A 57671-nucleotide genomic window follows, 5' to 3' on the forward strand; every position below is an offset into this window, starting at 1 on the left:
ACTGGCTGAGTGTTCTGTCTTTCTGGTATAACAAACCCAGTTGATTAGTGATATCCTGTAGTTCATCTCCCCGTTCAAAATTACCGGCTTCTACTGAGTTCAACAATTCTGCATAAAATCCGGGAGCAAAATTTCCGGTGCTGGGCACAATACCGGCCGAACCATTTTGCATAGCGTATGACGATTGTGCCGCCCAACCAATCAGGTGAACAAAGTCCGATCTATCCCTCCATAGATCAAGGGATTTATCGAGCCGTGAAATATCCCTCTCAGAATCCTTAACCCCAACAATATTCGGATGATGACTCAACTGATCAAGAACATCCAGTGATATGGACATTTTAACGGTTGCCGGCATGTTGTAAATAATCAAAGGACAAGGAGATACATCAGCCAGTGCTTCAAAATAACGTAACATCTGGTTGTCATTCAGGGGATAAAAAGCAGGCAGCGTTGCAACGACCGCATCAACACCCATATCACCATAGCGCGTTGCCATTTCTACAGATTCTGCAAATGCATTTGATGATATTCCGGCATAAACTGTGCATTTCCCATCTGCTGCAGCAACTGTTTCAGCTACCACTATATCTTTTTGATCCTGTCTTACTGATGGTCCCTCTCCTGTTGTTCCCAAAACAAAAGGGTGTGCCCCATTTTGTTTGAATAGTTCCACAATACGTTTAACTGCATATCGGTCTACCGTACCGTCAACCTTAATTGGCGTAACCATTGGCACTATAACACCACAATATTTAGATCCCTTTTTCATGTGTTAAAATGCACGTTTATAAATCTCAATAATATCTTTTTTACTGAGTTCTTTAATATTGTTTTTCAGTAAGCGTTGAACCTGAATCGCCCCATCCGCCATTTTCTCAATATCACCTTTTTTTATACCTATCTCCGAAAGTCTTGAAGGCAAACCACATTCTTTGATGATTTCTTCAATTTTTCCAATTGCAGAATCTGCCTGTTCCTCCACAGGGCCATGTTCAAAAATTCCCATGGCAATAGCTATATGTGCTAGTCGATCATCCCCTTCAGGACGATTATACTTTAGAACATAAGGTAACAACAAGGCATTTGACAACCCATGTGCCACTTTGTATTCACTTCCCAGTGGATAAGCCAAGGCATGAACTGCTGCAGTATTTACAGGTCCCAGACACATGCCGCCATACATACTACCAAGAGCTACTGCCGACCGGGCTTCCATATCATTGCCATCTTTGCATGCTGCTACCAGATTTTTACTTATCAACTTTATCCCTTCCAAAGCCCAGACATCTGCTACCGGATGTGCAAATCTGTTCATATAGGCTTCTATACAATGGGTCAATGCATCAATTCCGGTTGCTGCTGTAACCTGTTGCGGAACACCAAGAGTTAGTGCGGGATCAACATAAGCTGCATCCGGGACCAGGAAGGGACTGATGATACCCTTTTTCCCACCATCCCTTTCATCCAGAAAAATGGCGTTGGGAGAAACTTCACTTCCCGTTCCACTGGTGGTTGGCAGACAAGCCATATATGTTTTGCGCTCTTTCAGTAAACCAATACCAACAACAGAGCTGATTTCCTGCTCATTCTTTAACATAGCGGCCAGAAATTTTGCTACATCAAGTACGCTTCCGCCACCAATACCTACAACACTGTCTGCCTCAAAATGACGAGCTTCTTTCAGAATTTTCTCAAAATCACCAAAAGATGGTTCTCCGTCAATGGTGGTATTTACAAGTACAGAAATATTATTTCTTTTGAATTCACTTAGCAGGCCATCCAATAACGGTAAAACAGGAGGAATGGTAAGAATATACAGGGATTGCAACGAAAGCGCAATGAAATCCTCTTTAAAATCATGTAATGCCCCTTCACCAAAAACGACTCGTGGAGGTTGTTGTATCAGAATTTTATTCATTTAAACTTTTCATTAAAGCACTAAGAAGTAACAAATATTACTTTCACTAAATCCAATGCCCTGAACACAAAAAACAGCTTATCCGCTTACAAATACCACCGAATCACACACCAAACTTCGCACAAATAAAAGGTTAAATATGTAAACGTTTACAGCGCAATTTATGCCTTTTTTTAATTTTATGCAAGTAATTCCCTTTTGGCATTATAACAAAATCCTTCTATATAATTACATAACAGCATATTACATAATACAATTTCGTTATTTTTTATTTGAATCATGCCTCCCATGATTTCTCCTCATTTATGTATAAAAAAAATGGTAGTGCAGATATTCCGTTTTTGCATCAGAAATTACACCAAAAGGATATTTAAAGCTTAAAATTTAATGCATATGAACCAAAATCTTTCTAATATTCATTCTTTTATTTCTCGATGAAGGGTTATGCAAAAATCTGCGGTGTTAAGCAAGCAAAAATCAATATTTTATGTAATCGTTTTCATTGTTTTTCCCTGATTATAAATTATATTTGTGGTAATCACATTTAAAAGAGGTCAAATCAGAAATCTTCATCTTATTTTAGTTCTATTTATTACTTTTGGTTTTTTATACTGTTTTGCTCCTTAATTAATTTAAAACACGTCAATATGTTTCAACAGATCCAAAACAAACATAAACGAATATCAGGGTTATTAGTGGCATTGTTTATTTATTCAACAACGCTGTTAAGTGCTTCCGGATTTTTCAACATTAATGACTACGGCGCAGCAAGAGATGGAAAAACCAAAATTACAGATGCCATCGCAAAAGCGATTAAAGCTGCCTCAGATAATGGAGGCGGGACCATATTTTTCCCTGCTGGTGAATATCTGACGGGACCTGTAGTTTTAAAAAGTAATATCACCATTTTTCTGGATGCGGGTGCTTTATTGAAATTTTCAGACGACTTTGATGATTACCTGCCCATGGTTCAATCGCGATGGGAAGGAACGGATGTGGTAAATTTTTCTCCATTGTTTTATGCTTTTAAGGATTCTAATATCACCATAACCGGCAGAGGGCGTATTGACGGCCAGGGTAAGAAATGGTGGGACTATCACCATTGGCTGTATTCTCAACCAAAGGATTTTAAATCGAAATGGCAGACGGAATTTGCAAAGCAGAATAAAGATGTCATCTTACCGGATCAGCCTGGTATGGTTGAGCGGGGATTTTTGCGGCCTCCCTTTATTCAACCCATGTATTGCAAGAATATCAGAATCGAAGGCATAACCATCACCAATTCACCGTTCTGGACAATCAATCCGGAGTTCTGCGAAAATGTGACTGTAACGAATGTGACCATTAATAATCCCTTATCTCCAAATACCGATGGGATCAATCCGGAATCGTGCCGTTATGTGCATATTTCCAATTGCCACATTTCTGTTGGTGATGATTGCATTACCATAAAATCAGGAAAAGACCGGGCAGGTCGTAAAATGGCTGCACCATGCGAAAATATTACCATCACCAACTGCACCATGCTCAGAGGTCATGGCGGTGTGGTTATTGGCAGTGAGATGTCGGGTGGAGTTAAGAAAGTTACTATTTCCAATTGTGTGTTCGAAGGAACCGATCGTGGCATCCGCATAAAATCGACCAGAGGTCGCGGTGGTGTAGTGGAAGATATCCGGGTCAGTAATATAATAATGAAGGATATCAGGCGGGAGGCTATTAAACTGAACATGTTTTATTCAAAAACTGATCCGGAACCGGTATCAGAACGTACGCCGGTATTCAGAAATATTCATTTCAGTAACATCACAGGGAATGCCTATCAGGCTGGTTTCCTTTTGGGTCTGGATGAAATGAAAATTAACAATATCACATTTAATGATATACAGTTGGAAAGTAAAGTTGGTTTTACCGTTGAAGATGCATCCGACATTGAATTTCATAATGTGAAAATTGATACTGAAAAAGGATCGCCCATATATGCCAAAAATTCTAAAAATCTGATAATTGATGCAGTTAAGACAGATACCCCAAAAAAGGGAGTTCCGGTAATTGAACTTGTAAACGTTCAGAATGCATACATTTACAGTTGCTTTCAAACGAGAGAAACAGATATATTTCTAAAACTTGAAGGTGAAAACACAAAGGCAATTTATTGGGATCAGAACAACTTTGCAAATGTAAAAACCAGGTTAGTAAAAACAGATAACGTAAAACATAATGACTAACACCAAAATTATTTTTATGAAACAATCCGTAATTTTCATCTTAGCAATCCTGCTATTTAGTTGTAACGCTCCAAAAAAGAAAACCGAAGATATTAAGTGGAGTCAGAAAATGGCTGACGCCGTTATGGAACGTAACGACACATTAGGCTTATACAATGGAAGAACCCGGATGGGCTGGTCCTACGATGTGGCTCTGCTAGGAATGGCCATTGATAAGTTAGGCAATATTGATCCGAAATATTCTAAATACATGTCGGATTATATGGATGCCATGGTAGAGGAAGACGGAACAGTAAAACGATATGAGATGGACAAGTATAACATTGACCTGATCAATCCTGCCCGCAATCTTCTTATCCTTTACGAAAGAGATAGTACGCCAAAATATAAAAAGGCTCTGCCACAATTTATTGAACAGATGGAGAACCACCCTAAAACCAAAACCGGTGGATTCTGGCATAAAAAACGCTACCCGTGGCAAATCTGGCTGGATGGTGTGTATATGGGAATGCCCTTTCTTACACAATATGCCAAAGATTTTGATGATCCGCGTTGGTTTGATGTGGCTGCACACGAAATTATTCTGGTTCATGAAAAAACGGTTGATCCCAAAACCGGATTACTGTATCATGCGTGGGATGAGAGTCACCAGCAAAAATGGGCCAATCCTGAAACCGGACAGTCACCTCATTTCTGGAGCCGCGCCATGGGCTGGTACATGATGGCTATAGTGGATGTGCTGGACTACCTTCCTCAGGATCATCCGAAAAGAGATTCAATCATCACCATCTTACAGGAAACAGCTGACGCCCTGGTTAAGGTGCGAGATCCTGAAAGCGGTGTTTGGTGGCAGGTGCTGGACCAGGGCAACCGTGAAGGCAACTACCCTGAAGGATCGGGTACTGCTATGTATATCTATGCCTTTGCCAAAGGGGCCAACAAAGGATATCTGGATAAAAAATACATTGACATTGCCAACAATGCGTTTGATGACATGGTTAAAACGTTTATCGTTACTGATGATGATGGACTGATCAGTATGGTGAATATCTGCGGAAGCTGCGGATTGGGAGGAAATCCATACCGTGATGGAAGTTATGAATACTATACCACAGAAAAAATTGTAAAAAACGACTGCAAAGGTGTCGGCCCTTTTATTCTTGCCGCAGTTGAGCTGAATCGTTAAGTTTTACCGACATGAGATGCAAAAAATCCCTCAGATTCATTATAGCCGTTTTAGCCGGAATAGTATCGGCCTGTAGTTCAGGTTCAAAACCTGAAATAACAGAACTTTGGTACAACAAACCGGCTAGTGTTTGGGAAGAAGCACTTCCGATTGGAAATGGCAGGCTTGGGGCGATGGTTTACGGCATTCCCGAAGCTGAACACATACAGTTTAATGAAGAGACCTTGTGGGATTGCGCACCAAGACAATATTACAGGGAAAATGCCTATAAATACCTTGATAAGATCTGGCAATTATTGTTTGAAGGGAAACAGACGGAAGCAGAAGCGTTGGCAGGAAAAAAATTTATGGGCAGAAAAGCTTATGAAGATGAGTTTCCTCTAAAGAAAAAAATATGGGTGGATAGCCTGCTTAAACTTAAAAAATTAAAAACGGCTATAAAACCGGATTTTAACGATATGGACTGGCCTACCATGTTTATCGATTACAAAAGTGTATGGGAGCGTAAAGGTCTTCCCGATATGAACGGCGGTGTCCTGTTCCGAAAGACTGTGGATATTCCTGAAAACTGGAAAGGACAGAATCTACGTATCAATCTTGGTCATGTAAAAGATCAGGATTTTACGTGGATTAATGGTGTGTTAATTGGCACAACAGATGAGTATAACACCACACGTACCTATACTATTCCCGGGCATTTGGTTCATCCGGGAAAAAATGTAATTACTGTTCTGATTAATAATTACGTATCTACTGGTGGTTTTAACGGTGTACGAACAGGACCAAAAAAAATGTACTTGCTCCCTACTAGCCAAAAAGATGATTATCTGTTTATTGAGGGTGACTGGAAATACCAGGTGATTGATACAAAGCCACCTTTCTTTCCGCAATATGAAGCAGACTACCAGCCATTCGGTGACGTAATGATCACATTTCCGGGACATGAAAATTACACAGATTTCAGACGTAATCTCGATTTAGATAATGCTTTGAGCAATGTTTCATATAAAGTTAACGGCGTAACATATTCGCGCGAATATCTTGCGAGTCACCCGGATGAAGTCATTGCGATGAAGCTTACTGCAGATAAAAGTGGAATGATAAGTTTTAATGCCACATTTAATTCGCCTCACGAAATTCATAGCGTTTACAAGGTTGATGATCAAACGCTTGGACTTTCTTTAAAAGTGGAAGATGGTGAGATGACAGGCACTGCTTATTTACGGGTATCAACTTCCGGTGGTCAGGCTATCCTCAGTGATAGTGGAATTGTAGTTAAAAATGCTGACGAAGCAGTATTGAAATTGGTAGCTGCAACAAACTATAAAACGTATAACGACATTTCGGGTGATCCGGTTGCATCCTGCAATACTTATCTGACTTCGGTTGCAGACAAGGATTATGAAACCATTAAAACGTCTCATTTAAAAGACTACAAACCTCTTTTTGACCGGTTCTCCATAGATCTTGGGGAAAAAGAAAAAAGAAAGATTCCGACAGATGAACGTATCAACAATGTGAAAACAGAACCGGATGATGATCTGGCAGCTACTTATGTGCAATATGCCCGTTATCTGATGTTGTCATCCGGAAGGGATGGAACCAATCCGCCCAATTTACAGGGAATATGGAACGATAAAATGTATCCTGCCTGGGGAAGCAAATATACCACCAACATCAATTGCGAGATGAATTTCTGGCCCGTTGAACCGCTCAACATTGCAGAGTGCCATAACTCTTTGTTTAAACTGATAGATGAGGTTGCCATAAAAGGCAGTAAAACAGCCGAACATCATTATGGAGCGAGAGGATGGGTTTTACATCACAACACAGATCAGTGGCGGGGAACCGCGCCGATCAATAATCCCAATCATGGCATCTGGGTAACCGGAGGCGCATGGTTATGCCACCATTTATGGGAACACTACAGATACTCACAGGACACTGTATTTCTTCGTAAAGAAGCCTGGCCACTCATAAAAAGTGCTTCTCAGTTTTTTGTGGATTTTCTGATCAAAGATCCAAAATCAGGTTACCTCATCAGCACACCGTCCAATTCTCCTGAACATGGAGGACTGGTGGCTGGTCCCACTATGGATCACGAGATCATTCGTTCATTGTTTAAGATTGCCATTCAATGCACAGATATTTTGAATACCGACCATGAATTTGCACGGTCCCTTCAGGATAAACTGCCCCGGATTTACCCCTACAAGATTGGCCGGTACGGACAGCTACAGGAATGGATGACAGATATAGATGATACTACAGACCATCACAGGCATGTATCACATTTGTGGGGCGTATATCCAGGGAAAGAATTTACTATGGATGACACACCCGAATTGATGGATGCTGCCAAACAATCGTTGATTTACCGTGGCGATGACGGAACCGGTTGGAGTCTCGCATGGAAGATCAGTTTCTGGGCACGGTTTTTGGATGGTGAACATGCATATAAGATGATCCAAATGCTATTGAGTTCAGCTACTGATCCGGAAAGGGAATCATCAGGTGGTTCTTATCCTAATCTGTTTGATGCCCATCCGCCTTTCCAGATAGATGGGAATTTTGGCGGGGCGGCAGGTATGGTTGAAATGCTGATGCAAAGCCACCAGGGATATATTCAGTTGCTCCCCGCTCTGCCTGAAGAATGGACACACGGCGAAATTAAAGGACTACGCGCACGTGATGGGTTTGAGATAAATTTTTCATGGAAAGACGGCAGATTAGAACACGTAGAAGTCACTTCAAATGCCGGTTTGCCGCTCCGGTTAAGATATGGCAATAAACTGATTGAACAGAATACTGAAAAAGGAAAGGTTTACAGGTTTGATGAGTGGTAGAATAAAAACCCAACTTTGATAATCGTCACAAACGAGCATCAGTTTTACTTAGCACGAACTCCTGATCATCAGTTGTGTATTCAGAATCATCTGAATGGTTGGGCGTTTAGGGTCTTTAATACGTTGGATCAATAATTCCCCACACCGTCTGCCGATTTCATATGCAGGCTGGTAAACTGCTGTTAAAGGCGGATTCAGTGAGATAGACCAGTACATATCATCAAAACCAATGATGGCGACATCCTCAGGAACCTTTAATCCCCGTTTATGAATTGTTTCAAGTGCACCTAAGGTGATCAGGTTGTTGCCGGTAAATATGGCATCGGGTGGATTTGGAAGACTCAACAATTCATCGCATAAATGTACCCCACTGTCGTGCTTGGAGTCACCCCGCTTAATGAGTTCGGGATCAAATTCCAGGTTGTTATCAGCCAGCGCTTCGCGATAACCTTTATCCCTTAATTGTGTAGAAGGCAATTGTGCCAGTCCCGAAATATGAGCAATGCGCTGATAACCTGATTTCGCGAGGTGATCGACAGCTTTATATGCACCTTCTCGGTTGTTTACAAGAACCACATCAACATCAACACCCTGTAAACCACGGTCGAAACAAACAATGGGCAGACCTTCCTTTACCAGATTAATCACCTTGGCATCATTTTCATGAGCTGGAGCGGCGATCAATCCATCAACAGATTCCGATTGCAAAATATCCAGATAAAGTTTCTCTTTTTTCTCATCCTGTTGAAAATTACACATGATTAAGGCATAGTTATTTTCATATGTTACATCCTCAATCCCGCGTAATACATCTACATAAAACGGATTCTGAATATCAGGAATGAGAACGCCAATAAGGTTACTGGAAACACTTTTGGAACGCAGTCGCTTCGCTACCCTACTGGGTTGATATTTGAGATCTTTAATCGCTTTAAGTACCTTTGCTCTAGTAACTTCATTCACATTGGTACCGTTGTTGATTACACGTGATACAGTTGCAATGGATACACCTGCTCTTTTGGCAACATCACTCAGGCTGGACATAATGATCGTTTAATTTTTTTCAAAAATAAATGTTTAACTATGTTCATTCATGAAAATAGCACACTTTTTTACATAAAAATTTAATAGTAATCAACACTTAATTGCAATTAACAAATGTAAACGATTTCAGCAAATAACTCTTATTATGCCCTGTCAAAAACCCATTTATTAATGAAAAAATAATATGGTGTAAGTAGATTATCTTTTATTCTTTTATAATTTTTCCTGTGAAACTACCTTTTTCAGAGGAAACGCGGAAAATAAATACGCCACTTAGTTCAACAGGAGCATTCCACCTAACCCGATATGCTCCGCGTGTTTGATATCCGTTGAACACCTGTTCAATTTCTCTTCCGTCGACACTAAAGATACTTACAGTAACATTTCCTGCTTGTTCCAGATCATAGAACAGAGTCGTATAACCTCTGAACGGGTTCGGAAATGCACCGGCTTTAGTAATCGCGTTAGCAACAACATCTTCCATAGCTGTTGCTCCGTCAAATTTATAATCTGCCTTAGTAAGGGCAGACCAGGTACTTCCTGATTTAGCACGTGCACGCACAGTCTGCTTGCTGTTAATCACAACAGCACTGCTGTATACTTTGGCATTTGACGCCACACCTCCTGTGTATGCTTCCCGCGGATCAGTATCATCTGTGGTATAGTATATCTGACCTGTTGTAGATGTCATTTCCAAATCTATAGCCTGCTGATATGTACCGTCGTAATAATTAAATTCCGGTGCTGCCACGTTTGGATACAATCCGGCATTTCGCAACTGATTAAAGACAATGGTTGATCTGTCAGGGAAATAATCATTCGTAAATTCGTTCTTTTTGACAAGCCAGTGATCATTCCTGGTATAGAGTATTTTGTCATTATCAGAAGGTTGAACATCTTTACGGTAATCTCCCCAACGGGCAGATTCACCGATAATTGCCAGATCAATTTCATCTGCAAGTTCCGCGTAAGTTGATGCCGTGACTTCAGGAGTCAAAGCACCATCATTGAAAAAATATTTATGAATTCTGTCAGCCACCAACAATTTGAACTCATCATTCTTTTTGAGCGCATCAAACAATTTGGTTGGTTCACCATCCACCATTGTTACTTTGTTAGTATTCAAATCTGTCATGGATGTTTCTGCATCCCAGGCGAAAAACCGAAACCCTTTTTTAGGATTGACCCTACTTCTGCCTGCCAGCCAGTTATTACCATCCCAGTCCCCATTGCCAATGTAATAATTCATAAGCATGTAATCTGTAAAGTTTTTCAGATCCAGTAATTCATCATTTATAAGTTTCTGATAATTTGCATCAGAACTGAATCCTGATCCAGCCAGACTCATTAGCTGGTTAAATACTGACCGACTGCCATCTACTACTCCATTATGGTCCTTCACGACATCATAATCTTCCTCTTTTCCACCCAGATAAGCCTCCATGAAGTCATTATTGATTTTTTCTGAAATATTGTAAAGTCCCCAATACAGTCCGTTAATATATAGGTGAGCAAATCGCTCGTGAGCAGCCTCCTGATTCATCTTAAGCTGAATATTTTTCGCATACGGATCCTGCAAATATTGCGCATTCAACCGTTGCGTCGGATTGTTTTTCAGCCATGAATAATTGTATCCGGCTCTGAATACTAAGTTGTTAAACTCGTTTGTAGCTGAACCTTCATCAAATACACGAAAGTTCAGTTTGGAAGGTCCATATGAGCTTCTGAACGCAATCCGAAATCCATGCTTCGGACTGTTCTCCGGGACCCTGCTGTTACCACCGTGCAAATGCAAACCGCAGTTAATCTGGAACTCCTGTCCTGTTTTCGGGTCAATAAATTCCACGGATGCGGAACGTTCCCAGTCTATACCAATACTTCCCAGACTTGTATTTCCAGTGTACATATAAATCCCGTCCTTATCGTGGTCAAAAGTTTCGGAAGCCAGTCCGAAAATATACCGGATATTGGTAACAATACTTATTGTAGGAATATCCAACAAGGCGTCGTCCATTAAGTCCTTGTATTCGGATGACTCACAAATTTCCGGATCCATTTCATAATCCGATGGAGCAAAATCCGAAGAGAACTTCATAGGCCCCCAGTGATCCGGATATCCGGCTGGCTGAGCCGGTTGCTTCACAATATCATCTATAAAGAAATAGGTATTGGTTATCACATCACTGCTTACATTTTCACTGTTAACAGCTACAGCACTCAAAGGTGTTGTTGTCGAAATCTGAACCGGACCTGTATATAAAATTCCGTCTGTTTTATTAGGGCGTGTACCATCTTTTGAATAATAAATCTGTAATGCATTATCTGCAACAGAAAGCTCAACCTCAAAAGGTGCATCATAAAACCCGCGTTTTACACTGAATTCAGGTGCCAGAACCTGATCTGTTAATACGTTTACGCTCCCTGGTGTCGGATCCTTAAAGAAAGTTTGCTGCCCCAGATATATGCCATACGACACATCAGAACGTTGTCCGGGATATAAGTCACCATACGAAAATGCAATGCTTGTTCCGTCGGATTTCACCAATGCTAAAAACTCACCCGATCCGGAGAGTTTAAAATTGGTATGCAGTGTTCCCGCCGGATCTGTTTTATCTTTTTCTGATGCGAAGACCACGAGATATTCATCGGGTTGTATCGTAATCACCGGAAATTTCCACTTGGCAAGGTTATCGGCTTTATCGGTTAAATACCAGCCCGTAAGGCTTACCGCTGTTTCACCAGCATTATACAGTTCAATCCAGTCGGAATAGTCACCATCCTCATCAGCAAGTGTATTATCATTGACCGCCATAAATTCGGAAATAATGACACCGGATTGTGCATTTACACCGAATCCGGATAACATAAATAAAACGATAATCAAGGCCGTCCAGAGCCTGCCTTCCACGTAGAATTTTTTTTTCATATCAAAACAACCAATAAATACCTAACAATTACCCATTAAGAAAAACAAAGATAATCATTTAATATTAAATGTAAACGTTTTCATAAATATTCACTTGTGCGATCTATTGCGTTCGAAGGTAATCGAAATAAAGCGGTCCCTGCTTTAAAGCTTTCAGACGAAGTGTATAGGTTCCTGCGTTTATCGTGGTTTGTGTATCGGTACGCATACCTCTCCATTTCACATCAGCAACCGGAAACACATATTCTCCCTTCCAGATTAACCGACCGTCGGCGGCCCGAATCTCTGCTTCTACCGGCACATCTTCTTTCCCTTTATTCATATATCTAAACTGCAACCCATATTTAGAAGCCAGGCCAACTGAGAACCGCCATTCAATCACATCATTTTTTCCGGGAACCAGTGTGCAGGGTTCATCAAGAATTACGGTGGTAACAGTTTTCCCTCCCTTCGAGGCTGCTTCAGCTTCATACTTTACTGTTGGGCGGCGATCAATTGGAACATCCAGGTTGGTCACCGGAAGTGCAGCAATAATGTACATTTCTTCAGATCCGGACGATGGAAATGCAAAGCTTGTTTCTTTCAAAATGCGTTTCCTGTAAACATTATATGTTGTTCCTCCATTCAGTGAGGTTCGGATTGTATCTTTCAATTTTTGAAAATCACCAAGCCATTCAGGCCATTGAACCTCTTGTTTGAACCCAATGTACAGGTCCGCATCCTCCTTGAACCTGATGCTGCCTTTTGTATCAGGATTAGCGGGAGTCTGAATCCATTCTGCACTGTAAAGTATCGGCGGAAGCGAAACAAACTTAATATCGCGATCTGAATACACCCGGTCTCCTATATTCAACCAGGTATTTGATCTCCAACCTGCTCCATTTTCAATTGTGATTAACCGCTTTGATGGTGGTGCCGGTTTTAAGTCTTTCTCGTCCGTAGAAATAGCTATGGCAGAAATAACCGCCTGAGCCGATTTAACTTCGGGGAATGATATCTTCAGTAACCCGCCTGTTACATTCACCTGCACCGTTTTTTTCAATAAGCGGTCATGACCAGCCAATTTCCAGATATCCAGGTCTTTAATCATCACCTCATCATTGATGGCAACGTCGAACAGTCGCCAATTCTCGCATTCCAGTCCACCACCGGTGCCGTACCAGGGCTCCACAAAAAACAGATCCACCCGGTAGCTACCATCAGCCACCGGAAATTCGTATGCCAGCCTGTGTCGTCCGTATCTGTATGTCCGGATTAAATCCCATTCACTGGTGCCTTCTATCGGATCCCATGTCTGCCGCTGACTGCCATAAAAAGCCGGAAGATTATCATAATTATCCGTCCATGAAACCGAGCCCCAGCCAGTAGTGTCTTTATGTACATCAGCCATCCACAGATTACCTTCCTGATCTATATAATCAGGTCCTCCACAATTGACACGATAGAGGTAATTTTTATCCTGATCCGTCAGTGGTTGCGTATCACCTGAAAGCTTTTGCAAATCCGGATCTACCGGTAACAGGTTCAGGATTACAACGTCTGATGCCACTTCTTTCCCGTTCTCATAACCAACTGCGTATAACACATTTGTCTGAATATCAACTTTATTCCATGTAAAATGGGTTCCAACCTGCCCTTTTCTCTTTTTACCCAGTGAATTTTGTCTGACCCCATTAAAAAGTTCTACCTCATCACAGTTAGAGAACACATTAATACCATCTTTTACGCCTGGTTTTTCCCAACGGTTCGGCCATGTATGGGATACAATATAAACCATCGGATCAGTTTCTTCAGGTGCATAATTCGCTCTGTACATATAGTACACATCGAGCGGTTCACCCCAGATAGTAATGGATCCCTTATAATTTACCGGACCTACCCTGTCAATATCGCGGTAACCTTCACCGGCTTGTGTACGTCCCGGATTATCGTGTGAGTTAAACAACCAGTGAAATTGCCCGCAAGCCCTGTCCGAAGCTGCTTCTCCCAGCCGGATTTTCGATTCCATCAGTTGCCACATCCGGTCTTCTGTCAAAGGTCCCTGAGCATCAAAACCACCTTCTGAATGCCAGTCAATGCTCCGCCATGCACCATATTCGCCATTCAACAGTTGTTCTGATAGTTCCTTGTCATAGTTATCAGGATCACCACCGTAGGTACCTGACCAGTTTTGAATCACATCCCAGTCTGTTCCGGTTCCTCCGTTACAGGTTGTCACCAGGCGTTGCGTTGATGCTCCCGGATCCATTTCACGAATAATATCGGTGCATTCCCTTGTAAATTCCGGACTCATGGTACATTCGTTTTGCAATCCCCATAAAATAATGCTCGGACTGTTGCGGCGTTCTTTCACCCAATCGCGTAAAAGCACCCTGAAGTTTTCTTTAAAACCCGGCTCATTATACCAGATATGAGCACTCATTTGTGGCCACCATAATATGCCCAGACTGTCCCACCGGCTCTGATATCTTAAGTTATGTGGCTGATGTGCATCACGAAACGCATTGAAACCGGCAGCCCTGATCTGATCTACCCGAGACAGGATCTGTTGCTTTGAAAACGCATGACTTTGCCCCATCATATGCTCATATTCTGCGGTTCCGTTGATGAATACAGGTTTACCATTCAGGTAAAAACGATTTGTAGGATTATCACCCTTGATATCCCACTTAGTCCAGTGAATGCCATAAGGTGTATTTATCTCATCCACAACCTTTCCGTTGATAATGACACTGCTTTGAACGGTATAGAGATACGGATCATCAATGGACCATAAATTTGGATGATCTATATTCACAAAATACTGTGTTACAGTATCGGGTACTCCCGGTTTCAGTAAAACAGACTTGATGTCCCGTTTGATTTCTCTGCCATCTTCGTCAACCAGGAGTGATCTCAATTCTATTCGTTCCTCTTTATCACCGTAATTTTTTATTTCGGTTGTCAGACTCAGTTTTGCCAGATCTTCTGAAATGGTGGTATCGTTCCATATATGCACTCCGAATGGTTCAATTCGAACCTGATCCGTAATAATTAAGGAAACCGGCCTGAAAATCCCCATGGGTTGGGAGCCTTCAGAAAATCCCCATTCAGGACTACAGCCTCCGCATACCCAGGGCAGATCGCGTATATCTGCCGGATGATCAGCACGAACCGCCAGAATATTTTCACCATCAAAACGGACATGATCCGTTACATCAAGGGTGAATGTGGTTCGTCCGCCGGCATGATATCCCACGAATACACCATTTAACCAAACAGAAGCATAAGACCCAACTCCCTCAAAGAAAAGGAAATACTGTTTGTCTTTTTTATGTTCTACAGTAAATGTTTTTCTGTACCAGGCATATCCATGGCGGTTGCCATGCATCAAACGACGGTATCCTCCGTAATCATCCCAGTTGTGTGGAACATCTACCCTGATCCAACCTTCTGTTTCAAAACCGGCAGCCTCAAATCCATCGTAAGCATGAATATTAGTATCATTGGCAATGGTTTGCCAGTTAGTGTTCAGTGAAATTTCATGCCGGACCGGGTTCTTTTTACCGCACGATGCCAGAATAAAAATGAGTAGAACCGGTAATATAAACGTTTTCAGGTATTGCATAATTTTTATTTTTCCGATTTTGTATTCTGTCTAATTATCAACTGTAGATATAGAATTGAAGCCATGATTTGCATTTACCTCAAATCTCTTAGCGCTAATCGCTACAAACTTAACAACATCAAGCTTTATAAAAACCAAATCCTCCGTCCGTCAATTGACGGACACCTCCTTTTGAAAAAGGAGGACAACTTGTATTCTATATCCTGCCCTTATCTTAGTATACTAAAGGCAACCAAACCGACATATCGCCTACTCCCCGGTTATCCCATGCATAATATGGGATCAGCTTCAATGGTACTTTCTTTTCTTCAACGGCTTTCACCTTCCTGTAAAGATTGTTTTGATCCCACTTTTTATCGTTTATCAATACACCGTCTCCCTGCAAAGCCATGATCTTCGCCCCATCGATTTCAATCATTTCGGGCTTCAAATCATTTTTAACCGGAATACCAACCTGAAACAAATTTACGTCTTTTGGCAAATCCATAGATTCCAGACAATACACTACCGGTCCACGTTTTACAGCTATCTGATTCCGGTTTTCCTCCACCAGTGGATTGGCAGCAATCAAATCGACTTCCATGGGGAAAGTGAGTTCTATTTTATCTCCCTTTTTCCATTTTCGGTCAATACTGACATATGTACCACTTATGATTTCTTTCTCCACCGGATAACCGTTTACTTTTACAATTGCAGCGTCACACCAGCCCGGGATTCTTACATGAACAGGAAACTGACCTTTAGGAGCGTTTTTAATGTTTAACGTTACATCTCCGTTCCATGGATAATCTGTTATCTGATCAATGTCCAGAACCTGCTTTTTACCCAATTTCTTATGTAGTTCGTTGCCCCCGTAGAAGTTGACCCATAAGCCATCATCTGATATACTGTACATATAATTACTGATCTCAGCCACCGTGCGAATGGTATTGGGTGGACAACAGTTGCAGTAACTGATATATTCCTCTCTGTCCTTTGACCAGCGCAGTTTATAGGGCAAATCCTGTGATACTTCCAGTGGATTGGTATAAAAATACCGCTTTCCGTCAAGGCTTACGCCTGCCAGCAGACTGTTATACATGACCTCCTCCATTACATCGGCATATTTCGCATTACCGGATGCCAGCAACATGCGCCAGTTCCACAACAGGTTTCCGATGTTGGCACACGATTCATTATGAGCCGTCATATTCGGTAACTGGTAATCATGGCCGTATGCCTGATGAACCTGCTGAATTTCCGACGGATCATAGCTTGTACCGTTAGGAGAAACACCATCGTACAATGCTCCACAGGCACCGGTGACATACAATTTGGTCTCAACCAGATCGTTCCAGATGGCATCCAGTGCATGCATCAATGTCGTGTCACCGGTTTCGGCATATACATCAGTTACACCTGCATACAAATAATTGGCCCGGACGGCATGGCCCACTGCTTTGGTTTGCTCACGAAACGTAATCCTGTCCTGGTTATGGTCATGTCCGTCTTCCACCATGCTCCGTATGTCAATCAATCCTTTGGCAAGTTCCAGGTATTTCGGGTCACCCGTTGTTCGGTACATTTCCGTAACACCCATATAATGAGAAGGACAAATGGCATTTAAAGCCAGTTCCTTTTTATTCCGCTGATAGAAATTATACAGAAAATCAGTCGCCTTTATGGCAATGTCCAGCAAATTGGTTTTACCGGTTACTCGGTAATGCAGACAGGCAGCCGTCATGAGGTGTCCCATATTATAAGACTCGAAATCAAGCCGTTCAGCAAATTCATTCTTTGCTCCTTTTTCCTTCAACTGTTCAATAACAACCGGCGTGTGAATGTAACCATCCGGTCGCTGTGTTTCTCCGATGATTGTGATGATGGAATCCAGTTCATGATCCACTTTCTCTGTAGGATCCATGGCATAAACCATGATCAGGCCTTCCAGAATTTTGTAAAAATCCCCGTCATGAAATGGTGGTCCCACATGTTCTCCTTTTTTCAACCCTGCTGCAATTTCAAAATTAGCAAAGCCGTGGCTGATGGAATCATTCATGTACATTGCCATCATATGCGGTACCATGCTCTCTTCGCAAACCTTAAACCGGTCTGCCCAAAACCCATCTGTCCATGTCACATCCGATATGTCCAGCGGAGCCATTCTGGCATACGGACTTTCTGATGTATTGACCAGGCTTTTCTCCTGTGCTCCCAGTTGTATTGCCAACATCAAAAGCAACACTGGTATGATATGTTTTAAATGTCTCATTTCCTCCGAATTTCAAATTTATACACGCCTGAACCAACCTGAACAAGCTTCCGATTCCCGTCGTACCCGATTACTGGATATTCACTTTTCTGATTTAACGGTTTCCCCGCTGAATATATCTCTTCTGATTCTGAAACAGGCAAATGAATCTCTGCCATAGTATTGACCGGAATCTCAATTTCAAGCAACAGCTTTTCCGATTCATATTTCCATTCCGATCGTATTACTCCGTACATGGACTGAAGTTTTGCTTTTGCAAAACCAAGTTCCTTTGTGGGATAAGGTTTTATTATAATCTTTTTATAACCCGGTGTTTCCTCATCCTGTGTTATGCCGGCCACGTAGGAGTACAACCAGTCACCAACAGCCCCGTAAGCATAATGGTTAAACGAATTCATTCCCACAGTCTGAAAGGAGCCATTCGGCTTAATTCCGTCCCAGCGTTCCCAAATGGTGGTTGCTCCCTGCGTTACCGGATAGAGCCATGACGGATATTTTTTGTTAAAGAGTAATTTATAGGCAATATCAGGATAACCGCTTTCTGTCAGGGCCTGGCACAGAAAGGGTGTTCCAAGAAAACCGGTTGTTAAATGACCAAAATGGTTAACATCGGCCACCAGCCGTTTGGCTGCATGTTCTTTCAACTCATCCGGAATCACACCAAAAGCCAGTGCCAACGCATAAGCCGTCTGTGTATTGGATGTCAGTCTGCCGGTTTTCGTCAGAAACTCAGTATTAAAAGCATCCTTAATTTTTGGACGTAACGTTGTATAACGTTGTTCATCATCAACTTTCCCCAGTAAACCTGCAATCTTCTGCATCAAACCGGTTGTGTAATAAAAATAGGCTGTCGCTATCAGATCTTTATCCGTATGTGCCCCTGCATAACCGTAATCCGGGGCATTGTAAAACAAAGAATAATATTCCGCAAACGACAACCAGTCGCCAAAATGAAAACCTGCATTAAAGATCAGATCTTCACCCGATTCACGAATCATGTACTCTTCCCATCCTTTCATGGAAGCATATTGCTCCTCCAGAATACGTTTATCGCCAAATTTCCGGTAAACCGTCCAGGGAATTACAACTACCGCATCGGCCCAACCAGTCGCACCAAACCCATCAGACCATCCTGTTCCGGCTCCATCCTCAATGACGTTCGGAACCACCCATGGCACACTTCCATCCGCTTTCTGGTCCGGAATAAAATCCTTCATCCATTTGGTATAAAAAGCAGCTGTATCGCGGTTAAAGCATGCGGTTGGTGCAAATACCTGTGCATCTCCGGTCCATCCCAAACGTTCATCGCGTTGCGGACAATCGGTCGGTACATCCAGAAAATTCCCGCGTAAACCCCAGTCAATATTCTGCTGCAACCTGTTAATAAGGGAATCACCACATTCAAAGGTTCCGGTCTGAGCCATATCTGAATGCACAACCCGGCCATCAATGTCATCCAACGAAATTTCCCCATCGTAGTCTGAAACACGTACATAGCGAAAACCGTGAAATGTAAATCGTGGTTCATACTCTTCAATGCCGTTGCCTTTAAAAATATAGATATCTTCAGCTCTTGCAGACCGGAGGTTATCCAGGTACACATTGCCATCCTGATCCAGGACTTCGGCATGGTTTAATGTAATTTTCCTGCCTTTTGCACCTTTCAGCCTGAACCGGACCCAGCCCACCATATTCTGGCCCATATCGAAGACCATTTCACCTTTTGGCGTGACCAACGTTTTGACCGGTTTCAGTGTTTCTGTTATTCTTACAGGAACACCTTCAGACGCCACGAGCTTATCAAAGCCATAGTTTTTTATGACGACTGATCCCCAACCGGATGCATCAAATCCTGCCTTATCCCAGTTCTCCATTTCCAGACGTGCATCATAGGTCTCCCCATTATAAATATCGGATTTCAGAATTGGCCCTGTGGATGATTGCCATGACTCATCCGTTATGATCCACTCCTCTGATCCATCATCGTATTCCACTATTATCTGACATAACAAAGCCAGCTTATCGCCATACAGGTTTTTATTGCCCTGCCAGACCAGATAGCCACGATACCAGCCATCACCAAGAATTACTCCAACAGCATTGGCACCTGCCTGAATATCCCGGGTCACATCGTACACCTGATACTGTAAACGGTGGTTATAACTGGTCCAGCCGGGAGTGAACAGGTCCTCACTGACTTTACGACCATTCATGTGCAACTCATATAAACCATGGGCAGTGATATAGGCTGTTGCTTTACTGATATTTTTATCCGTACTGAATTCCTTTCTTAAAAAGGGAGAAGGTGCCGAGTCTGATGGATCTTCCTTGATGCCCGGTTCTATCCATTGTGCTTTCCAGTCCTTGCTATGAAACAAACCCATTTCAAAGAAAGCCGTTTCACTCCATTCTGATTCATTGCTGTAGTTATCCCAGACTTTCACTTTCCAGTAAACCCTTTGTCCTGATGTAAGCTCCTCTCCGCCGTATACCACTTGCACAGACTGTTTCGATTCAACCTTACCGGAATCCCAGATCAGGTCATGTTCATTTCTCAAATCTGATCCAGATGACGCACAGAGAATTCTGTAAGCTGCCTGAGCCACATTCTTACGATCATCAGAGATCATCCAACTTAACCTCGGTTGACAAGGTTTTAATCCAAGCGGATTTGTTTTATATTCTGTTTTTAAATCTGTAACTAATATCATTTTAATTTCTTTACCCGCAGATAACGCGGATTTTCGCAGATTTCAATATTACTATTCGAGATTCCATTTACTTTTTTTCTCTTATTGCTTAACCTCCATTATACAATAATATTCCATAATTTCCCATCAGGCCCGTTCCTGCGCAATCTGCTCCAGTGATTTACCTGAGGTGTCCGGCATAAAAAAGAAGCCAACCGCACCACTGATGATCAGAAAGAATGTGAGTAAGCCGGCTACCGGTTCTATCCCTACATTTGCCAAAGCCGGAACAAAGAAGCTCCATACACCAAGCAAGGTCCGGCTGATTCCAAACGTCAGTCCCTGAGCAGTACCCCTGAAAATGGTTGGAAAGAGTTCCTGACTGAACACTTTGTAAAATGCTTCACCTGCTAAAGCCGCACCTGATGAAAACATCAGGATATTTGCAATAATAACCGGTATGGTAAACGGCAGAAACAGTAGCATTCCATAGGCAACTACCTGCATAATGGCTCCTACTGCCCAAATGGTTCTTCGTGTTTTAAAGTTCCTGTCCGAGTGTGGCATAAAAACAATCAGGGTCACAATAATAAATATAATAAAACCCGCACTCGACAAGCCAACACTCATTGCCTGACTACCGGCATTCAAGGTTTTAATGATATATGGATTAAAAATTCCTGCTGTCCCTGCTGCCAGGTTCCAGAATAAATAAATTACAGCGGTGTATACCAATCCTTTCAAGTTGGAACCGGAAAAAAGGGTCCTTAAATTAACTTTTGCCGTTGTAGCCGCAACTTTCCATCTGGAAGATTCAGCCAGGCTACGGCGCAGATACCACGTTACTATGGCTACTACAAAAAGATGAAGGAAAACAATGCGAATTCCGAGAATGTCCAGATGCGCCAGAAACATGGCCATCCAGAGTACAACAACCGGACCAAAACTCCAGGCCACCTGGGTAAAACCAAGCAGTTTTCCCCTGGCTTTATCCGGCGCAGCTTCTCCCACATAAGCCAGAGAAGTTGGAACATCAGCACCTACTGCCACACCAATAATAAAGGTTCCTGCAAACAACATGACCGGATTCAAAGCAAAAGCAATCAGTAAAATTCCAAAAGCATACACCAGAAGATCTATCTGGTAGATCCGTTTACGCCCCAGTTTATCTCCAAGTCTACCGCCAATAAATGCGCCAACTGCACATCCTACTGCATTCGGACCGATAGCAGCCAGCAAGCCGATAGCATTGTTTGATAAATTCATGTACGATTGAAACAATGACAATCCGGCTCCTAAAGCCACAATTGAACCGGCATCAAGATAAGAAGCCATTCCTGCCAACGCTGAAGCTTTCCATTGCTCCCTTGATATTTTATCCATATCCGGATCTTTTTTCAACTCAGTATCCGACATTTTTTTCTGTTCCTTCATATAAAACTTATTAATTTTGAGGTATTCTTTATGATTTAATATCTTATAAAATTCGTTTCTATAATTCTACTTATGACCTTGTAATTACAGCTTCTTCTTATTCCTGCATTCCACCATAAGCTATGATCACAAAAGATGAAACCAAAATCAGCAGGGCCACAATCAGTAAGGCATAGGTTCTGCCTGATACATTTTTCCATTCCTTCATGATGACGCCAATGATGTAACTGAAAAAAATCAGCATTGACATGTGTAGCACCCAGCTGGCATACTGAAATTTGCCCATATTGACATGCCCCATTCCGTAAAAGAAAAACTGTAAAAACCACATGGTACCCGCCAAAGCCGACCATGAAAAGTTTTTGAAGATCAGTTTACGGGGCAAACCGCTTTTTACAGAAAACTCCTTCAGGCTTTTGTTTTTTACAGCGACGACCATGAACCAAACCATGTTAACAACCCAACAACCGGCTGTAGAAACTATCATCTTGGCATTTCCTTCAAACTGACCGGCACCATGTTCTGCTGCCATATCGGCTATGGGCTGTCCAAATTCAAGCGATATATTAAACACACCTGAAAGTACACCTGCAATGATGGTTAGGATCAAACCTATAAACATATTCGACATTTTCAGTCCATCCTGTTTAGGATTAACCTCGTGTTCCCTTTTGAAACCCGCCCATCCACAAAGTCCGACACCGACCACAGAAACGATCATTCCAAACAATACGATGTTACCACCGGGCGCCTGAAAATGTTCTGTCAAACCACCAAATATTATCAAAGGCAAAACAGTCCCTACGATTGCTGATATACCAATAGCCAGAGTATAGGTCAGCGAATAACCAATATATCGGATCGATACACCAAAGGACATGCTTCCGAAACCGTAAACCGCCCCAAGAATGAATGCCATCCAAAGGGCCTTTGACGGAGCATGAGCAAGGATGTAAAAGAAATCCGGAACCGTAATGGCGCCAATTATAAGTGGCATCAGTATCCATGCAAACATGGCCTGAACCAACCAGAATGTGCTCCATGACCATTGTCTGGTCTTTTGATACGGCACATAGCAAGACGAAGCTGATACGCCGCCGACAGCATGTAACAGGGTTCCGATGATGGGACTTGAGGGGATCATAGTAAGATTATAAGTTAAAGATAGTTATTAATCCAGATGAAAAATCTCTTCCATATCGCTCCAGAATTCTCCCGGTTTTCTGTTATCCAGTGGTTCCATCAAAGGTTTAACCACATCCCACCAGCGCTGTGTCTCCTTGTGATCAGCCATTTTTGCCATATCGGCATCAAAATCAGATCCGGTATATTCAAAGTAGGCAAAGAGGATATTATCCCTGTAAAAAATGGAATAATTAACGAGGTTACATTCCTTAATTTTCGCCAGTACTCCCGGCCACACATCAGCATGTTGTTGAATATATTCAACAGCACCTTCCGGTTTGAGCCGGATCATTTGTCCAAATCTTTTCATTATCTTGAGACATAATACATAAGAAACAAGACACAAGATTATCTCAATTTCTATGTTGTTAATTTACGTTATTAATAGCTTTAAACATCGCTTCAATATTTGCCGGCGGTATATCGGGCAAAATAGCTTCATGACTTGGCGAAATTACCAGTCCCGTCGGAAACAGTTCCTTCAACTCATCTACCTTATCGGCCACAGATTGAGCATCACCTTTTACCAAAAGATACTGGGCATCCACGCCACCACAAAAAGCCGCTTTCCCGTAATGGTGCTTTTTCAGATTTGAAGCATCCATATCTGCAGCCAGGGCCTGAATAGGATGGATCACATCCACCCCCAGTTCAATAAAATCATCAATCAGCGGAAACACTGAACCACAGGAATGATGAATCACGGTCAGACCATAACTTTTTGCCTGATCAATCAGTTGCTTGGTGCCCTGAAAAACATGAGCCCGCAATAATTCAGGATCAACCATTAAACCGGTCTGACTACCAAAATCATTGCCGATCAGTACTGCATCCAGATGACCTTTGGTGGATTCATAAAAAATTTCGTTGGCTTTCAGATAAAACTCCGTAATTCTATCGATTACAGACTGAAACATCTCCGGGTTCATCAGCATGGTCATCAAAGCGTGTTCCATACCGAAAGCCGAACAGGCATCCTGAAAATGCGCACTCCACATCACACCCATCCGCACAGACTTATCGTCCACTGCCTTTGCTCTTCTCAGTGATTCTGCACGATCAAGATATTTCGCCGGATCCGGCCAGTCGAACTTATCCACATCCGCCGGATCGGTATAATCCTCAAAAAACCCAGGCGCTGTCAGAGTTCGCTCGTCCGGTTTATCCAGATGATCCACCTTGGCAAACCTGAAAGCACAGGCAATATGGTTGGATGGCGCATAATTATACGGAACTTCTATCGGATAAATATCGTCGTCAATGATCTTACGGATCTCATCCACACTTTTTACTCCGAAGTGAGCGGTCAACGCCTTTTCTGCTTCGGGAACCGGTAAACCTAGCCATGAGGCAGGACGATCCACCGGCTGATAATTAATGGTGGCATAAAAGCGATCTTTGTGGGTCATTTTCATTCCTGTACTGATTTTTCGCTTTGATAGCAATTTATAATATCCTTTTTCCTGTTCTCAGGAAATACATTTAAATTTTTTATTTCTCCATCCTTCAGTTCAGCCTCTACGGTTGTGTTCCCCGGTGCATGCAGTTTAAAATGTACATTCCATTCTTTTGGCCATGCCGGAAAAAGATAGATCTTATCTCCAACGGTTTGCAGCAGCATCTCCTGTACACCAATCATTCCCGAACCACCCCAGTTATGATCCGGAACCCAGTCAAAACCCGGCCCCCAGAATGCAGGAAAGCGTCTGCCCGAATCCGTCATCTTTTTCAGGCACAAAGCAGCTGCCTCATTGGTTAATCCCATGCGTGCAGCCCAAATTACATCCTGTTTCCATCCCTTATGGCTTCTGAATTTTATGGCATCAGTATCATACTTCCATGTGTTTAATGCCACTTCCAGATCCGGATGCCCGATGCCATACATGCCCCATGGAAAAACAGGATACAGCTGCGGTACTTCGGTATTATTGACCCGCTCCCACAACTTAGCCGGAGCTATAGTTTTATGTCCATTGTATTCAGTAAACGAAATTGGTGGAATCCGGTCCAGCATCTCCTGCCAGTGACGCTTGTTAATTTTTTCATTGTACTGTTCCGGCAAACCGATTACTTCCTCCAGAACTGTTTTTAAGGCTGCGATGGTTGATGTGGCATTATACGCCATTTTATATGTTTCACAGGCTGATCCGGGATAAAGGACCAGGTGACCGTTTTCATCCAGCTTTTTCACTCCGCGCTGAGCTGCCAGGTACTGGTAGTGTTCGTCAAAAAAGGTGAGACAACTTTCAATCAAGGGTAAGTATTCAGAAATGTCCGATCCGTTGTATTTAGCCATTTCCAGAATCATAAAACAAAACTCCAGCGATGTATCATACTGGTACTCCAACCAGGCGTTGTACTGTCTCCCTGGATCATAATCATCAGGCCGGTCCCAGCCATATTCCACAGGATTGGGTAAACCGTAATTTTCAATCTGCTCGGTAAAACAGGCTCCATTGTGTCCCCAATAAACGTTACTGCGTAGTTCTGCATTATGTAAAATCCGCTGATAGAAATCAAACTGTGTTTTCATGAGCTCAAAATCACCGCTCTTAAGCATCGGAAAATAAACCAGCCGCTGGTTCTGAGCCGTAAAAGTTCCGCCGCTCCAGTTTCTGAAATCCGGTGTAAATGCACGGGTGGAATCTGTGAAGACCGGATCAACCGTAAACAAACCACCGTTAAATTTAGTGGGATAATCACCAAAAGCATTACAGCCCAGCATGTAACGAAACAGCGTATAGTTTCGGCCAACCTGCCACACTTCTGAAGTTTCTGCTTTCTGTTCAGGATTAATAAATACAAAACTCCGGGACCAGTAATCCTGCCACCACTTAAGTGTCAGATTCAACGATGAATTTTTATGTTTATGATATCCCTCAACATAGTTCTCTATGCCCTCCTGCCATGAAGTTTTACCATTAGCCGTATTCAGTACTATAGCAACTTCATGCGTTTTTGAAGGCTTTTTGCTTTTCAGATGCCAGCCCTTAAAATCTGTACTCAGGTAATTACCGGTGGTTGTGCCGGCCGGCTCAAGGTTGTCGCCAAACATCATACCGCCAAAGGTCAGGCCTGCCAAAGGATTGAAAAGTTGATCCTTTACTTGTTCCATCTGTTCCCTTTCAACGGTGACATCAAATACAGTTTCCTGCCTGTTCTGGTGGTAAAAAGTTACACTGTTCTGATCAAAGTGAATTGAGTCAGCATAAGTTTTCAGGTCCTCAGGGTTGATCCACTTATACGAATTCTGAAAGTTTTCCCATTTTCGCAATAACCTGTCCTGATACCGCCAGCTTTCGTAAGTCGTTTTTAGCGTTGTTTTCTGACTGGAAGACACAGCCACATGAATGACCGGACTATACACATCCACCCATATTTTCACATCAGCACTTAAATCGCCGTGGGATCCGAAAATGCGAACCGAACCATCACTCAATTTCAACTCCTGCCTGAATGCTTTTCCCTCAAACGGATTAGGACTAAGATGCACACGCACGCGGCCTAATTTCAACATGGAGTTATTCTCATCAAACGTGCCGCTTTTAGCCATGTAAAAAAGAATGTCTCCGTTTTCAACCCAGACATTCAAACCGACATCCCCACCACCACATGGCATGGTTTCAGAAGCATTTTTGCTTTGCGTTCTCCAAACCACATTATAAGCATCTAATGCAGCCGGTTGTGGTTTTGCGGTCGGTTCAAACAAAACAAAACATAAAAAGAGCAATATTTTAGATGGAATCTTATTCATTTAAATCTTTAGTCTTGTGTCTTGTATCTTGTGTCTTATATCTTTTATCTTTTATCTTAAATCTTATGTCTTACGTCTTATATCTTACGTCTTATATCTTACGTCTTATATCTCCAACTACCATTCATCACTTCGGAACGAGGACACCGGTAATCCGTTTGTACCGAATAAGGTTCCGATTACAAAATCATCGAATGCATAGCGCACAGCAACCGGTTTTTCCACATGTGGCGATGAAACAACCACCGATTTTCTTCTTAAATAGACCTGTGCGGGAAAGAATATCTTATTCTCGCCGGCAATCTCAAAACCGGTAAGATCCTGTCCAAACGTGGTTAAGCCTTCACCCACATCATTAAAAGAAACCACCACTTTGCTACCTTTGATTTCTATGGCATTAAGTGACGGGCTTTTAAAACCGAACCCTTTTATACCATAGGTATCACCCAAGGCCCATAAGGCCAGACGCTCACCTCCAACTTTTTTCTTTTTGGGATGAATACAGGTCTTTTCCCCAATATCCATAATCACGGCCATACCACTGTTAGAGATATTATTCATGGATTTGCGCTGTGCATCACGCAGGTAAGCCGAGTTAAATTTCGGATTGATTGTATCATGCTGAAACATGGAATAGTCAAAAGGTGCTATCTGCATGTAGTAAAACGGAAATTCGCCGATATTCCATAACTTACGCCATTCTGCCACCATTTCCGGAAACAGCTTTTCATACTGATCCGGACTTTCGTAGTTGGTTTCACCCTGGTACCAGATACAGCCCTTCATTCCAAACCCGATGACCGGATTCAACATACTGTTAAACAGAACAGTTGGCGTACGATTTGGGATATTGGGAATGTCATCCATGTTAGGCAAGGGCGTATCGTTAAATGGTACACTGGTTTCTTCACTCATCCAGGCCTGTATGCAAGACCCACCAAATGTCACATCAATTAATCCAACCGGAACATCCAGCATCTCATTCAGAAGACGACCAAAATAATACCCTGTTGCACTGAATTCTGCCACCGTCTCCGGTGATGCCGTTATCCATTTCCCATTAAAATCATCCTTTATCACCGGTGTCTTTCCACGGGGTACCGTAATCATACGAATATTGTTGTTTTTCGATTTCAGGATGTCCATGTTTGATCCTTCAACAGGTTGACCCGGAAAGCCTTTCATGGGCATCTCCATGTTTGATTGGCCTGAGCACAACCAAACCTCTCCGATCATGATATCATGCAATACAACCTCAGTGCCATCACTGACTGACAATTCGAATGGTCCACCGGCAACAGGTGTTTTAATGTTCAGTTTCCATTTCCCGCTTTTATCTGCCTTTGTGGAATAAACTTCATCACTCCACGATGGTTTAACAACAACGCTTTCTTTCGCATCAGCCCAACCCCAGACTGCTACATCGCTTTGCTGCTGCAGAACCACATAATCTGTAAACAGTGCCGGAAGTTTAATTTCAGCTTGCCCCGGCCATGCCACTCCAGCCAGCAGTAAAAGAATTAATCCTATGTTTTTAAATTGTATCTTCATATCTTTAATAGTATCTAAATTTCTAATTACCATTCCTAATTCATAATTCATAATTTATACTAACCGGTCCCAGTAATCCTGCTTTTCCCAGCGGCTTACCCTCCAATCTGTATGGCGCTGTTGTCCATGTGATCCTTTGGTCCTCCGGTAACTGATGATCACCAATTAATCGGTTTGCCCAGGTATTGGTGACAGCTATCTGTAATTTGTTATTCCCTGACTTTAAGGCTCCGTCAATTCTGAGTCGGTAGGGTGCTGTCCAGACGATGCCACATGACTTACCATTCAGTGTCACCTCTGCTATATTTGCAATTTCACCCAAATCAAGCCATACCGACTGATTCTCTTTTAATTCATCAGAAAATTCAAATGACGTGCTATACACAGCTGTACCGGAATAATATTTAATTTTCGTATCTGCATTTTTGCTCCAGTCAGTCAGTTTATTAAACCTGACCGCTTCTTCCGGCCCACCGAATTCGGGGTCAAACTTCACATTCCACGTACCAGTTATCGTTTGAACCGGTTTCGTTTCTAAGCAGTTTTTACCTGCAGACTTTAAGGATTTGGGATCATTATTCTCAAAAATCACAAAAACAGACTGGTAAGGTTCAAAGCGGTATTTCAATTCTGTTCTGGCATTATGCTGCTGCCAATCAGGTAATCTGTATTGCGTATTTCTTACCGGATCATACAACACAGGTTCCTTGTCTTCTACACGAAACGACAGGGTAATATTTCTTGCCTCATTCTGTTGGTTGGAAATAAAATAAATTTCTTTCCCTTTTTCAGTCCGATGATTCCAGGCTATATCGGTTTTTTCACCTTCGGCATCGTAACCCTGGACATCCTGTTGTATGTGTATCGGATCAAAAGAATCAAGGATCCACGGTCCCTGAATCACCTTCCCTTTCCCAATATTCCACATCATTTGCTTATGCCCTTTCCCGTCCTCAATGCTAACCTTATCTCCGTTAAAGAACTCAGCTATGGTTTTCTTCAACTGTTGGTCTGCATTTGATCCGGACTCCCATCCGGGCGTTTTATCCGGCTTATCCATCATAAGAACTGTGGCGCCATCCTTTAAAAGGCTCAACAGTTTTTCTGCCACTTCAAGACTCATTTCTTTTCCTCCATCCGGTGCCATTTTCCGGTTTCCGGGAATGACCAGCACGCCATAGGATGCGCCACCCGGCAATACGATTCTGCCATCTTCAACAGTTGCTAATCTTAACAGGACATCTTTATTGAACGAATCGTATGCATAACCGTTTAACGGATCAATCCAGTCTTCAGGGTCCGAAATGTTCGACTGCGTTCTTACGCCTTTCGGAATATCTCTTGTCGGGATACCTGCATTTTCAAGTCTTTTTCTTTCCAGTTCAACCTTATACCTCCCAAAGATTCCCGGCAGTACATCCACCAGTCTGTCGGGTAAAATGGCCCTTCTCGGTATCTCTTCTCCGGTGAAAACAGCAATATCCACCACCGGATCACCTTTTTGCAATAGCCGCTGACAATTGGTAAGGTATTCAAAGAAAGCTTTCCCGGGTTTCCACCAGGTCTGATCCCGCTGGAAAAAGTTTCCATTCATGCCAAGCGTCATTCCCGGTTTACGGTCCATCCATGGATTCAGCACAAACACGTGTGGAACCATTCGATTGGCACCCAAAGCAAAATTACGGTCCACCACCGGTTTTAATATGCCGGGATACTCATCCCAGTCCAGACGGATTTCGGTCAGGGCTTCAGCCTGTATAATTCTTTTACCATAAATGTGCGCTGCAGAAATCGCATCGAGCATATCGTTTGGCTTATCGTGCGACGGACTGTTGTACCAGAATTCACCCATGGGCAGATCAACCTCCTTATAGTGCAACATGCCGTCAGAGACGCCAACCGGGGCGATGCACTCAGCACTGAACAAGGTCTTTTTTTTATGGGCTTCCTCAGCCAGTGTCCTGTAAAATACGTCGGTGAACAAATCGGATACGGTAGTCCGTATATCTTTTAATACCTTTTCCGAAAACTCGGTGTCTTTCAATGGAACACCAGCCATGACCGGCAGATATGGCATCAGGTCATAGCCTCTGCGTCTCTTAAATTCCTCAGGGAAAACATGCGACCAGTTCTGACTTCCGCACTCCCAACTGTCGATATGAAACCGCTTTAACACATCACCTGCCAGATCAGGCCCTACCTGCCGAAAGGCTTCGCCGAACCACTGATCAAACTGAAAACGAATCACTTCCGGATCAAACTTATCACATTCCAGGCCTTTACCTCCACCACCAACATAATTTTCATGTCCTGTTGAGGTGTGTCCTATTCTAAGGATAATCCATTTTCCTTCCGGAATTTCCCACTCCAGTTCACCATTGTCACCTACCTGCTCTGATATATTAATGAGTTGATCCTCCGGAACGCACATATCTGGCGATATCTCTTTATCTGTTGTTTCTTTTGCAATCCGCCAGATCATACCGGACTTGCCTTCGAACTGACTGATCCTCGGATTACCGGAAAGTTCAATGCCGTAGGTTCTTAAGCGCGGACTCCATTTGGCATCGTCAATATCTTCTGCCCCCGGTTCAGAACCTTCAGGATCAAATACAAAACGAAAATACTTTGCTGTTACCGGTGGAATGGACTGCGTGTTATCAGCATCCAGATCAAGCCAGCCGGAGCGTGGGGGAACAAGGCGTGTATGTTTAGTAAAATGCACACCATCATCACTGATTTCGATAATTAAACGGTTAGCCTGGTAATTATTCCAACCTGTTTTAAGCATCACAGAGCGACAGGTAAACGGTTTTTTAAACGCATACTGAATCCAGCACGGTTGGCGTGTTGAAAATTGTCTGGTATTATGTTTTTGCGCCAGGTATTGCAGGTTCTCATGTTCTAAACTCGTGGTTACTTTGGGATTCAGATCATAGGAGCTGATACCCGTTCCTGCATAAGCCGGATAAGCAAATGTGGCAATATCGTCGTAATACCCTTTGACGATTTCCGGTTGTGGCAGGTTCCCTTTAAACGTATATCCGCCGGTAACGAGGGTGTCGGCCCATACCACTTTTTGCATAGACACTTCCGGTGTGATCCACGGACCACCGGCACAGGTAAATCCATCGCAGGCATTCATGCCGATTTGCAGGCCAAGCCGTTTGGCTTCTTCCATGGCATACTGAACCAGATCCCACCATTCCGGTGTCATGGTTTCATAAGCCGGATAATAAAACGATGAATCAAGCACCTCCTTAATTGGCATCAGCATGGCTCCACCTATACCAACCTGATGCATGGCTTCAAGGTCGGCTGTGATGGCTTCTCGCGAAACGGCACCGTGCATCCAGTACCAGAAGATCCATGGTTTAGCATTTGCCTCATCCATTTCATTCAATATGCGCTCTGATTTTTGTGATCTCTGATTCTCACATCCAACACACAACATTAAAGTCACTAAAATGATGACTGAAAACGTGAATGATATGTGCGTGTATCTGATCTTCATGGAATTGACTGCTTAAAATCTGATATTTCGGGCCGTTTTATCGGGATCACTTCTTAAATTTTTTACCGGGAATAAATAATAGCTGTATTTCCATATTTTAGCAGGAACCTGGTATTTTTTAATTGGTGCTGCTACCGGCGACCAGCTGTCGTTACCACCAACGCCCATCTGAATGAGATCGATATTCAATGTGATGAAACCGGCATCTTCCAGTTCGTTGGTATGCTTAGCTTCATTAATGTTTTCCTCTGCATAAGGCCATGCGCTCATGCTTAACAGGCTGTCTGCCACGACCAGAAGCCCATCATTTTTGCCATCATTCAGATACATCCATCTTACATCCGTACGATTTCCATTCTCCTGTGGCATCACATAGGGTTCCATAAATTCTTCTATCGGCATGTCATACACAGCAACAGGAGCACCCTGTCTGCGATCGATGTAGTTTTCCTGAGGCCCGCGGCCATACCATTCAATATCATCGTAAGTACGGTTGATCCCGCACTGCATTCCTACCTTAGGGATATTTGGCAGAGCCGTGTCCGCATTCAGAGTGAAATCAACTTTCACCACGCCATCACCATTAATACTGTATGTAACTTCAATATCTGCCTTGTTTTTAATGAAAGAATACACACTGGTAATCTTAATATTGGTTTTGTCCAGGGCATCCACAGACATATTTTCAAGCACAGGTTTGTTGACATACCAGACCTTAAGCTGCTGCTGTGGTTTCCAGCCGCGCTCATCATTATCTGTCAATGGGCGCGTAAAATGCGGCAGTAATGGTTGATATATTTGTTCTTCATTCTTTTGTTTATACGAACTTAAAGCACCCGTTTCATGGTCAAAGAGCATACTGAAACCGGTTCCGGAAACTTCATAGCCATCTACGGCTTCCTTAATTTTCAGTTCTTTGTCTGATCCTGAATTTGTTGCCGGTTTTGGCAGACCAGTCAGTTCAAACTGATTGGATGCCACTTCGAAACCGGCATCAGCCCAGGGTGTTGCTTCTGAAAGTGTAAAGTGAATATCGGCCAGATATTCCAGACCCTTCTTAAATTTTGGATAGTCTTTTGAGATATCAATGACCGTATCTCTGCCAGCGTCCAATGAAACATTATTTAATTTAATTGCTTTGATCACACGTCCGTCTTCCCTGAAATCAACCGTGATGGTATAATCTGCAAGCGATTTTACACTTTGACGGTTTTTAATTTGAACCAAACCTTTCTCAGCATCCAGCATCTTACATTCCACCGGCTGAAACACATGTTTGCATTCAAAAATGGCAGGTTTTGCACGTCCGTCTGAAGCTACAATTCCATTGATACAAAAATTATTGTCATTCAACCTGGCACCAAAATCACCACCGTATGCAAAAAATTCATTCCCGTTTGAATCTTTCTTCAGTAAGCCCTGGTCTTTGTAATCCCAGATGCAACCTCCAATCATTCGCGGCAGGGTGCGAATCTGATCCCAGAATTCTGCAAGGTTACCGGTAGAATTACCCATGGAATGCGAGTATTCACACCAAAAGATTGGCCGCTTGTCACCGTTATCCTGATAAACAAGAAGCGGGCCTGTATACAATGCAGGATACATCCTGCTAATGATATCCACATAGGGTTCATCCAGAGGTGTCTGAATACGGTGTGAGTGATCTTTGGGATAACCCGGATCACCAAAGGGAATATAACCTTCAGCGTGCTGATCCCCCATAGCCGGTTCATAATGCACAGGGCGCGTAATATCAAAATCGTGCACCCAACCTGCCATAGCAGCTGTATTCGGACCACGTCCTGCCTCATTTCCAAGACTCCAGAAAATAACGGACGGGTGGTTTTTATCGCGTTCAACCATGCGCTGAACCCTTTGCATCATGGCATTGGTCCACTCCGGATCGTTAGCAAGCTTGCCACCTATTCCATGCGTTTCGTGGTTGGCTTCATCAATCACATAAATGCCGTATTCATCGCACAGATCATATAAATAAGGATCGTTGGGATAATGTGAGGTACGAATGCAATTGAAGTTAAACTGTTTAATCTGCACGATGTCTCTTCTGATGTCTTCGCGTGAGAGTGCTTTCCCTTTAACGGGATCATGGTCGTGCCGGTTAACCCCATACAGGTAAGTCACCTTCCCATTGATGAGCAGTTTACTGTTATCCTTTGCAAACCGGATGTCGCGGAATCCAACCTTGCAACTTTTAGCCTCTGCCACATTCCCATGACTATCTTTAAGCGTTAAAACCAGAGTATACAGGTTGGGCTCTTCGGCGCTCCATTTCAACGGATTTTTTACGGTTGTTTCAAACACACCAAACTTTACATTATCAAGCCGTGGATAAGATTCGTTGATAATATCCGCTGCACTTTTACTGAGGGGTTCCTCAAATACCGGGTTTTGAGCCGCATCAAATAACTGTGCTTCCATAGTATATCCATTCACTGTATCACCGGTCAGGTTATCAAACCTAGGACGAATACTCAAAACTGCATCTTTATAATCCTTGTCCAGTTTGGCCTGGTAGTGCAGGTCGGCTATGCGTAATTTTGGTTCAGCCATGAGGAATACTTCCCTTTGTATACCACTTAAACGCCAGTGATCCTGATCCTCCAGATAAGAAGCATCGCTCCACCGGATGGCCTGTACAGACACTATATTTTCACCATCTTTCAGATAGGCTGTCACATTAAATTCAGACGGCAGACAGCCATCCTCGCCATATCCCAGAAATTCTCCGTTGACCCAAACTGTAAAAGCCGATTTCACACCTCCAAAATGAAGCGTAATGTTCATGTCCTTCCATGCATCCGGCACGGTGAATGTACGCTGATATGAACCAACACCATTGTAATCACGCGGTACATAAGGTGGATTTATGGGACGGAACGGATAGATGGAACTTTTATAAATCGGTACATCATAGCCTTTCAGCTCCCAATTGGAGGGCACCTCAATTTTATCCCATCCATTTACCCGGCTTTTATAGAAATCCTTTGATGCATCGGCTGGTTTGATCGCAAAATAAAAGTCCCATGTACCGTTCAGAGATTTAAAACGTCCGGATGTTTCGCGGTTATCTGCTATCGCAGCCTGAATAGTCGGATATGAATAAGCCGTTGCCCTGGAACGGTCTCTGTTTATTTCGCAAACCTGTGGATTTTCCCAGGGCACCGAATTGTAAATATGCGGAACCGGCGGTATTCCGGCAGGATCACCGGCAATGGTCTGCCCTGTTGCACCCCAAATGGGGAAAAGGCTTAAAATGACACCAGTCAGAATTCCATGTAATGTATTTCGTTTTGTATTTTTCATAACATCTTCTTATTCGGTTGTTATCACCAACGAATCCGCCTCAAGTTGATCCGATGTGGCAGTAACACTAATTTCTCCTGCTGTTTTTTCCGCCTGAACGATGAGCAGACACATGCCATTATAGGCTTTGCGATGGTCTGCCCTGAATGGTTCAAGACTGGCCTGGTAACCATTGTCCACACCTGCGATAAATCCGGTTCCGGCAACTTCGAAGTTAATCAAATTATCGGCATGTGGCACAAGATTTCCATCCCGATCCAATACCCTGACAGTGACAAAAGAAAGATCCGTTCCGTCAGCATACATTTTACTGCGATCTGCTGATAGTTCAATTTTATATGGTTCACCAGCTGTACTTATTTCCTTTTCCAAAACCACTTCCCCGTTTTTACGTGATACTGCTTTGATAGTACCGGATTCAAAAGGAATGCGCCACATCACGTGAAACTGGTCATCAGACTTATGTTTAATACCCTGTGATGCGCCGTTCAAAAACAGTTCTACTTCATCAGCATTATTGTAATAAGCCCATACATCCACCAATTGTCCGGCTTTCCAGTTCCAGTGGGGAAACAGATGTAACATGGTTTCATCCGACCATTCGCTTTGGTACATGTAGTAGGGATCTTTTGGGAAACCACATAAATCGATGATTCCAAGATACGAACTTCTGGCCGGATAAGGATAAGGAATTGGCTCACCAAGGTAATCAAACCCTGACCAGACAAACATGCCGGGAATAAACGTATTATTTTTCACCACAGCCCAGGTAGCTTCATGCGTTGATCCCCAGTAGGCAATGGCATTATCATACGAAGATGCCGTAAAATCAGCATTTCCGTCGAAAGGTTTATTGTAAGCCGGTGGCCAGATGCGCACGCTGTCTGAAGGCAGGTCATAATGACCACGGGTTGCCAGCGCCGAGTTATTTTCTGATGGAAGCATACATTCACCCGGATAGCGATCCGGAAACTTCAGGTATTCCTTATGTTTATAGTTAAACGAAAGCAGATCCAGTGCACCCGATTTATATATGTTGTTCTTCTGGGGATCAGTCTCCGTCAATGCGCTGGTAACATACCTTGTGGTATCCAGCTCCTTAACAATTTCCACCAGTTCCCTGGCTATCGTGATCCCGGTGGAATCAAACTGTTCCGGAATTTCGTTACCAATGCTCCATGCAATAATGGACGGATGGTTTCTGTCCCGCAGTACCATATCCTGAAGGTCACGTTTATGCCACTCATCCCAATACAGATGATATCCTCTTTTTACCTTGGTGTGTTTCCATTCATCAAAGGCTTCATCTATGACCAGAAATCCCATCTGATCGCACAAATCCAGTAACTCAGGCGCCGGTGGATTATGTGCCATTCGGATGGCATTGCATCCCATGGCTTTCAGAATTTCCAGTTGTCGTTCGGCAGCTCTTTCATTAAATGCAGCACCAAGCGCACCCAGATCATGATGCTGGTTCACCCCGTGAATCTTCAAAACTTTTCCGTTCAGAAAAAAACCTTCAAGCGGTGTAAATTTAAAATTACGGATACCAAATGGTGTTTCAACCCTATCATACAATTGATTTCCCTTATAAATTTCAGTAACCACACGATACAAGACGGGATTTTCGGGGGACCACAAATCGGGATCATCAATATTAAATTCCTGAAATATTTGTTTCTCTTCCTCAATTGAACTCCCAGACTTTTGCTCTGCCACATTTAATCCATCGGCATTATAAATCACCGATTTGATTTTCACTTTATGCTTTGAACCCGTCAGATTTATCAGGTCAATTTGATACCGAACCTTGGCATGATTTGCAGTCACGGTCGGGGTGCTTACAAATGTTCCCCAGTGCGCAATATGAATGTCATTCTCAGGAACCAGCCACACATTCCGGTAGATCCCCGAACCGGTGTACCAGCGGGAAGCCGGCTGATCAGAGTTGTCTACTTTAACAGCTATCACATTCACTGAATCGTTCCGATGCAGATATGGTGTGAGTTCGTACCGGAATGAGCTGTATCCATAGGGTCTCTTGCCAAGGTAATGTCCATTGATCCAGACCTCGCTGTTGCTCATTACACCATCGAAGTCTATATAATAGCGATCAGAACCAGCTTCATCCAAAACAAACGTTTTTCGATACCAAGCGATGCCTGTCGGCAATGCCCCCCCTTCAGGTCCGGCAGGATTATCGATACTGAAATTTCCTTCAATGCTCCAGTCGTGAGGAAGATTGAGATTTTTCCAGTAGTTGTCGTTATATATTGCCTGAAAAGCTGAAGAATCGTCACCAGGGTAAAATTTCCATCCGGAGTTAAAGTCCATCCTGCTACCTGTAGAAATTCCTTCACTACACGAACTCAGAATAAACAGTAAGGCCAAAACAATCGTAAAAAGATGCTTCATACGGGATTTTTTACCAAATAAATTAATAATGTTGCAAAAACTGTAAACGTTTACAAAAATAATGTTTTTACAATAAAAAAATTACATTTAAACAATCTAATTTCTCACCAATATATTGTAAATAGTTAAATAAATAATAATGTAAACCTTTTCATAAAGTATATGTTTTGCACTATATTTGGACAATGTTTTTCAGGATATAGTTTTACGTTAGTTATAGGAAAAGCAGGAATTAACTTTATTACTAAATAAATCACTAATGACAGAACGTATTGAACGGTTGAAAGCTGCAGCTACGCAGATACGCCGCGATATTGTTAACACCATATATTATGCAGGTGATGGTCACCCCGGCCCCAGCATGTCTATTGCAGATATTTTGGCAGTCCTTTATTTTGATGTTCTTCGCATAAATCCTGAAGAACCGGACTGGAAGGACAGAGACCGGTTCATTTTATCGAAAGGTCACGCTTGTCCCGCATATTATGCAGCACTGGCACGCAAAGGGTATTTCCCGTCTGCAGAACTTAAGACTTTGCGTTCGTTGGGATCACGCATGCAGGGGCATCCTGTTCAAAAATCCACACCTGGTGTTGATGCTACTTCCGGATCATTGGGACATGGATTACCACAGGGATGTGGAATGGCTCTTTCAACCCTGCGAAGAGGTTCTGATGCATTAACCTTTGTTTTAACGGGTGATGGTGAGTTAAATGAAGGAATTGTCTGGGAAGCAGCGATGACCATTCCAAAATACAAGCTTCACAATCTGATTGCCATCATTGATTACAATGGCATTCAGAGTGGTGGAACGGTTGAAAAAATAAGCGGATTGAAAAACCTGAAAGAAAAATGGGAAGCGTTTGGGTGGTATGCCATTGATATTGACGGACATGATATTGAGAAGCTGACGTTTGCGCTTGAAAATGCGGCAAAGCGTGGTCGATCAGACGAATCTGAAAGGGAAGGAATGGTTATTGTTCCTGACATGGCAGCACCAAAACCGGATCAGCCGATAATATTTATTGCCCATACTTTAAAGGGGAAAGGTGTTCCGTTTATGGAAGGGAATAATGCTTGGCATAAAAAAGTACCAAGCGATGAAGAACATCAGTTAGCAATGTCAGTTTTGGGAGGATTGGATCTTGAATAAAACAGAAAGTACACGAATAGGATTTATGCAGGGACTGGAAACCCTTGCAGAAAAAGATGACCGGATCATGCTGGTATGTGCAGACAGCGTATTGGCTATGCGTGCCACCGAATTCATTGAAAAACGACCAGATCAGTATGTTGAAGTGGGTATTGCCGAACAAAATGCAACCGCTACTTCTGCAGGCCTTGCCCTGGACGGACGTATTCCGTTTTTTGCCACCTATGCCGGTTTTATTACCATGCGTGCCTGTGAACAGATCCGTACGTTTATCGCTTATCCGAATCTGAATGTGAAACTGGCCGGTGTAAACGGAGGAATAGCAGGGGGTGAACGCGAAGGGGTAACACATCAGTTCTTTGAAGATATCGGAATTTTACGCACCATTGCCAATGTTACCATTTTAGTTCCAGCCGATGCCGATCAGGCCCGTCAGGCAACCATCGCGGCAGCAGACATACCTGGTCCTGTTTATATCCGATTAGGAAGCGGACGTGATCCTGTTGTCTTTGAAAAGGATACACCGTTTACTCCGGGGAAGATCAACATCATTTCGCAAAAAGGGAATGATATTGCACTGTTCGGAAACGGGGTCTTGCTTCCCCGTATTTTTGAAGCAGCTAAAATTCTGGAAGAAAAGGGAATAGGCGTAACCGTTGTTGAAGTACATACGGTGAAGCCAATCGATACACAGGGAGTTACTAATGTACTCAAACAATGTGGTGCTGCTGTGACGGCTGAAGATCATAACATTATTGGCGGACTGGGAAGTGCCATCATGGAGGTAGCTGCAGAAAATTATCCGGTTCCGGTATATCGAATCGGACTGCGAGACAAATTTGCAGGTTCAGGTCTGCCACAGGAACTGCTGGATTATTATGAAATGAGCGTTGAAGATATTGTCAAAGCTGCGGAAGCTACAATTGCCAGGAAATAATACCATACAATTAATTCACAACATCAAAAAACAAAGCATCTGATGAAACCGTCGATTTCAAAAAAGGTAACTACGTTTAAAAATAAAAAATCACCCATCCGTGAAATTATGGATCTGGCTAATCCTGAATTCTTCAGGAAAGTAGGTCTCGATCCTGCCGATGTTATTTCATTTTCTGGTGGATGGGTGAATCACGAAGCACCTGATTCCATGCGTAGTGCCTATGCTTCGATTATTGATGACAGTCAAAAGTTTCATGCAAGTGGAGCCTATCCTACAACCATTGGGATGCCCGAATGCCGGAAAGCCATCGTAGATTTTGAGAAGCATATTTATGGTGATGACATGGATTTATCACCAGAACAAATTGCCATTGGGGCCAATTCATCCCAGATGACGGCAAACCTGATGAATATTATCCTGGATGAAGGGGACAAAATTTGTATGTTGGATCCAACCTACGCCAATTATCCGGCACAGGCTTCTTCAATTGATAACATTGAAGTAATTCATTTCTCTGTTATGGATACCGAAAACTGGAAATATGTTGCGAATGAACGCAAAGCGGAGTTTGCTGCCTTTATCAAAGCAGAAAAGCCAAAAATGATTATGCTTTGTGCACCTGATAATCCAACTTCTCAGATTCCTTCCACCGGATTTGTTAAAGCAGCACTGGATGCTGCAAAGGACATTGGCGCTTTTTTGGTGATCGATTTTGCGTATAAAGAACTGGTATGGCAGGACGATCTCCCGGAATATTTTAGCTGGGGTCCAAACGATAATTATATTTCCATCCATTCCAATTCAAAATGGTGCCGCGGATTGGGACGTCGCTTAGGTTGGGTGGAAGCTCCTGTCGAAATTATTTCTGCTTTTGAAGCTGTACAGGGTGCCACCATTTTATGTCCGGATAGTCTGCATCAGATGGCTCTGGTTGAATATATCAGGAATGGTATAACCCATAACAGCATCAGACCGTATATTAAAGAAACAGCAAAACTTTATCAGAAAGCTGCGGAACAAACCGTTGCATCCATAGAAAAGCATCTTGGAATGCCTTGCTTAATTCCCGAAGGTGGACTTTACACCGTAATGAAAGTTGATATGGACAGTTCCGAATTCACCCACAAAATTTTGGAGAATACCGGTGTTATAGTTGTTCCGGGCTGGGGATTCGGTAAAACATTAAATAATGCCGTTCGTTTGTCTTATGGTCCACTGGTTCATCATTTGGATAAAATTGATGAGGCCATGCAGCGTATCAGTAAATATCTTAGAGGATAAAACTATTCAAAAGTTGTATACCTTTCAACTACGTTTACCCTTTTATGCCCTGAAGGGAAGTAGTTGAAACCCAGGTTCTATTATTATTGGTTTAAACTGAATTCTCAACATTGCTAAATGCCATTCCTTTCTCTTTCCTTTTTCTCCAGTAGTTTGCCAGAAGCGACCCCGAAATATTCATCCATGGACTAAAAATTGCTGATGCCAGACCAACCGTGGCCAGTTTTCCCATTACACCGGCAAGTCCTGTGGCCATTCCTCCATTCTGTAGCCCTACTTCCAGGGCAACAGTCCGGCAGGAATCTTTATCCAGTCCGAGGGCTCTGCTTATTAAATATCCAAACGAATAACCCAATGAGTTGTGCATGACAGAAGCCAGCAACATGAATATCCCTATAGCCAGAATATTATCACGGCTTGCTGCCGTTGTTACCAGCGTGAAATAAACGATGCCAAACATGGATAGCTTCGGCATTAATTTACCTAGTTTAGGAATTACCAGGGTCAGATGATAATACATCTTGCCGGCGATTACTGCACCAGCCAGAAAATTTAGTAATTCCGCAATTCTCATCATGTCCGGAGATAAGCTCCTTGCCATTAATTTCCAGAGCACAACGCTATTTGCAATTATCCAGAAAACAGCAATCCCAAATGCAATATTCAACCGTTTGGAAACTGTTTTATCAAGCCTATTATAAGCATCATACAACATGGCGGCACCAATAGGCACAATTACTATTTTAATGATTTGTATGCACATGTCCCAGAAATTAATCTCAATGTAGGTGCCTGCTAACAGTTTCATCATAAACGGTGTCATAATGGGTGCCAGTAAAGTGGCTACTGCTGTCAACGTCACTGAAAGTGTAAGGTTGGCATTTGCAAGGTAAACCATAACATTTGAAGCAAGTCCGCTTGAACATGAGCCGATCAGGATAACACCTGCAGCAATTTCCGGTTCAAAATTAAAAACTCGGGTTAACATATAACCGGTTAGGGGCATAATCGAAAACTGGCAGATAATACCGACCAAAACGCCTTTACCCATGGTTCGGATCCCGGTAAAATCTTTCAGGCTCATTTGTGTACCCATGCCGAACATCACGACCTGGATGACTATCAGGATCACCCATTTATTTCGTAAATCAAAATCTCCCCATTTAAGAAAAGCAGAAGGATACATCAGGCCACAAACGATAGCGGCAATAATCCATGCGGTATATTGATACGGCTTTAAGACTTTGACGGACCCCATTCCAAACGCAAGCAACACTGACGCTGCAACAGCAGCCGGAGCCAGAAATGAATCCCACTTAAACAGAAAAGTCAGTGCAATAATTAAAATGGAAATAAAACCTGTTATCAGACTAACCCTCTGTAATTTTTCCATTGTTATAAAATATTTGCAAGGTGTTCCATGGCAAGTTCAGGACTTGTAAGTATGGGAACTTTTTTATCTTCTTCAGAAAGTTGTGAAACGACACGTGCCATTGAGGCCTGAGCCAATAAAATGACATCAACTTCCTCTGATAATTCTTTTAGGGCTTGAGCCACTTTTTCGTCGTGAATTTCAGGGTTCCCTCCCATTAAGGCATCGAATGCACCTTCGCAGAGCTTTGACGTCAGCTCAATTTCTTTATTGGCAACAACCGCCCTTCGTCTTACCAAATCGCTGGTGGGTTCAAGGGTGGTCGACAAGGTGGCAATGACTCCTATTTTGGCTCCCATCTGAATGGCTTTATCTGCCATAGGTTGATCAACTCTTAATACAGGAACTTTAGACACAAGCGCTGAAGTTTCAACAGCAGGCCCAATGGATGAACAGGTAACCAGAATATAATCTGCACCTGCAGCTTCGGCTGAACCTACATAATCCACCACACGACGGGATGTGTCAGGCGTTAACTCACCTCTTTCAATGGTAAGTTTGATTAGGCTGTCATCCACAATATTAAAAACTTTCAGATCTTTTCCTGCAAAATATTTGTCAATCAGTTCCTGAAAAACCGGTACCAGGGTAGCTGATGTATGAATTAATCCAAGTCGTTTAGTCATTCCTGCTGTTTAAAATTAGCGTTGTTTGTAAAAATAATAAATCCTGTTACGATAAGCCATCAGACATCTTTTATCCCCTTACTTAATTTTCGATTCTTCCGTTGATTTAAATTGCAAATCACTCTTCCCAATATCCTTGGATGTGGCAAGTGCGATACCGCGGTTGCCGAGTTTATCCACTGCATTATAAAAATGATAAACAATGCCGTCATGATAAATCACATAGGCTTTATGCGCAAAAAGGTTATCATAGTTTTCCGATGGCTCTATCAAACGGGGACCGGTCCAGTCCGTCCAGTTAACCAGATCAAAGGAACAGGCAAAATTATTATACACAACTGTTTTACCTTCCGGCCAGTAAGCCCTGAAATAAAACATCACATAAATGTCACCAATTTTCTGAAATACTGCGTCGCCGGTAATGCCTTTATGGTGGTTCATCATGGGTTGCTTTCCGTATCGTTTCCAGTTGACCATGTCATCGGACACTGCCATGCTGATGCGCTCTGCACCACGCGCAGGATTAATACTGTCTCCACGTGCATTGTAATACATCAGGAATTTATAGCCTGTCAACTTCTCCTTGTCTTCGATCACAAAACTTTTATACATGGTACTGTTGTCGTACCATCGCGCATCTTCATCGGTTGGCATAAGCACCGGTTTCCCTAATGTTTGCCATATGTGTTGTGTTGCAGGATCTTTTTCTGTAAATGCCATGCTGATGGATAACAAACCGCTTTCGTATCCACTGGAAGCACCCCCAAAATAACTCATCCAGTATTTACCATCATATTTCTGGATGGCGTAATCTCCACCCCAATCGTAATCAATTAAAGACGGGTAACCGGCTTTCTGATTATAGTCCCAGTCGGTAGAATCGGAAAACTCCAGAATTTTTCCTTTCAGATCCCAGTGAATAAGGTCGTCGCTGGTTGCCAGATGCGTCTCGTAACCTCGTCCGTCAAAAACTATGTAAGTCATCACCCATCTATTATCCTTCCTGAAAATAGTTGGACAGTCCATTTTGTATTTGTTGCTGTCAGGTACCAGTATCAGTCCGTATTTATATGGTGTTTTTACGGTTTCATAGATCTTCTGCATCTTTGCCGGTGTCACTATTTTGGGCAAATCCGCCTTTTTCTCCGGGACTTTACAAGCCACTAAAACTATTGCCACACATACAGAAAGTACTACAATCCTCTTCATGCCTATTTCCTGATTTTAAATATATATCTGCCTGAACCAATCTTATACGTTGGCTTATCTTCTGAAGTTCCGGTTGTTTCGGGGACAACGCCATTTTCAGGTTTAATCCGAACCTCTCCTTCGAAAGGTAAAATGACCGTTGCTGAAGTATTAAACGGTATTTCAACGGTTAATGTAAAACTGCTGCCATCCTGCTGCCACTCACTTTTTATGGTACCGTATGGTGATTCATAACTTGTTTTCACATACGATATGCTATCGATTACATCTGGTTTGATCACAATTGATTTATATCCCACCGATGATTTATCCTGACCAATACCACCCAGCCCTGCGTAGAACCATTCCATCAGATGCCCCAGCATCAAATGGTTCATGGATTTGATATCCAGCGCCTGCCACGATTCCGTTAACGAAGTGGCTCCTTTTTTCAGTTGGTAAGCATAACCCGGCACATCATCCCGGTTATTCATCTGATACAATAATTCAGAAGCACCATATTTTGTCAATGCATCCACCAGGTAATGAAATCCAATATCACCGGCTGTCAGACTATAATTATCGGCCATAATGGTTTTTAATAGATTTTTAAATACGGCTTGCTCGTCGCCATTTGGCACCAATCCCAGACTCAAAGGCATGGCCAAGGCTGTCTGACTGGCAGTGGCATATATCCTGGTTTCTGTATTGTAGAAAGTGTTGTTAAATGCGCTTTTGATGTGACTGGCTAAATCACTGTATGCTGCTTCATCTTCCTTTTTTCCAAGTTCTGCGGCAATTTCTGACATAAGTACTGCAGCGTAATAATATGTTGCAGTAGCCACCAGAGGGACCGGTGTTAACTGAACAAATCCTGGTGTATTGGGTCCTATATCGTACCAGTCTCCCAGGCCGTGGGACAGGATATCATCTGAAGCTTTACTGCTTAAATAATTCATGTAAGCCTGCATCATCGGCCATGCTTTTTGCATCACAGTCGGATCACCGTACCATTTATAAATCATCCATGGCATGGTAATAGAGGCACTTCCCCATTCGGGCGAATCACGAAATGCTGTATCGTAATATTCAAAATTAATATATTCCGGAACGATAGAAGGAACCAGACCTTTAGCTGTCTGTGCATCCATCATATCATTGGTCAGCTTTGCGTATAGAGGATACATGTCAAAATTGAAATGAACACTTTCACCCATTAAATGCGTTTGTTCCAGCCATCCCAGTTTTTCGCGGGTTGGGCAATCGGTCATCACACTCTGAATATTGCTTTTAATACCCCAGTTTATAAGTGCGAAAATGCGGTTAAACAAATCGTTGGAACAATCAAACATGCCAACCTGAGGTGCATCACCACGTGTATGCAATGCCTTTAACACTTTTATTTTAGGCAGACCCGGATCATCATTAGAAGAATCGGGCTGAGCACCAACAACCTGTACGTATCTGAAGCCATAATAACTGAAACGTGGTTGCCAGCTTTCTGTTCCTTTACCATCTAAAATATAAGTGTAATAATAGGGTGAACCTGAACCACGCTGACTGACTGTCCCGTTATCTTTCAATACTTCTCCCGGCCATAGTTGCACTTTCTGACCCTCTTTTCCTTCTACTTCCAATGATACAATTCCGGAAGCATTCTGACCAAAATCATATACATATACCGAATCATTCAACCTGGTAGTTGAAACCGGATCAAAACTTTGTACAACTTTAACCGGATAATTTTGATCGGATGTTAGTTTACCTTCAGGGGCCTTAACTAATTTGGCCTTCTGCCAGTTCTGTGCATCAAAACCGGGTTTATTCCAGCCATCTTCTTCCAGGCGTGCATCATAGTCCTCCCCGCCATAGATGCCGGAATAGGTAATAGGTGAAGGCTTAATTTGCCAATCCGAACCAGATACAATAGTTTGAGATGTACCATTTTTAAAGTTAACCTGAAGTTTGCAGATCATTTCCGGATAACCATACGCAATTATCAGTTTACGGTATCGCTCGCGATTATTGTAATAGAACCCGTTTCCAACAATTACACCAATGGCATTATCCCCTGATCTCAGCAAATCCGTCACATTATATGTATTGTATAATACCGTTTTATCGAAATGGGTCCATCCGGGTGTAAGAAAATCATCACCGATTTTTTCTCCGTTCAGGTAGGCATCATATTGTCCCAAACCACTTATAAATAACGTTGCAGATTCAATCTCTTTATCCAGGTAAAAGTCATTTCTGAACATGGGCACAATTGCCCGTTTCTCAACTTTATTGTGCGATAATTCACCATAACCCGTCACGCCCTCAACCAGCCGATCTTTTTCAGATAACTCTTCAAACCCAATCCATTTTGCACCGTTCCAATCTCTGGGTTTAAGCAATCCCATTTGCCACGAACCGATCCTGCTCCAGTCCGATTCGTTACCATATGCATCCCAGACTTTAACTTTCCAGTAATACGTTTTACCAGATTTTAATTCAGAACCCTCATATCTCACGTTTATGGAATTAACAGATTCAACCCTTCCTGAATTCCAGACATTGCTGCTGTCCTTATCAAGCAAAGCTTCATCGTCCGACACAAGAATATGATATGATTTTTGCAGATTATTCGATGTTGCAGATTGAACCACCCAACTGAATTCAGGATGAACGGTTTCTACACCTAAGGGCTGTTCAAAATGGTTACATGCTGTTTTAACAATATTAAGGCCGGAATCATGACTATTACAGGCCAAGAAAAGGAATAAAGATGCTATAACAATTATGACTTGTTTCATTGAGGTTTTCTAAAGACTTTCTATTTCAAGCGCAAACTCATCCTACAAAATGTCAACAATAAAGAGGATAACCAAATCAACATATAAAAATGCCTATTCATCTTCTCCAATCACTCCACCTTTAGCTCCCAGGGTGTCGTAATTATATCGTGAGTCTCTCCAGTCAATTTTATATCTTGGATTGATCCCGTTGATATACTTTTCAATGTTGGTATAGCCATCACCGTTGCAATCTTTATTGGCATCGGTAGGATCATTAGGATCAAGTCCCAGATCTGTATATTTTGCCTCCCAGCAATCCGGCATGCCATCTTTATCGGAATCTTTATAGGATTCGCCTTTATATTCCGGATAACCACCAACCTGGGATATATCTGTAATAATTCCAATTTTATAACTATCCGGTGCCAGACGACGGTGTTTGAACTGCGGCACTCCATCAAGACTTACATCATCTGCATATTCAATTTTACCGGTTTTTACTTCCCTTGCGATGCGTTGATCCACCGGATCACGTTTTGGCAGCGTTGCACCGGCATTTTCTATCACATAATTAAATGCCTTTTTTGCAGGCATTATGGTCATAAATGGCATATTCCATGGCCGGTTCCAATAGACCATATCCTTGTATTTGGATATGTCATCGGATAACAATACTTCCTGATATGGGTTATCCTTATCAGGAATATCCTCCATTTGTACTCCACCTGCCCAGTTGTCCATGGTAACCTTTTTATTACCCTCAACAATATTCCCATCCACGAATGCCTTTCCATAAACGCGATGAGTGAGTGTACTTCTGCCAGACTCAGGTTTCAATATCCGGTGACCTACTGGTTTATCAACCGGAGTTGCCGGTCCGGGTTTATAATAATTATTGATGATGTTGAATTTAGCGGTATAATCACCTCCATCAACTGAACGATGCACCCAGTTGAAAAGCACATTATTAACAAAGTTGAAGGTTCCGTTCCAGCCAATGGATGGATTTCTTCCGGTATTGTTAGCCCAAAGGTTCCGCATAAACGAACAATTCTCTCCTCCTAAAGTACTTCCAAACGCATGATTCCAGGTATCCAGTCCTTCCGAAAAGATGGAATTCTGGATGGTAATATTCACCGTTGGAAGTTTTTCCGCTTTTCTACCTGTTTTGTCATCATACATATGCCGGTAAATGGACATATTTTCATCCAGTCCCCAGCTTGCTGATACGTGATCAATCATAATATTTCCAACAGGATTACCCCCAATGGCATCATCACGTCTACCAACCCAGGTTTCACCTCTTCTGAAGCGCATGTGACGAATGATCACATCGTGTGTATCGATCCAGAAACTTTCACCCGCCAGGCAAATACCATCACCCGGTGCTGTTTGTCCGGCAATAGTCACATAAGGTGCACGGACAATAATAGGACGGTCCAAATGTATAATACCGGCCACGTTGAATACTATAATTCTTGCCCCGCCAGTCTCACAGGCTTCGCGCAATGTTCCCGGTCCGTGATCTTTCAGACTTGTTACGGTAATCACTTTACCGCCCCGTCCACCATAGGTATACATTCCTCCACCTTCGGCTCCCGGAAATGCCGGAATTTTTGCCTGTGGCAGATCGCTTGGTCTACCTGCCCAGGGAATATACGGTCTGCCTTCGGCTGCTTCCTTTTCAACGATTGGTAAAGCTTTTTCCCACGCTTTATCCGATAATTCGTATGTCTTTTGAATTAATTCAACTGATTTCTTTTTTACATCATCCGGGATATCCGGATATTGTGCTTTTACCCCTGCTATTCCAAATAATACCATTGCGAGTACTAAACTACATTTTTTCATGTTTTATATTTTTATCAAAATTATTGCTACGAAAAGTTATCTTAAAGAACCTCCCATATCATGATTTATTTACTTTTTTTCTACTCCGCCTTTTTCAGACAATGTATCGTGATTATTTTTTAAATCTGTCCAGTCGATTTTCGTATTTGGATCAATTCCATTGATGTATCCTTCTATATTGGTATAACCATCACCATTCATATCTCCGTTAGCATCAGATGCATCTTTGGGGTTCAAACCATACTTTTTTTCATAATTATCAGGCATACCGTCCATGTCACTATCTTTTCTTGGCTTTCCTTTATATTCAGGATACCCGCCAACCTGTCTGATATCAGTTATGATACCATGTTTGTAAGAATCACGTCCAAGACGTCTGTGTTCAAACTGATAGAGGGAATCTATCACTGTATAATTATCCAAATCTACTTTGTTGTCCCTGACCTGTTTTATGATCCGTAAGTCAACAGGGTCTCTTTTTGGCAATGTAGCTCCAGCATTATTCAAGACCACCTCATAAGCATCCTTCGCAGATAACAAATTTACATGTGGCATGTCAAACCGTTTGTTCCACCTTATCTGCGGTAAAAATTCTCCTGCATCCTCCATCCCTTCAATCTGAATACCCTTCCAGTTGTCGTTGGTAATATCAGGATAACCTTCCATGATGTTACCTTCCACCCACACTTTTCCATATATTTTTGTTCCTTCCACCACATATCGGGATTCCGGTTTTATCAGCCTATGACCAACCGGGGCATTTTTCGGAGTTGCCGGACCGGGTTTATAGTAATTATTAATAATATTATATCGTGAACTGTAATCTCCGCCATCAACTGTTCGGTGGTCCCAGTTATAGATCACATTATTGACCAGGTTAAAGGTACCATTCATTCCAACGGACGGATTTCGCGCAGTATTGTTAGCCCAAAGATTTCTTGTAAACATACAGTTTTGTCCTCCAAGAGTACTTCCAAACGCATGGCCATATGTATCCAGCGCTTCAGAAAAGATACTATTCTGTATGGTAATATTAATGGTAGAATACTTATGTCTTGTTGCTTTGGGGTTATTAGGCGCATCGGTGAACATATGACGGTACAAAGTCATATTTTCATCCAGTCCCCAGGATGCTGACACATGATCAATCATAATATTTCCAACGGGATTTCCACCAATAGCATCGTCTCTCCTTCCTACCCACGTATCTCCTCTCCTGAATCGCATATGCCTTATCACCACATCATGTGTATTCACAAGAAACGATTCCCCAGCAACACACACGCCATCACCCGGTGCCGTTTGTCCTGCAATGGTGATGTAAGGTGCATTTATGTTTATGGGTCTTTTAAGTTTAATAATTCCGGCCACATTAAATACTACTATCCTGGCACCTCCCTGATCACAGGCCTCCCGTAGTGTTCCCGGACCACTGTCTTCGAGACTGGTAACCACATAAACCTTACCACCACGACCACCAAAACTGTACATACCACCACCCTCAGCTCCCGGGAAAGCCGGAATGTCTGCCTGCGGTAAATCATCTGAACGACGTGCCCACTGGTTGTAAACTTTATAGTTTTGCATGTCCTTATAAATAACCGGCCACGCTTTGTCCCAGACCTTCTGATCCAGGCTGTCCCAAACCCTATTTAATGAATCCACTGTCGACTGCACTTTACTCATATCAGGATACTGAGCAAGCAGATTAACAGATAAACTCAGCATGAAAATAGCTACAATGCCGGTTTGAACCTTTTTAATACTCATTGTTCTTGTTTTATATTTCGGATATAGATTCTGAAATCACGCTGGTTTTAAACAACCCGCGTATTTAATTATTCAGAATTTTCACATTGTTGATTCTTCCTGATGCTTCCTCAACCCTAATCATATAAATACCGGATGGGAATCCGGAAAAATCGCAACTTTTTTTGTGTTTCACGGAAGTCAGTTTTCTTCCATTCATATCAAATACATCAATATCTACAGGATAAGGCAGTTCAAACTTTTTATTGATAAAACTGTAATCCCGTTCATTTTTCATAATATGATCCAGTGCCGTATTTACAGGCACAGAACCATCACTTAAGGCACCATAATCATCTACTGAAACAACCTTAAAATCTTCCGGAATATTTATACCTTCAGTGACAGAAAATGTATTTTCTTCAGCAAAACCAATTACGCTTCCCTGGAAATATATGACGTAACCAACAGCCTCAGGCACCAGATCCCATGTTAGCTGATTTCCCGAAAGCTGAACATTCTGAGGATCATATAACGGTGTTACTGCAGGAAGCGGATCCCAGTATTCCTGTATATTATCGCTGTTGTGCAGAAAGAATTTAAGTGCATACCGGTTCAATTGCGTTTCGCTTAACTGATAGCTCCATGATACCCTTTGAGACACATCAACAAGATTCCCTTCCGGAGTTTCATTTTGGTATTCAGCAAAATAACTGGTAAGGTGATTATCGTCAGACCATGTACTCCATCCTTCTGGTTTTATATGACTCCCCAAAGTACATTCTATGTAAACCGACGAAGCATTGGGTTGCCATGGTCGTCCCAGATAAACTGAATGATCTGCTACTCCGGAAGCGGCAGTAACATCGCAATACCGAAAGAGCAAGCCATGGTAAAAATTTCCGGATGCAAAATGGGTAATCAACTTGGCATCTGCAGGAGCTGTGATATAGCTTCCTCCCGGAATGCTTCTTATCGTACAACTATCGAAAACATTGGTCGCATCTCCATAAATGTAATCCGTGTTACCCTCAATAGTACACTTATAATTATACTGCCTGCGCTTATGGGCATAATAGGTATCCTGGTTGCCAAGGAAATGACAATTTTTAAAAGCCGATCGATCCCCTATTGTACGAATAGCTACTGCTTGTCCAACAGGTCCTGCAGAATTTTTAACTGTGATATTCTCCATATATAAGTCTGTACCCTCAGCCAAAAATGTATAACTATCCGCTCCAGAGATCGTGGAACCGTTTACCACACGTCCCTGGTAATCATCCCAGTCCAGAATAACAGATTCAACATCTTCACCAATAATGCTTACATTGGCCTTTGCAGATGCTAACCAGATTTTCTCATGATAAACACCGCTTTTGACAAATATCAGTGTGCGTTGAGAAGCATTATCCGGCACAGCATTGATGGCATCGGTAATATTGGTAAAATCACCTGCTCCCTCCGGGTCAACAACAATATCAAATACCTGTGCCACAGAAGCAGCAAGACTAATCTGAAGAATTAGTATAATAAATATAGATCTGATCATTTCATTTCTTGATAAGCTTAGAGACCAAAACATCTCCTGTTTGAGTTGCTGCCTTAACAATATAACATCCACTATTTAAATGAACAGTAATTTCTGAATTCTCATTATAACCATCATTTAAACTCATCACTGCCCTTCCTGTAGCATCAAACAACCATAGATTACTGATTGACTCACTGCAACTAACCCTGAACTTATCATCCACCGGATTCGGATAGACATTAAATACAGGCTTCGAAGTTATGTTTGTTGTCGAAGTTTTAACTTCTTCTCCGGTTAAAGAAAAGAGGTATAACTCAAGATTGGAATATCCACTTTCGGTAATATCTCGGAAATCCTCCCCGTTATCAGGATTTAAACCATTTGCCTCTTCCCAGGCATCAGGCATGCCATCTTTGTCCCTGTCAGCAGGGGCCTCATCGGCAGGTGTTTCCTGATACACATCCCATGCGGTGGTTCCTTCCGGAGCATCATTGGGCACAAGGTTGTGTTGCGTGTCAATCAAGCCTGAATTTACACCCTTAATTGGGGTAAGCTGATCATTCACCGTATATTCATATCTTACAATCCCTATCTCACCCTTCACTTCCTTTATAACACGATCGTCAATAGGATCTCGTTTAGGTAGGGTTGCACCAACATTATCAAGCACAGAGACATACGTTTCCTGTGCAGTTTGAGTATAGTCGTTGTAATCCTCCAAAGTTCCATCTGACTTTACATGTTCAATGTCTGAAATGATGCTGTCCTTAGGTGAAAAGCTTATTCCCTGCCAGTTATTATCTGTTACAGACTGGTTACCACTCATGTAGTTCCCATTGACATACCATTTGGCATAACCACATAATGGTACATCTGCCCGGTTAAGCGAAGGTGCTGCGATGGTCGTCCCACTGGTTGCAGGACCGGGTTTAAAATAGTTATTTACTACATTTACATGACTGTAACCGCTACAACTAGGGGTACCTTCCCATTCACCGCCATAGAATGCACCGGATGATCCCCAGTTGAAATTCACATTATCTCGGTAATCCACCAATGCATACACATCATTTTTGTTTGATCCATTGATTCTCGGCATTCTGGAATTATGGTGAGCAAGAAGATTATGGTGATACGAAGCATATTCTCCACCCCATTGCGTACCATATCCCCGTGCACCTTTTTTATGTATGGAATTGTAAAGTGATTCACTGATTATACACCACTGTACGGTTGTATTATCGTTACTGGAGAAATGGGTAGTTTCTTCAATTGCCCAACTAAAAGAACAATGGTCTATGATAAAATTACCGCCATTTTCAATCCTGAATGCCGAAGTCTCCTCTCCCAGTTCATCGCCGGGTCTTGACCTGATATATCTGACAATTACATTTTCAGAGCCGGAAAAATTAAGTGTTGCACCTCTGAAACAGATACCGTCTCCAGGTGCTGTTTCACCGGCAATGGTCATATAACTCCTGTCTACTCTAAGTTCTCCTTTCAAGTTGATAACTCCACCAACACGAAATACAACATACAAAGGCCTTTGAAAATTTTCGAGCACTTGCCCATTTACAGTAATATCTTCTATACCTTGTTTTAGAGCCCACCGGAAGCTCCCTTCCGGTGGATTATCCACATCATCTTCAAGGTTAGTCACCTGAACAACAATACCATAACTTGTTCTTAAACCTGCGGCCCTTGCTCCTTTTGCATATTTCCCATATCCTTCTGCGGAGGGAAATGCCAGAAGGTCCTGCGCTACAGATGAAACTGAAAAAAGTAATATCCCTGCTCCAACCAAAGTCTTCCTTAATAACCTCATTTTACCTAACATCTATTGTACTAAAAATGTATTTATTCTGCTAACGGATCAAAAGTACCATTGATATAACCTATGGTTTGCTGAATTGAATCACTTGAATTAACAACTGAATATTTTAATGGATAAAAATCATACAACTCACGATAATTTAAAGACTGAACTTCACCATTAACGGCACCCTCCATTATTTTTTCCTCAACATCAAAATAGGTTTCATAATTTTCATCGACATCAACATATCCATAAAAAACAGCTGTATCCAGTCGGAAAAATCCCCGAAATTCTCCACTTCTTACTCTTTGATCCCATGGTGATTTCGCTGTTATTGATAAACCTAATCGCTGAGTTCCATTTAATTTCTTAACGATATTTCCCATATCCTCTCTAAACATTAATCGGCGTCGAAGATCATAAAACCGTTTATTCTCAAATGCAAACTCCACCTGGCGTTCAATCATGATTAATTGCCTCAATTCCTCTTTCGATACTGTATTAGGTATACCAAAAGTTCCATCACCAGGTTCAATTCCAGCTCTTTCCCTAATTCTTCTGATCTCAGTCAATGCTTCATCAATCTTGCCTATTTCATTGGCACACTCTGCAAAATTCATCAGCACCTCTGCATATCTTAGTTCGTGCCAAGATGTACTGGTCTGCGATACAAGCTCCTCTGATATATCAGGATTTGTAGCCTTTCTACAGTAAAAACCAGTTGAAGGCGACCTTCTGTTTTCAGACATATTTTGGTAGTAGGTCCATTGTAAATCGTTTTCTTTACTTGTCATACTCCATTCACACCCATTGTATGCAATAGTTGCATAAAACCGTGGATCTCTATTATGCCAGTAATAAATAGGGTCATATCCAGAATCAGCTTCGTCAATTCTTTTACCGTTAGCCATAGGAAAGGCTTGAACTAAGGTCCAAGTAGGGGCATATCCACCATTGCCACCTCCTGAAGGTGGCCTTACGCTCGCTTCCCAACCTGAGGTGTAATCAGGACTAACATCATAATCGTAACGTTTAAATATAACGGACTCTACATTATCCAAAACATCAGTTGTAAAAATTGTGCTAAAATCCGGATATAAATCCCTTGGAACACTCATTTGTGAAAGAAGATCGATGGCTTCCTGATTGGCATCATATGCACTTTGCCATCTGCTTTGATCATCATTACGGTTAAACAAAGGACTTGCCCAGGTTAATAATACGCGACCTTTATAGGCAGCAACAGCACCACTGGTAAAACGTCCGTTATCTTCAGGTTGTTCCCATTCAACAGGTAACCACTCTTTGGCAAAATTCAGGTCCTGTAATATTATATCAAAACTAACTGAAGTTTTGCTTCTTGCAACATCAAGTTTTTCAAAAAAGGGATCCTGAGGCCTTAGAACCATAGGAATTCCACCATGGAATTTAACCATTTCAAAATAACGCATAGCTCTGAGTACTCTTGCCTGTGCAATTAATGGATTTCTTTCTTCATCGCTTAATGAAGAGTTCTGTAGTCCTTCAATAGCAACATTTATCATACGAATTGCCTTATATTTATCCTTGTGCAAAACCTGAAATGCCAAATCATTAATGTCCTGATCTGTTAACAATCCATAAAGCAGGCTGGTATAAGTGGATGAAGAGGAAAAAAACTCATCGCTTAAATAACTATTCACTCCTAATGACATACCTGGCATATTAGCTGCATATAAGTCATTTATATACAGGTTTGCCTGATCTGCATCCTCCCAGATTTTAGCATCCGTTACCACGTTCAGGTTATCTTTGTTCAAAACATCCGTACAACCAAAGAATAATACTATTGTTAAGATACAGGCTATATAATTTATTATTTTCATGATCAAATTATTTTAAATTCAATTTTTATAATACATCCCTGCTAAATATCAAATTTCAAACCAAAGTTAAACTCCCTGGTGTATGGGTATGTATTGTACCTTGCAATAGCATCATCTTTATAATGAAACGTCGATATTGGTGTCCAAAGATTCTTGCCAGAAAAATAGACGCTAAACTGAGGTATTTTATATTTTTCCGCAAATTCAGAGGGCACGCGGTAATTTATCGTCAACGTTTTCAAACGTAATTGATAAACGTCCTTCATCCAAAAGGTTGTTACTAGTTGGTTTAACGCTGCATATTTTGGACTAGGATATTCCGCATTTGGATTATCCTCTGACCAGAAATCAGCCCAGAAAGAGGGCACATTAGATGTATATACTGTTTTGTTGGTCATATCATTAACAGAAATAGATGCCCTTGCTGCTTTATCTGTCACAGTATTTGTAATACCATAGGCCATGCCCCAGTTCATGCTGAACGACAGATCTTTCCATCTTCCGCCCAGAGTGATGTAAGTTGGTAACAGATTCTTCCATACAAAATGATCATTCACCCTTTGTACATACGTCCTGTCTGATCCATTAATTTTACCATCGGGTTCAAATACAATTTCAGGCTCACCTAAACTATCTATTCCAGGCCTGCCAATATCCTGAACAAAAAGCATTCCTACACCATAATCATTAGTTAAAGAATAATAAGTGGTATAGTCCCAACCCCACGTTTGTTGCCACTCTGCATTAATAGCATCCAACTGTTCCTGTGATCGGATAATGCCATCTGATATATAGCCTTCTTCTCTTCCTTCTGCAAATGTACTTTGACCAATTGGATACCTGAAATCATTAGGCTGTTTATCCGTTGGTCTTTCAAGAATACGATTGGAATTAAATGAAAAAATGCCATTAACATACCAGGTTAAATCTTTATTTATTTTTCCTCTGTAACCAATCGTCATATCATACCCCCAGGCTTCCAGCCGACCCAGGTTTTGGCTTGGCATGTTCTTTCCATCTATTCCTCCTGTTTCAGGTAACTCCACAGAAATCTTATCCAGAATATCATATTGATACGTATAAAATAAATCAGTTGTTATGCTAAGTTTACTATTAAATAATTTCAGGTCAATTCCAAGGTTCTGCATTTGTGACTTTTCCCATGAAACTCCTGTACTTACAATATCCCTGTTATTTGTAAGAGCCATTCCTGTAGTTGGGCTGGATCCTCCAAACAAATATCCACTGGAAGGTGTGTAAGTTAACAAATACTCCCATGCACCTAAAGAAGCATATCCCAAAACACCAAATGAGTACCGAACTTTAAGAAAGTCGACGACATTACTAATCTTACCGTTTTTCATAAAGTCCTCTTCCGATATAACCCAACCAGCCGATAAAGAAGGGAATAAGCCCCCTCTTTCGCCAGGAGCAAACCGCGTACTAACATCATATCTTAGTGTAGATTCAAAAAGATATTTACTGGCATAAGAATAATTCAATCTGAATACGGCTGCCAGATCGCCACTTTCATCCATGCTGCCATCTGTGGTAGCCGCACCTTCATTATCGAAAGCATCCTGAAT

32 protein-coding genes (2 of these 32 cut by a window edge) are annotated in these 57671 nt (G+C 42.2%); 6 read left to right on the forward strand and 26 right to left on the reverse strand.

Annotated elements, in window-relative coordinates; translation table 11 throughout:
- On the reverse strand, positions 1-772 hold the 5' portion of the coding sequence (locus ACE1ET_RS18590; protein ID WP_375729925.1) for a dihydrodipicolinate synthase family protein. 167 nt of this gene lie to the left of the window's left edge; only the first 772 of its 939 coding nucleotides appear in the window; the start codon lies at positions 770-772; the stop codon falls past the left edge of the window.
- A gap of 3 nt (positions 773-775) precedes the next feature.
- Positions 776-1921 (reverse strand): iron-containing alcohol dehydrogenase, encoded by a 1146-nt coding sequence (locus ACE1ET_RS18595; RefSeq protein ID WP_375729926.1) that lies wholly within the window; start codon positions 1919-1921, stop codon positions 776-778.
- 647 nt (positions 1922-2568) lie between these two features.
- Here ACE1ET_RS18595 and ACE1ET_RS18600 point away from each other — a divergent pair.
- From ACE1ET_RS18600 to ACE1ET_RS18610, 3 genes are read left to right on the forward strand one after another with little or no spacing between them, the layout of a single operon-like run.
- Positions 2569-4146, forward strand: coding sequence for a glycoside hydrolase family 28 protein (locus ACE1ET_RS18600; RefSeq protein WP_375729927.1), 1578 nt, complete (start codon positions 2569-2571; stop codon positions 4144-4146).
- 16 nt (positions 4147-4162) lie between these two features.
- Positions 4163-5332 (forward strand): glycoside hydrolase family 88/105 protein, encoded by a 1170-nt coding sequence (locus ACE1ET_RS18605; RefSeq protein WP_375729928.1) that lies wholly within the window; start codon positions 4163-4165, stop codon positions 5330-5332.
- Positions 5333-5343: 11 nt separating this feature from the next.
- Positions 5344-8178, forward strand: a complete 2835-nt coding sequence (locus tag ACE1ET_RS18610; protein ID WP_375729929.1) for a glycoside hydrolase family 95 protein — start codon at positions 5344-5346, stop codon at positions 8176-8178.
- A gap of 48 nt (positions 8179-8226) precedes the next feature.
- On the opposite strand, the gene ACE1ET_RS18615 is transcribed toward ACE1ET_RS18610, so the two are convergent.
- The 14 genes from ACE1ET_RS18615 to galB all read right to left on the reverse strand — a co-directional run bounded on the left by ACE1ET_RS18615 (position 8227) and on the right by galB (position 37873).
- Positions 8227-9222, reverse strand: coding sequence for a LacI family DNA-binding transcriptional regulator (locus ACE1ET_RS18615; RefSeq protein WP_375729930.1), 996 nt, complete (start codon positions 9220-9222; stop codon positions 8227-8229).
- Between the two features lie 205 nt (positions 9223-9427).
- A complete protein-coding gene (locus ACE1ET_RS18620) occupies positions 9428-12148 on the reverse strand; it encodes an FN3 associated domain-containing protein (RefSeq protein WP_375729931.1) in 2721 nt (906 codons plus the stop codon).
- A 103-nt stretch (positions 12149-12251) separates the two neighbouring features.
- Positions 12252-15755: a malectin domain-containing carbohydrate-binding protein gene (locus ACE1ET_RS18625; protein WP_375729932.1), complete on the reverse strand. Its 3504-nt coding sequence runs from the start codon at positions 15753-15755 to the stop codon at positions 12252-12254.
- Positions 15756-15969: 214 nt separating this feature from the next.
- On the reverse strand, positions 15970-18006 hold the full coding sequence (locus ACE1ET_RS18630) for an aceric acid hydrolase (RefSeq protein WP_375729933.1): 2037 nt from the start codon (positions 18004-18006) through the stop codon (positions 15970-15972).
- Positions 18003-20717: a family 78 glycoside hydrolase catalytic domain gene (locus tag ACE1ET_RS18635; RefSeq protein ID WP_375729934.1), complete on the reverse strand. Its 2715-nt coding sequence runs from the start codon at positions 20715-20717 to the stop codon at positions 18003-18005. The genes ACE1ET_RS18630 and ACE1ET_RS18635 overlap by 4 nt, the downstream gene beginning before the upstream one ends.
- Positions 20718-20843: 126 nt before the next feature.
- Positions 20844-22130, reverse strand: coding sequence for an MFS transporter (locus tag ACE1ET_RS18640; protein ID WP_375729935.1), 1287 nt, complete (start codon positions 22128-22130; stop codon positions 20844-20846).
- A 97-nt stretch (positions 22131-22227) separates the two neighbouring features.
- The gene (locus ACE1ET_RS18645; RefSeq protein WP_375729936.1) at positions 22228-23274 is read right to left on the reverse strand and encodes an L-rhamnose/proton symporter RhaT; all 1047 of its coding nucleotides are present in this window, start codon (positions 23272-23274) and stop codon (positions 22228-22230) included.
- A gap of 27 nt (positions 23275-23301) precedes the next feature.
- Entirely contained in the window at positions 23302-23625 is a 324-nt protein-coding gene (locus tag ACE1ET_RS18650; RefSeq protein ID WP_375729937.1) for an L-rhamnose mutarotase, read from the reverse strand.
- A gap of 58 nt (positions 23626-23683) precedes the next feature.
- Positions 23684-24730, reverse strand: a complete 1047-nt coding sequence (locus tag ACE1ET_RS18655) for a uroporphyrinogen decarboxylase family protein (protein WP_375729938.1) — start codon at positions 24728-24730, stop codon at positions 23684-23686.
- Positions 24727-27069, reverse strand: coding sequence for a DUF5703 domain-containing protein (locus ACE1ET_RS18660; RefSeq protein ID WP_375729939.1), 2343 nt, complete (start codon positions 27067-27069; stop codon positions 24727-24729). Before ACE1ET_RS18660 ends, ACE1ET_RS18655 begins: the two co-directional genes overlap by 4 nt.
- 117 nt (positions 27070-27186) lie before the next feature.
- Positions 27187-28671 carry a sialate O-acetylesterase gene (locus ACE1ET_RS18665; RefSeq protein ID WP_375729940.1) on the reverse strand — a complete coding sequence of 495 codons (1485 nt, stop codon included), beginning with the start codon at positions 28669-28671 and terminating at the stop codon, positions 27187-27189.
- Positions 28661-32134, reverse strand: a complete 3474-nt coding sequence (locus ACE1ET_RS18670) for a glycosyl hydrolase (protein WP_375729941.1) — start codon at positions 32132-32134, stop codon at positions 28661-28663. Before ACE1ET_RS18670 ends, ACE1ET_RS18665 begins: the two co-directional genes overlap by 11 nt.
- A gap of 12 nt (positions 32135-32146) precedes the next feature.
- Positions 32147-35458, reverse strand: coding sequence for a glycoside hydrolase family 2 TIM barrel-domain containing protein (locus ACE1ET_RS18675; RefSeq protein ID WP_375729942.1), 3312 nt, complete (start codon positions 35456-35458; stop codon positions 32147-32149).
- 9 nt (positions 35459-35467) lie between these two features.
- Positions 35468-37873 (reverse strand): beta-galactosidase GalB, encoded by a 2406-nt coding sequence (gene galB, locus ACE1ET_RS18680; protein ID WP_375729943.1) that lies wholly within the window; start codon positions 37871-37873, stop codon positions 35468-35470.
- A 259-nt stretch (positions 37874-38132) separates the two neighbouring features.
- Here galB and ACE1ET_RS18685 point away from each other — a divergent pair, with 259 nt between their 5' ends.
- Genes ACE1ET_RS18685 through ACE1ET_RS18695 form a run of 3 tightly spaced genes read left to right on the forward strand, consistent with a single transcriptional unit; the run spans position 38133 to position 41247 of the window.
- Positions 38133-39026: a transketolase gene (locus ACE1ET_RS18685; protein ID WP_375729944.1), complete on the forward strand. Its 894-nt coding sequence runs from the start codon at positions 38133-38135 to the stop codon at positions 39024-39026.
- Complete coding sequence (locus ACE1ET_RS18690; RefSeq protein ID WP_375729945.1) at positions 39019-39963, forward strand: transketolase family protein; 945 nt, start codon at positions 39019-39021, stop codon at positions 39961-39963. The genes ACE1ET_RS18685 and ACE1ET_RS18690 overlap by 8 nt, the downstream gene beginning before the upstream one ends.
- A 42-nt stretch (positions 39964-40005) precedes the next feature.
- The gene (locus ACE1ET_RS18695; protein WP_375729946.1) at positions 40006-41247 is read left to right on the forward strand and encodes a pyridoxal phosphate-dependent aminotransferase; all 1242 of its coding nucleotides are present in this window, start codon (positions 40006-40008) and stop codon (positions 41245-41247) included.
- 91 nt (positions 41248-41338) lie between these two features.
- Here ACE1ET_RS18695 and ACE1ET_RS18700 read toward each other — a convergent pair whose 3' ends face one another.
- The 10 genes from ACE1ET_RS18700 to ACE1ET_RS18745 form a co-directional block, all read right to left on the reverse strand.
- Entirely contained in the window at positions 41339-42640 is a 1302-nt protein-coding gene (locus ACE1ET_RS18700) for a bile acid:sodium symporter family protein (RefSeq protein ID WP_375729947.1), read from the reverse strand.
- Positions 42641-42642: 2 nt separating this feature from the next.
- Complete coding sequence (locus tag ACE1ET_RS18705; RefSeq protein ID WP_375729948.1) at positions 42643-43305, reverse strand: aspartate/glutamate racemase family protein; 663 nt, start codon at positions 43303-43305, stop codon at positions 42643-42645.
- Positions 43306-43383: 78 nt separating this feature from the next.
- On the reverse strand, positions 43384-44514 hold the full coding sequence (locus ACE1ET_RS18710; protein WP_375729949.1) for a glycoside hydrolase family protein: 1131 nt from the start codon (positions 44512-44514) through the stop codon (positions 43384-43386).
- A gap of 2 nt (positions 44515-44516) precedes the next feature.
- Complete coding sequence (locus tag ACE1ET_RS18715; RefSeq protein WP_375729950.1) at positions 44517-47291, reverse strand: glycoside hydrolase family 78 protein; 2775 nt, start codon at positions 47289-47291, stop codon at positions 44517-44519.
- Positions 47292-47384: 93 nt separating this feature from the next.
- Positions 47385-49124 (reverse strand): pectate lyase family protein, encoded by a 1740-nt coding sequence (locus ACE1ET_RS18720; protein WP_375729951.1) that lies wholly within the window; start codon positions 49122-49124, stop codon positions 47385-47387.
- Positions 49125-49193: 69 nt separating this feature from the next.
- Positions 49194-50894 (reverse strand): pectate lyase family protein, encoded by a 1701-nt coding sequence (locus ACE1ET_RS18725; RefSeq protein WP_375729952.1) that lies wholly within the window; start codon positions 50892-50894, stop codon positions 49194-49196.
- A 64-nt stretch (positions 50895-50958) separates the two neighbouring features.
- Positions 50959-52422, reverse strand: coding sequence for a pectinesterase family protein (locus ACE1ET_RS18730; RefSeq protein ID WP_375729953.1), 1464 nt, complete (start codon positions 52420-52422; stop codon positions 50959-50961).
- A 1-nt stretch (position 52423) separates the two neighbouring features.
- The gene (locus ACE1ET_RS18735; RefSeq protein ID WP_375729954.1) at positions 52424-54229 is read right to left on the reverse strand and encodes a T9SS type A sorting domain-containing protein; all 1806 of its coding nucleotides are present in this window, start codon (positions 54227-54229) and stop codon (positions 52424-52426) included.
- A gap of 32 nt (positions 54230-54261) precedes the next feature.
- Positions 54262-56085: a RagB/SusD family nutrient uptake outer membrane protein gene (locus ACE1ET_RS18740; protein ID WP_375729955.1), complete on the reverse strand. Its 1824-nt coding sequence runs from the start codon at positions 56083-56085 to the stop codon at positions 54262-54264.
- A 41-nt stretch (positions 56086-56126) separates the two neighbouring features.
- A protein-coding gene (locus tag ACE1ET_RS18745) for a SusC/RagA family TonB-linked outer membrane protein (protein ID WP_375729956.1) crosses the window boundary here: on the reverse strand, positions 56127-57671 show its 3' end. 1725 nt of this gene lie beyond the right edge of the window; 1545 of the gene's 3270 nt are visible here — the last part of the coding sequence; its start codon lies off the right edge, out of view — the gene reads right to left on this strand; it ends in the stop codon at positions 56127-56129.

Origin of the sequence: Quyinboa mangrovi, assembly GCF_042219825.1 — a bacterium.
Taxonomy (GTDB): Bacteria; Bacteroidota; Bacteroidia; order Bacteroidales; family UBA5342; genus JBHJHP01.

Bases quoted from the DNA above. Each gene is read 5' to 3' on its own strand.
- ACE1ET_RS18670 (WP_375729941.1), bottom strand. From the start codon at position 32,134: ATGAAGATCAGATACACGCACATATCATTCACGTTTTCAGTCATCATT.
- ACE1ET_RS18705 (WP_375729948.1), bottom strand. From the start codon at position 43,305: ATGACTAAACGACTTGGATTAATTCATACATCAGCTACCCTGGTACCG.
- ACE1ET_RS18735 (WP_375729954.1), bottom strand. From the start codon at position 54,229: ATGAGGTTATTAAGGAAGACTTTGGTTGGAGCAGGGATATTACTTTTT.
- ACE1ET_RS18720 (WP_375729951.1), bottom strand. From the start codon at position 49,124: ATGAAAAAATGTAGTTTAGTACTCGCAATGGTATTATTTGGAATAGCA.
- ACE1ET_RS18665 (WP_375729940.1), bottom strand. From the start codon at position 28,671: ATGAATTATGAATTAGGAATGGTAATTAGAAATTTAGATACTATTAAA.
- ACE1ET_RS18675 (WP_375729942.1), bottom strand. From the start codon at position 35,458: ATGAAAAATACAAAACGAAATACATTACATGGAATTCTGACTGGTGTC.
- ACE1ET_RS18740 (WP_375729955.1), bottom strand. From the start codon at position 56,085: ATGAAAATAATAAATTATATAGCCTGTATCTTAACAATAGTATTATTC.
- ACE1ET_RS18600 (WP_375729927.1), top strand. From the start codon at position 2,569: ATGTTTCAACAGATCCAAAACAAACATAAACGAATATCAGGGTTATTA.
- ACE1ET_RS18695 (WP_375729946.1), top strand. From the start codon at position 40,006: ATGAAACCGTCGATTTCAAAAAAGGTAACTACGTTTAAAAATAAAAAA.
- ACE1ET_RS18715 (WP_375729950.1), bottom strand. From the start codon at position 47,291: ATGAAACAAGTCATAATTGTTATAGCATCTTTATTCCTTTTCTTGGCC.
- ACE1ET_RS18615 (WP_375729930.1), bottom strand. From the start codon at position 9,222: ATGTCCAGCCTGAGTGATGTTGCCAAAAGAGCAGGTGTATCCATTGCA.
- ACE1ET_RS18595 (WP_375729926.1), bottom strand. From the start codon at position 1,921: ATGAATAAAATTCTGATACAACAACCTCCACGAGTCGTTTTTGGTGAA.
- ACE1ET_RS18645 (WP_375729936.1), bottom strand. From the start codon at position 23,274: ATGATCCCCTCAAGTCCCATCATCGGAACCCTGTTACATGCTGTCGGC.
- ACE1ET_RS18660 (WP_375729939.1), bottom strand. From the start codon at position 27,069: ATGAATAAGATTCCATCTAAAATATTGCTCTTTTTATGTTTTGTTTTG.
- ACE1ET_RS18640 (WP_375729935.1), bottom strand. From the start codon at position 22,130: ATGAAGGAACAGAAAAAAATGTCGGATACTGAGTTGAAAAAAGATCCG.
- ACE1ET_RS18700 (WP_375729947.1), bottom strand. From the start codon at position 42,640: ATGGAAAAATTACAGAGGGTTAGTCTGATAACAGGTTTTATTTCCATT.
- ACE1ET_RS18655 (WP_375729938.1), bottom strand. From the start codon at position 24,730: ATGAAAATGACCCACAAAGATCGCTTTTATGCCACCATTAATTATCAG.
- ACE1ET_RS18635 (WP_375729934.1), bottom strand. From the start codon at position 20,717: ATGATATTAGTTACAGATTTAAAAACAGAATATAAAACAAATCCGCTT.
- ACE1ET_RS18730 (WP_375729953.1), bottom strand. From the start codon at position 52,422: ATGATCAGATCTATATTTATTATACTAATTCTTCAGATTAGTCTTGCT.
- ACE1ET_RS18620 (WP_375729931.1), bottom strand. From the start codon at position 12,148: ATGAAAAAAAAATTCTACGTGGAAGGCAGGCTCTGGACGGCCTTGATT.
- ACE1ET_RS18625 (WP_375729932.1), bottom strand. From the start codon at position 15,755: ATGCAATACCTGAAAACGTTTATATTACCGGTTCTACTCATTTTTATT.
- ACE1ET_RS18650 (WP_375729937.1), bottom strand. From the start codon at position 23,625: ATGAAAAGATTTGGACAAATGATCCGGCTCAAACCGGAAGGTGCTGTT.
- ACE1ET_RS18725 (WP_375729952.1), bottom strand. From the start codon at position 50,894: ATGAGTATTAAAAAGGTTCAAACCGGCATTGTAGCTATTTTCATGCTG.
- ACE1ET_RS18605 (WP_375729928.1), top strand. From the start codon at position 4,163: ATGAAACAATCCGTAATTTTCATCTTAGCAATCCTGCTATTTAGTTGT.
- ACE1ET_RS18685 (WP_375729944.1), top strand. From the start codon at position 38,133: ATGACAGAACGTATTGAACGGTTGAAAGCTGCAGCTACGCAGATACGC.
- galB (WP_375729943.1), bottom strand. From the start codon at position 37,873: ATGAAGCATCTTTTTACGATTGTTTTGGCCTTACTGTTTATTCTGAGT.
- ACE1ET_RS18630 (WP_375729933.1), bottom strand. From the start codon at position 18,006: ATGAGACATTTAAAACATATCATACCAGTGTTGCTTTTGATGTTGGCA.
- ACE1ET_RS18710 (WP_375729949.1), bottom strand. From the start codon at position 44,514: ATGAAGAGGATTGTAGTACTTTCTGTATGTGTGGCAATAGTTTTAGTG.
- ACE1ET_RS18610 (WP_375729929.1), top strand. From the start codon at position 5,344: ATGAGATGCAAAAAATCCCTCAGATTCATTATAGCCGTTTTAGCCGGA.